Below are 57,671 nucleotides of genomic sequence, written 5' to 3'. Positions count from 1 at the left end.
ACCTTGTCAGACAACGTTTCTACCATCAACAAATTTTACAATCCTAATGGTTTATTGTCAACCTATTATGAAGGGCAACACCTTGGCGACATCTGGGGATACAAAGTTGAAGGCTTATTTGCATCAGACGCTGATATAAAGAGCCATGCAGACCAAAGCGCCATAGTGGTTTCATCGGGCAATAAATTATATCCCGGTGATATTAAGTTCATGGATCTGAACGGCGATAACAAGGTTAATTCAGGAAAGAACACCTTAGCCGATCATGGCGATTTGGTAGTAGTGGGTAACAACCTCCCGCGCTATACTTATGGTATAACTACAAATACCGAGTGGAAAGGCTTTTCGTTAACGGCCTTCTTCCAGGGCGTAGCTAAAAGAGATTGGTTCTTTGGCAATGAAAGCGGCATTTTCTGGGGACAATATACCCGGTGGTACGGCCAGATACCAACTGCTACCCTGGCTAATACCTACACCATTGACCATCCTGATCTGAATGCTTATTTCCCACGATATCGCGGCCCTGTTACTGCCGGCGGGCGCGAATTGGGTACGCCTGATGATAAGTACCTGCAAAATGTTAGTTATATCCGCTTAAAAGAAATAACACTTGGTTATAATATCCCTAAAGCGTGGGTTAATAAAATTGGCGTTGCAAACGCGCGATTATACGTTACCGGGCAAAACCTGTTTACTTATTCGCCGATGTACAAGATCACCAAGGATATAGATCCCGAGGTAATTGAAAACTCTGATCCAGAGATCAGGTCAGACATGGGACAAGGCGCTGCCTATCCTATGCTGAAAACATATACTATAGGTTTAAACGTAACATTTTAATTAAAACTAAAATTAAGGCTATGAAATATTTATTCATATTTATGATTGCGGTGTTATCGGTTTCCTGTAAGAAGGCGCTTGACCTGCATCCGCTTGACAGCTTAACACCTGACCAGGCATTTAGTACCGAAGCAAATCTTCAACTCTATACCAATTCTTTTTACAATTCGGGCATACCGGGTGGCACGGCTACATTTACAGGTGATGCTACCAGCGATATCCAATCGCAAAACCTTGTATCAAACTATTTAAATGGTGTGTTTACCAGCCAGCAAGGTACCGGCTGGGATTGGGGCACGCTGCGTAACATTAATTATTTTTTGGAAAATTATAATCAGGCGCCTATATCGCAAGATAAAAAAAACCACTACGCCGGTATAGCAAGGTTTTTTAGGGCATGGTTTTATTTTGAAAAAGTTAAAAACTTTAACAACGTACCCTGGTACAATAAAACGTTAAAAGTTGATGACCCTGATATTTATAAAACACAGGATCCGCGAACATTAGTAATGGATTCGGTTTTAGCAGATATTACCTTTGCAAGCACTTATATAAATAACACCAAAGATGCTACATCATCAACCGTAACAAGGGCTGTAGCGTTAGCGTTAAAATCAAGGATCTGCCTTTACGAGGGTACTTATAGAAAATACCACACCGAATTGGGCCTGACAGCTTCGGCTAATGCCTGGCTGCAAAACGCTGCCGACGCGGCTTCGGCAGTGATGACAGGCGGACAGTACTCTGTTTACTCCACCAATTCGCCGGATAAGGACTATCGCGCATTATTTTTATCGCAAGCCCCGGTAGCTGCCGAAGTTATGCTGGCCAATACCTTTAGCGAAACCTTAAAAAGGTACCATGATGCTAACTGGACATTTACATCGGCAACCTATGGCGGTAACATTTCATTTACCAAGCGTTTTATAAATACCTACTTAAATATTGATGGTACGCGTTACACCGATAACCCGGCTTATAACACTACCGAGTTTAAGACCGAAGTAAAAAATCGCGACAAACGTTTATATCAAACAATACGAGCTGCCCCTTATAAACGTGCAGACGGATCGGCAGCGCCGCCAGATTTTGGGCAGGCATTTACCGGTTACCAGGAACTTAAATTCACTACCGACGACAAATCGATTGATACAAAAGCGGCTAACTTTAACTCTATACCCATTATCAGGTATGCAGAGGTATTATTAAATTACGCTGAAGCTAAGGCAGAGCTGGGAACTTTTACCCCTACCGACTGGGCAAATACCATAGCACTTTTACGTAAAAGAGGGGGTATAACCAATTTAGCTATGCCGGCAACGGTGGATGCTTATATGAGCACTAACTTTTTTGCAGATGTCACATCGCCTGCCTTAATGGAGATCCGCAGGGAAAGAGGGATTGAGCTATGTTCAGAAAACTTCAGGTATGATGACCTGATGCGTTGGAAACAAGGTAAACTTTTAGAGAAAGAGTTTGACGGTATATATGTGCCGGCCATGAATACAGTTTACGACTTGAACGAAGATGGTACACCTGATGTTAGCTTTGTATCTGCCATACCGGCAACCAAAGTAGCGGGGGTAGTTTACGTAGTAATTAATAACACCACCACCAAACTTTCTAACGGAACAAGCGGCCGCGTAATATGGCGCGCAAACCTGGTTAAAACATTCCAGGATTATAAATACTTAAAACCAATTCCGTATAACGAGTTGGTATTAAATAAAAACTTGGTTCAAAACCCGGTATGGGATAAACCATAAATAATCATACTAAAACAATGGGCCGGATGATTATTATTATCCGGCCTTTTTTAATAACAAATTCAGTTTATATTATAAAACTTGTAATCAATATGATAAGATCAGGTATGCTAACTGTTGGTTTTATTACTTTGGGGATTGCGGCATTTTCACAACAATCGCCAATAGTAATGCAAAACCGGCGCGAGCTATTTATTGACAACGCGATCATAGATTCGCAAAGCGATGTTGAAACCAGGTTGGGTACACCGGTATCCGGCGGCGTGGCCGTAAAGTTTGACAAGCCCTGGGAAGGAAGTTTTTGTGCTTATGTTTCAATTGTTAATGATGGCAAAAAGTTCAGGATGTATTACCGGGGTGTTGGGGCACATCAAAAAGCAGTTGACCAGGTAACCTGCTATGCCGAGAGTACCGATGGAATAACCTGGACAAAACCTGATCTGGGGCTGTTTAGCATTAACGGCAGTATGCAAAACAATGTAGTACACACCAGCGATTCGCTTAAACAAACTACACATAACTTCGCGGTATTTTATGATGGGCGCCCGGGTGTGCCGGATGCCGAGAAATACAAAGCTGTTGGCGGTGTTTACTCAACCGCGAAAGTAAAAAGAGGCCTGTATCGCTTTGTATCACCCGACGGGTTACATTGGAATATGTTTAAGGAGCCCACCCCTCTTTTTGGCGACGGTTATGGCATGGATTCGCAAAATGTACCGGCGTGGGTACCGGCAGAGAATTGCTATGCCATTTACTTACGGATGTGGACCCAGGATAAACCCGGCGATAAAAAACTGCTGAAAGGCATACGTACCATTGCCCGGTCGACTTCTAAAGATTTTATCCATTGGACAGAACCCGTACCTATGAGCTTTGGCAATACACCAATGGAAAACTTGTATACCAATGCCACGCAAGCTTATTTTAGGGCACCGCAGATCATGATCGCTATGCCGTTCAGGTTCTCGCCGGATAGCCGTATCCTTACCGATGACGAAATGAAAACTTACGGCATCTCGCCATCAATGTGGCAGGGGGTTTCAGATGCCGTGTTGCTATCATCAAGAGGTGGTAATGTTTATGACCGTAAATTTCTGGAATCATTTGCACGTCCGGGATTGGACCAGCGTAACTGGGCAGCACGCAGCTCTATACCGGCTTTAGGTGTTATCCCGACAGGAGAAAACGAAATGTCTTTCTTTTTAACACGCGCCTATGGCACTAAAGATTGCTACCTTGAACGTATGGTACTGCGCAAAGACGGGTTTGCATCGTTACACGCAAAGTATAACGAAGGTTATGCACTAACCAAACCCTTGCTTTTAAAAGGCGACGTGCTAAATATTAATTATTCAAGCTCATCTATCGGTTATATAAAGGTAGTATTATTGGGTGAGGATGGTAAAGAAATACCCGGTTTTGGTGAAGCTGATGCCACAAAATTAACCGGCGATAAAATTGATTATAAAGTAGCCTGGAAAAGTGGAAAGCAAATAACTAATTTGGCTAATACACCAGTGCAAATAAAATTTATACTACGTGATGCTGATCTATACTCGTTCGGTGTTTTTTAATCTTATCAAAATGAAGTCACAATTAATTACGTTAAGTTTAGCATTTATGCTCATAGGCATTAGCGCCCGTGCGCAAAATACTACCGGTTGGGACAGCACCTACCGCCCTCCTATCTATGCGGGCAAAGTGGGACAGTTTAAATCGTTCCCAAAATCAAAAGATGATATTATTTTCCTGGGAAACAGCATCATGACCTATACCGACTGGAACGAACTTTTAGGCATAAAAACAGCTAAAAACCGTGGTATCCCGGGTGATATGACCTTTGGTGTATTGGACAGGCTGGAGAATGTGATCCAGGGCAGACCAGCCAAAATATTTATAGAGATAGGCATCAACGACATTAACCGGAGCGTCCCTGACAGCCTTATTTTAAGGAATTACAAACGGATAATATCCCGAATAAAAGCCGGATCGCCATCAACCAAAATTTACTTTCATACACTACTACCCGTAAATGACACCTTTGCCAGCCTGAAAGGTAAAACAGCGCATATATTATACATCAATAGCAAGCTAAAAGAAATTGCCGTGCAGGAGGGAATAACATTGATAGACTTATACCCGCATTTTGTAGACAGTACAGGAATGATGAACCCTAAATATGTTTTTGATGGCCTGCACCCAAATGAGCTGGGCTATTTTATATGGGCGGATGTTTTGAAAAAAGGGAAATATCTGACAAAATAATAAAGTTTAAAATCTTTTAATTGATACTAATTAACAAACAGTTGGTAATTTTACACTATCGGCTGTTTGTTTTTTGCAATTCACAACTTAAAATAGTATCAGTATTGTAAAATAAAATAGCACTAATTAATAGCAGCAAAAGATACATTTGAAATAAGTATTTTAAACTCAACATATGGACGCAGCCGTTACCAGTGCAAAATTATCCAAAACCGAAAAACTACCATTTAAAGCATGGTTGGTTGTTGGGTTACTTTGTGTGGTTGGATGCCTTAATTACCTTGACCGCGTAATGTTAACCACCATGCGCGATTCTATTATAAAATCTGTCCCCATGACCGATGCACAGTTTGGCTTACTGACATCGGTTTTTTTATGGGTGTATGGTTTTTTAAGTCCTATAGCCGGTTACATGGCCGATAGGTTTAGCCGCAGCAGGGTAATTGTAGTTAGCCTGTTTGTATGGTCGGGCGTAACGTTTTTAACAGCGCATGCTACAACTTTTGAAGGGCTACTGGCCAGTCGCGCTTTAATGGGTGTAAGCGAAGCCTGTTATTTACCCGCCGCTTTAGCTTTAATTTCAGATTATCATAAAGGGCGTACACGTTCATTAGCAATAGGAATACATTTAACCGGCGTATTTATAGGTCAAAGCCTGGGCTTTTTAGGTGGTTGGATAGCCGAGGATTATCATTGGAGTAATGCATTTGTAATTTTTGGCGCTATAGGTATAGGGTATGCCATTGTACTATACTTCTTTTTGCGCGATGCCAATACCAGCGACCAGGTAAAGAAGGAAAAAAACGACGTTAAATTCTTTGTGGCTATAAAAGATCTGTTTAAAAGACGATCGTTTACCTTTTTACTGATATTTTGGGGGTTCCTCGGTATTATCGGTTGGATGATATTGGGTTGGCTGCCTACTTATTATAAAGAGCATTTTAATTTATCACAAACTAAAGCCGGTTTATATGCAACCGGATACTTGTATCCGCTTGGTATGGCAGGTGTTCTGGTTGGTGGTTATTTTGCTGACAGGTGGAGTAAAACAAATACCAAAGCACGCATATTAGTACCCATAATAGGCTTATGCATCGCCGCCCCTGCGGTGTTTATCGCCAGTAATACCGATGTGGTTTACATAGCAGTTGGCGGTTTTATTGTGTATGCTTTTACCCGCGTATTTGCCGACACCAATTTAATGCCCATTTTATGCATGATTGCCAATAAGCGTTACATTGCTACCGGTTATGGTGTACTAAACATGTTTGCCTGCATAGTAGGCGGGCTGGGCCTTTACGCCAGCGGTGCTTTAAGAGATGCGCACGTAAACATGGCCCTGCTTTTCAGGATAGCATCTTTCAGCATGATAATTTGTGCCGGTTTGTTATACCTGGTTAAAAAGGACGTACAAAATTCATATAAAGATCAAACAAATAAATAGTTACTAATGAAAATGAGAGAAAGCCGGGTATTGGCAAAACTTAGGGCAGGCAATGCTGCCAGCTGTTTAAAGGTAAACCTTGGCGATGGCCAGGCAGCAGAGATAGCTGCCATATGCGGCTTTGATTGTTTATGGATAGATCAAGAGCATCTGGCGCAGGACTGGTCTGTACTAAACGCGCAGATCTGGGCGGCAAAATCACGCAATGTAGATGTAATGGTACGTGTGCCGCGCGGCAGCTATAGCGGCTATGTTAAGCCGTTAGAGATGGATGCGACCGGTATAATGGTACCGCATATCAGGAGCCTGGCAGAAGCAAAAGAAGTAGTAAAAATGACCCGCTTCCACCCGATAGGCCTTAGGGCCATTGATGGCGGCAGTGCCGATGGCGCTTTTACCAATATGGATTTTCAGGATTATTTAAAAGACTCTAACGAGCAAAAATTCCTGGCCCTCCAAATCGAAGACATCGAAGTATTGCCTGATTTGGAAGCTATAGCGGCATTAGATGGTGTTGATATGTTATTTTTTGGCCCGGGCGATTTTAGCCAAAGCATTGGTGCACCCGGTCAGTGGGATCATCCGCGCTTAATTGAAGCGCGTAAGCTTGTAGCACAGGTAGCTAATAAGTATGGCAAGTTTGCCGCTACATCCGGCGGTATTGATAGTTTGGATAGCTTCCTGGAGATGGGTTATAAGTTTGTAAATGTTGGTGCAGATGTAGTGGGTCTAAGCAGCTACTGCAAAAATCTGGTAGACAGGTTTGGCAAATCGGTAACCGAAAAACTTCCGGGTGCGGTAATTGATCCGGGCAAGCCTTACTAATCGATATGAAAAAGAGGTTACTGGGTAAAACCGGCATAGCTGTTTCTGAAATTGCATTTGGCGGGGTTGAAATTGGTGTGCCTTACGGCATAGGCGTTAACAGCGAAGCTGATATGTTATCGCGCGGTGATGCTGTTAAACTCTTGCATGAAGCGCTGGATAAAGGGATTAACTTTTTTGATACCGCCCGCCTGTACGGCGAAAGCGAATCTATAATGGGTGAGGCTTTTCATGACCGCCGTGATAAAATAATACTTGCAACCAAGTGCCCCCATCATTTTAAAAATGCCGACGGTCAAATTTCGGACTATCAATCATTAAAAAGCAGGATCGAAGCATCGTTGGAAGAAAGTTTGGGACTGTTAAAGACAGACTATGTTGACATTTACATGGTACACTACGCCGACTTGGATATACTGGCTAACAACGATGTAAAAGAAATTTTCAACCAAATAAAAAATAGCGGAAGGGCGCGCTCAATAGGTGTATCAACCTACAACGCCGCCGAAACTAAAACCGCTATTCAAAAAGGTTGGGAAGTAATCCAACTGGCCTTTAACCTAATGGACCAACAGCAGGCAGCAAACTTTGATTATGCCCACCAGCAGGGAACAGGAATTGTAGTGCGCTCGGTTTTAATGAAAGGTTTATTAAGCGATAAGGGCCGCGATCTGCACCCGGCATTACAGGCTGTTGAGCAGCATATTGGTAAATATCGCGAATTGTTAAATAATGAAATAACCGAAATATCAACCCTGGCGACAAAGTTTGCCTTATCGTTTAACCAGGTATCATCGGTATTGGTTGGGATAGACCGGTCTGAATATTTAGATAAAGCGCTGCAATCTGTTAACGGCAGTTTGTTAAATGCAACCGATCTGTTAAAAGCAAAAACATTGGCCTACCCCGATACATCATTTCTTGACCTGCCAAAATGGGACAAGTTGGGCTGGCTAAAATAATATCATAAACATGAAACTATTAAGGAATATTACGGGCAGCAAAGTTTGCCTGGTATTGTTGTTCGCGCTTTTCAGCAGCGGCGTTAAGGCACAGGTGGTTATTCCTAATACAAACATGATCACCAATGGTGATTTCATGTCGCGCGACCCTTTTCAGCGCCCATTGTGCTGGGCCACCGGTATGGGCCTGCAAACGGCTACCCTATCGGGTGCAGAAAGGCATGGTGCCAATAAGGACGATCAATCGCTAAAAGTTTCCGACACTTCAACTACCAGTAATTTACAGGTTAGGTCCGAGAAAAAAATAGCCGATCCGGGCACCGTGTATAAAGCCACGGCCTGGGTTAAAACAAAAACCGGCAAACCGGCAACCTTCAGGCTGGATTTCTGGGACCAGAATAATGCTGTCATCGGTACAAAGTCGGCTATTGCCACACCTGCCGAAGATTGGCAACAATTAACCATCGAGCTTAAAGCGCCTGATAAATGTACCCATGTAACAGTTTCTATTTTTACACTCGTTGCCGAAACCGGGCTTAGTTATTGGGATGATATCGCTTTAACCTATGAAGTTAACTACGACCCTGCCTTAAAAAACAATGTGCGCGAATTGTTTATGGATGATTATCGCATTACCGAAATGGTAGATGTGCAAAGGGTGGTTAAGCCGGCTGTTAAATCAAAAGTATTGATACATGCAACCGAACCCTGGGAAGGCACCTCTAACTACATTTATGGCACCGTACTAAAAAACGAACCCGCCGGCACAGGTTACCGTATGTGGTACTGCGCCTACCTTAAGGAAAAATATTTTGTGTGCTACGCCACAAGTGTTGATGGCATAACCTGGGTAAAACCTAAGCTGGGTATTATTGAGTTTAACGGCAATAAGCAAAATAACATTTGCCGCGTTGGGGGCGGCACAGTAGTATACGATCCGGATGATAAAGACGCTTCGCGACGCTATAAAATGATGTCGTTTGATGGCGAGATCAAGGAGAACTTTGGCTATAACGTCTATTTCTCGCCCGACGGCCTTAACTGGACACATTATCCAAAACCCGTATTGCCTTACGGCGACGTATCAAACGTTGCTTACGATCGGGAGAAGCACCTATTTATAGCTACCACCAAGCAGCGTATGCTGGTAAGCAACACCAGTGTTACGCCGGGCAAAATGGACCGTATGGCGTTTGTATCTGTAAGCGATGATTTTATTAACTGGCACGCGCCGGGTCAGCCAAATACGATAGCTACACTTGCTGTAGAAGGCGATCCCTCGGATGACAGGCTGGTAATGTCAAAAGGCGGCATCGAGGCAAATGTGTATGGTATGCCGGTTTATCCTTACCAGGGGATCTATATCGGTTTCCCGTGGATGTTTGATATCACCACTTATAACTCGGGCGTATTTGCTGTAACCGGCGATGGTAAGATCCAACCGCAAGTTGCCGTATCGCGCGACTTAAGGCATTGGAGCCGCCCGGTGCGCGACCCTGTTATCCCGTTAGGCAAAGCCGGATCATGGGATGACGGTACGCTCTATACGTCAAGCAATATGCAGGTTACCGATAAGGAAATGAGTGTATATTACGGTGCAATGAGTTTGCCTCATGGCGGCAGTTCGCCAACCATTACGCAATACGCCCGCATTGCTAAAGCCAGCTGGCGTAGGGATGGTTTTGTATCGTTATATAACGGCGGTAGCGATCCCGGGAGCATCACTACCAAAACCATAACATTTACAGGTAAACAATTATTGGTGAACACTAAATTAGACCTGGGCGGCAGCCTTCGTGTTGAGGTTTTAGATAAGGATGGCAAAGCAATAAACGGCTATGGCCTTGCACAATGCAAAGCTATTGTTGCAGATCAATATACTGCTGTGGTTACGTGGGCAAAGGGTGCAGACCTTTCGGCATTACAGGGCAAAGAGATAAAACTGCGTTTCCACTTAACTGGTGGTAACCTGTACTCCTACTGGTTTAAATAATTAAACATGGCTGCAAACATTGGCTTGGGTTGCGTAACGTTTGGCAGGGAGATAGATAAGGCTGCCTCTTTCGCGCTGATGGATCATGCCCTGGGTATGGGGGTAACCCATTTTGATACGGCTGCGGCCTATAGCAATGGTTTATCAGAAACTATTGTTGGCGAATGGTTGGCTGCACGTGACGAAAAGAATAACATCGATATCGCTACCAAAATATTACCGCCTTATAATGCGGCCGGTATCCGTGAATCTGTTCAGCAATCGCTTAAACGTTTGCAGTTAGATACGATCGATTTACTTTATCTACATCGTTGGGATACCGCGCTTGCACAGCCTGAGGCCTGGTTGATACTAAATGAGCTAATCGCCGAAGGCAAAATAAAAAACATTGGCGCAAGCAATTTTAATACCGTACAATTAGCCGATACACTTGAATTGTTGCAGGGCACTCCTGTCTGTTTAAGCTATATCCAAAATAACCATAACCTTGCGGTAAACGATATCAGTTTGGAAATGATGGATTTGTGCGATAAAAACAACGTCCGCATAATAACTTACAGCCCGTTAGGCGCCGGTTTTTTAACCGGGAAGCATTTAAATGGCGTGCAGAAAAACTCAAGGTTTGATATTATGCCCGCCCACCAGGATGTTTATTCGGGCGAAAAAGCGCAAAGGCGGTTAAATAAATTAATGCAGGTAGCCAAAGCTACCGGGCATACACCAGCCTTACTGGCTATGGCGTGGGCATTCCATCAGCCTCAAACAGATTGGGTATTAATTGGCGGCCGTTCAACCGGTCAGCTTGATTTAGCTACCGAAGCAATAAAATTTTATGACGCGGATATTTTTGCTGAACTTGAAAGAGATTAATTCTCCCGGTTTCGCTGTATAATAATATCAGTATCATAAAATAAAATAGTAACACGCTATGGTTTATAAACCGAGATTTGGTACAGTGATTACCCGCTTTTAACTTAATCTTAAATAACTAATGAAACGATTGCTTACCTTACTATTTTTAGTTGCAACCACAGGCGTTATTGTAAATGCGCAGGACGGCCCGGCTAAAATAGAAGTTCAAAAAATATGGAACGAGGCGCCGCACAGCGCCTTTACAAGTTTGGTGAGATTTAAAAACAGGTTTTACTGCACTTTCAGGGAGGCGCCGGCCCACGTATCTGGACCGAAAGGTACAGCAAGAATTATAATGTCTGCCGATGATGGAAAAACCTGGAAAAGCGTGGCTTTTTACAAGATGGAAGGGCTGGACATTCGCGACCCGAAGCTATCTATCACCCCGGATAACAGGTTAATGGTATTGATCGACGTAGAAACCTATAAGGATGATAAGGTAGATACCCGCAAGCCGTGGGTTATATATTCTGATAAAAATGGCGAGAATTTTTCTGAGCCTGTTGAATCAATAGTTGATCCGGCGATAGCGGGAAAATCTGACTGGGTATGGCGCGTTAGCTGGTACAAAAACATGGGCTACGCTATCGATTATAAAAATGGAACCGTTTTCCTGGTTAAGACAACGGATGGTAAAGCTTTCGAAAATGTTGCAAAACTTGATGTTGACGGGGCTCCTAATGAATCAACCGTTAGGTTTGACAAAAACGGAAAAATATATGTTATGATAAGGCGCGAGCAGGGCGACCAGCGAGGTGTAATTGCCACCGCCGAGGCGCCTTATACCTCATGGCAATACAGCAAAATGGATGTGCGCATAGGCGGGCCCGACTTTTTATTTTTAGATGACAACACCTTATGCATAGGTTCGCGGCTGTATCCACAGGATCCGGAACTGCAAAAAAAGGCGATCAACCATAAATCGGCAATTTTTATTACCGACCTGCAGGGTAAAACCAAAAAAGCAATCACTATACCCCAAAGCGGCGGCGATTGCAGCTACCCCGGTATGCTGATCTATAAAAACACCTTATGGTATTCGTATTACTCATCGCATGAGGATAAAACATCAATTTACCTGGCTAAAGTGCCATTAAGCTTGTTAACAAAATAGTAAATTTAAAAATGATAAAAATTGGTGTAATAGGCATGAGCCCGGGTAATGCACACCCAACTTCATGGTCGGCTATTATTAACGGTATTTTTAATGCTGATGAGATCGTGTCTTTAGGGTATCCGGCTGTAGCCGCATATCTCCAGGCTAACAAAGCCACTTTGGGTATTCCCGGCGCAAAAGTTACGCATATATTAACCCAGGATGCGGCAATATCGGCACATATAGCACGTACCGCGGGCATTGCGGTTATCTGTAACTCGGCCGAAGAAATGATCGCTGAAGTGGATGCCGTTTTACTTTGCAGGGATGATCCTGAAAATCACCGCGAAATGGCTAAACCATTTATTGATGCCGGGATCCCCCTGTTTATTGACAAACCTTTATGTGATACCCTGGCCGACCTTGAGTATTTTGCTGCCGAAGTTGCTAAAGGAAAGTTTATCATGTCTTGCTCATCGCAACGGTATGCCGGCGAGTGTATGGCAGCGAAACAGGATTTGCCTAACATGGGTAAGATAGAATTGATTACCGCCGTAGGTAAAAAAGACTGGACCAAGTATGGCGTACATTTATTGGAAGGAATATTTTCTATTATGGACGACCCTAAACCCATTAGCGTTATAAACGTTGGCAAGCCGGACGCCGCTATTGTTAAAATAGACTTTGAAAACGGGTTGCAGGTTACGGTACATTTGATGGAGCATATTTCCGGCACTTTCCAGATCTCCATATTTGGGCAGCAAAACTGGAAACTGGTTGACGTTAAAAACTCGTACGCTATGTTCAGGGATAATGTCATTGAGTTTATCCGCTCGGTACAGGAAGGCAAACCGCGATTGGAATTTGCCAAAACAGAACAGATCATTAAAACATTGATTGCCGGTACAGAAAGCTTAAAGCAGGGCGGCAAAAAAATTAGCATAAACTAAATGAACGTTAAGCAATTGTTTGACCTGACAGGGAACGTTATCCTGGTATCAGGCGGGGCGGGTAATTATGGCAAATGTATTGCCGAGGGTTTGGCCGAAGCGGGTGCCACGGTTATTATCGCTTCGCGCGATCTTAAAAAACTGGAAGAAGTGGCAGCAAATTTCCGTACGCAGGGATTAGATGTGCATGCTTTACAGGTTGACCAGGGCAATCATCAATCGGTATTGGAACTGAGCAAAAATATTATGGCCCAATTTGGTAAACTGGATGGCTTTGTAAATAATTCTGTAGCACGCACCATGAAAAGCTTCGATGCCCCTATCGAGGATTTTGCCGCATCCATGCAAGTTAATGCCACCGGGATGATGGATATTTTAAGGGAACTGGGTGCACTGATAGCTAAAAATGAAGATGGTGGCACTATAATCAACATCAGCTCCATGATGGGCATGTTTGGACCCGATTATTCAAATTACGAGGGTACCGATATGCCTAAAAGCCTTCCGCCCGATTACTTCTTCCATAACGCCGGATTGATCAATTTAACAAAGTTCCTGGCGCAGCATTACGCGGGTAAAAACATCAGGGTTAACTGTATCAGCCCTGGTGGTTTATTCAACAACCAGCCCGAGCGGTTTTTAGAGAACTATACCAAAAAGGTACCGCTAAAACGCATGGCCAATAACGACGATATAAAGGGACTGGTGGTACTATTGGCCTCAAAAGCGGGCGAATATATCAACGGTGAGAATATATTAATGGACGGCGGTTTAAATGCATAATAAGCATCATGGAAAACAACAACATATTAAGTCTTAAAGGAAAAACCATTTGGGTAATTGGCGGCGCGGGCTACCTGGGGCAGTCAACAGTTAAATTACTGTTGCAGGCCGGAGCCAAAGTTTTATGTGTCGACCTGGAAGATAAGGCAACACAGTTTGCAAACTCGTTAAACAACAACAACCTTATTGCCGGTTCTTTAGATGTGCGCGACGGTGAAGCCATCAAAAAATTTGTCGCGGCAAAAACAGCCAAATTAGGTGCACCGCAGGGGCTGGTGATCCTTACTTTTGGTTCGACCTCCAAACATTTCGAAGATTTGACCGAAAAGGATTTTGACGAAGTAAACCATACCGGCCTTACCGGCACCTTTATGCTGGCGCGCGAAGCAGGCTTGGCAATGGAAAAAGAAGGCCGGGGCAGCATTGTATTGTTCTCCAGCATGTACGGCTCAGTATCGCCAAATCCCGGGGTTTATGAGCTGCCGATGAATGTTAACCCTATTGAATACGGCGTAGGCAAAGCGGGTATTGTACAAATGACGCGTTACCTGGCAGTACACTGGGGCAAAAAAGGCATCCGTTGTAACTGTATATCGCCGGGGCCGTTCCCAAATCCCGGCATACAGCAGCAAAAACCCGAATTTATAGAGCGATTATCCCAGAAAGTACCAATGGGCCGGGTGGGCCATGCAGATGAAATTGCCGGTTCGGTGGCGTTTTTCTTATCAGATGCTGCGTCATTCGTAACCGGGCAAAACCTGTTTGTTGATGGTGGCTGGACAGCCTGGTAATTTACTATTCAGTATAAATAATTTGTGGAACGTCGGCAAGTAACCATATTTAATACCGGTGTTAACGGTCATAATACAGCCGATCTTTTATTCAGGTTGGATGAGGATGTGCTATCCAAAAATCCCCAACTGGTGCTGTTAATGGTTGGCACCAATGATATGCTGAGCGATGCCAATATACTTACATATAAGGCATATGAAGCTAACTACCAGCTGTTAATTACGCGGATAAAACCACATGCAAAACTGGTACTAATGACAATAGCCCCCATAAATGAGGGCTATATATTGGAAAGGGTTAAGCCATCGGTGTATGGCAATATCTCTCCGCAAGCCAAGGTTGACGGTGCCAATGATATCGTACGACAATTGGCCGCCAAAAACGAATGCCGGTTAATAGATATCAATCATGTACTGAAAGCCTGCGGTGGTTCGGGGACTGAACCCGACTCGCTTTTCATGAATGTAGCAAATGCTGATATCAATGATGGCGTACACCCCACTGCTAACGGTTATAAAGTTATTGCTACAGCAGTATACCAGGCCTTAAGTATTGCAGAACCTGGGGTTAACAGGATCGTATGTTTTGGTGATAGCATTACTTATGGCTATAAAATGGAGGGACAGGGTACGGTTGAAGGTGACCCTTATCCGGCGGTGTTGAACAGGCTGTTTAATAACTTGTAATCAAATCTTTAAAATGCGTAAAAAGCTCCTTATAATTTTTTGTATGCTGATGGGCATGGGTGCCTATTCGCAAAATGGGATTACAATTACCAACGCGGGCCATAACGGCGATAACACAGTAGAACTTTTAGCACGCTTAAATAAAGATGTTATAGCTAAAAAGCCGCAAGTGGTGGTGCTAATGGTCGGTACAAATGATATGCTGAACTTGCGTAATAAGTTAACCGTGCAGGAGTATAAAATGCAATATCAAAAGTTAATTACCGCGATAAAAAAAGACAGTAAACTTTTCCTGATGACGATACCGCCTATAAATGCTGAATATGTATTACAAAGGATTGATGCTAAAAATTATGCTCCTGGCGGTCCGCAAGCGCGGGTAGATTCTGCCAACGCGGTTATAAAGGAGTTAGCTATTAAAAACAAATGCCATTTAATAGACCTGAATAAAATATTATTAGCCTGCGGTGACTCAACAAGCGATAAAGAATCGCTGTTTCAGAACGTTTCTAATTTTAATGTGAACGACGGTGTACACCCTACGGCTAATGGCTATAAAGTTATTGGTACGGCCGTATACGAGGCAATTATCAATACCGAACCCAAAGCAACTCATATTTTATGCTTTGGCGATAGCATCACCTTTGGCTATAAAATGACGGGCCAGGGCACAATAACCGGCGACTGCTACCCGGCAGTATTAAACAGGCTGTTTAATAACCGGTAAACCTATCAAATCTTGTTTCATATACGCCGTTTTATGAAACAAAACTCGTCGATTTATTAGCCAACTGATTACAAATCAGTTAATCACATTTTATACTTAAAATAGCTGACGGATAAGTTGTTTCATTTTGTTTTATCAATTTTCATTAATCAGTTAAAATTCAACCAGTTAAGTCAATATCTTGTTTCACCTGTTTCATTTGTTTTACATTTCTGTGAAATGAAACAAGTTGCGTTAAGCTCCTATAGTTTTACGGTATTCAGTCGGTGTCATACTCTTAAAGCGTTTAAACTGGCGGTTGAAGTTAGCCAGGTTTTTAAACCCGCTTTCGTAGGCAATTTCAACAATGTTATGGTCATCATCAGCCAGCAGCTTGCAGGCATACCCTATGCGTACGGTATTTAAATACTCCACAAACGTTACCCTGAAATGGTCTTTAAAGAAATTGCAAAAAGTAGTTACCGCCATATTGGCTATCGATGCTACTTCGGGCAGGGTGATCTCCTTATCAAAGTTCCGCATGATGTATTCGGTTACTTTACCAAACCTGTCGGATGCCTTTAGTTCAACCTGGGTATATCCCGGGCTTGCCAACACCTCATACTCGGCAGATGTAGCTAATATGTCAAAGATCTCGAACAGGGCCGATAACCGTTTAAGCCCGCTCATAGTTAGCATGCTTTTCATCAGATTGTTAATTTTGGTACGGGTTGCGCCATGATAGGCCAGGCCCCTGGATGATGTCCTGAGGATATTTTTAAAGTTCTCCATTTCGGGGATACTTAAAAACTTATCTCCCAAAAAGCTATCCATAAAATGTATCACAATAGCATCAGCCGGGTAACCGGCTTCGCCATTCATAAACTGGGTGTCATTTATCCAAACATGGGGTATGCCCGAGCCCATGAAAACCAGGTCATCTTCATCAAAATAGCCAATATGGTCACCCACCATTCTGCGGCCAGTCGATTTTAAAATCAACACTAACTCAAACTCGGGGTGGAAATGCCAGGGACAGGGAAAGTACTTTCCTGTCTCGCGGAACACAACAAACGATTTATCAAAGTCCTGGGGCAGGCGTTGTTCTATTGCTTTCATCCTCAATTAAACTAATTATTAATACAACATTAACATATTTATCCTTAATTTTCTATTATGAGCCAATATATATGAAAAATAATACCAGTATTACATACGAAAGTAATAGTAAACTAAATGGCCCGCCTTTACTTTTGATTGAAGAAGATTATTAGTCCATTTACTAACTTTAACCTTAACAAACATAACTTATGGATAAACAAAAAATTGCCCACCCAGATCGTCAGGCAGGCTTTGACACAGGCGCTTACTCTGATGGGGTGCTGGTAAATGGTTTCCTGTTTTTAAGCGGACAGGCAGCTGTTGATTTTAAAACATCTGAGTTTGTTTTAGGCACCATAGAGGAAGAGACCACACGTACATTAGATAACCTAAAAGCTATAATTGAAGCCGCCGGCGCTACCATGAATGATGTGGTAAAGTGCACCGCGCATTTAGCTGATATTAATGATTTTGATCGCTATAACAAAGTATATTCAACCTATTTTACCGGTATTAAACCCGCACGTACCACTGTACAATCAGTACTTGCTGAAAATTTGAAGGTAGAGATTGATTGCATTGTAAAAATGCCGGTATAAGCACTATGAATATAGTAAAAACAAATCCTGCAGAAATAGAGGTTGGTGTAGTCGGCATTGGGTTGATGGGCAGCAGCATTATTGTTTCGCTGCTGGCATCCGGCCATCGGGTAAAGGCTATAGCGCCAATAAACGCGGATTTTGATGCTGCTGATAACAGGATAAGCGAACAGCTTACTAATTGCATGCAGGCGGGTTTGTTAAAAAAAGAGGCCGCCTACTACCTTAATAACCTGGAAATAACGATGGACTATTACACCCTGGCTAATTGCAGCCTGGTTATTGAGTGTGTAATTGAGGATATCGATATTAAAGCTCAGGTTTATAAAAAAATAACTGATGTAGTATCAAGCAATACCGTAGTTGCCAGTAATACATCGGCCATAGCCATAACCATTTTGCAAAAGCTGGTACCTAACCCTGAGCGGTTTATAGGCGTCCATTTTGCGGAGCCTGCTTATGCCACGCGCTTTTTAGAAATAACCTGCGGCGAGCTTACCGATGCAACTTATGCCGACTGGGTATTTAACCTTGCCCGGCATTGGGCTAAAGAACCAACCTTACTACGCAAGGACATTAAAGGCTTTATTACCAACAGGCTGATGTATGCTGTTTACCGCGAGATCTTTCATTTGATAGACCAGGGCAAAACCACCATGGAAGATGCCGACAAGGCCTTTAGATACGATGCGGGTTCATGGATCACATTAATGGGATTATTTAGGCGAATGGATTATAGTGGACTGGCTGATTATGCCGAGATCTTTAAAAACATATTTCCGCAATTATCAAATACCGATGATGTGCCTGCTGTAATGGAGCAAATTGTTAAAGAAAACGGGCGGGGCATCCAAAACCTTAACGGCCTGTACAACTACACAACACAGGAAGCCGCAGAATGGGAAAAAGCTTTCGCTGCATTTAACGAAGATATTTTCAGACTGGCCGCAATGTACCCGGCAAATGTGTCTGAAAAAGAACGATTATTAATTTAACCTGATAATGGAAATTAAGAGTTATGATAAATCTGCCCGGCTGCTTGAGCGGGCAAAAAAAGTTTTGGCGAGTGGGGTTTCTTCCGAGTTCAGGAAATACAATCACCCGCATGCCTTATTCTATACCCATGGCAAGGGCAGCCGCATTTATGATGTGGATGGTAACGAATACCTCGATTTTACATTAAGTCAGGGCCCTTTGATCCTGGGCCACTCCCACCCCGAAGTTATAAAAGCAGTTACCGATTATTCGGCAACAGGGCAGCTATATGCCGGCCAGCATATTCAAGAAATTGAACTTGCAGAGAAGATCAGTCAGCTTATTCCAACAGCCGAGTTAATGCGCTTTTGTTTGGACGGATCTGAAGCTGTACAAACTGCTTTCAGGGTAGCCAGGGCTAAGACAGGTAAATCAAAATTTCTGCGGTTTGAGGGTCATTATCATGGCTGGATGGATAATGTTTGCTGGGGTATATCAACACCATCTGTTGAAGCATTAGGTAGTCGCGAAGAACCGCAAGTTTACCCCTGGACCGCAGGCCTACCCGAAAAAACACGTGATGAGTTTATTGTAATACCATGGAATGATGCCGAGCTTTTAAAAGCTACCATCAAAAAACATCACCATGAATTAGCTGCTGTAATAACCGAACCGGTAATGTGCAACAACGGCTGTATCCTACCTAAAGACGGCTTTTTGCAAACTATACGCGACTTGTGTACTGAATATAACATGGCCTTTATATTGGATGAGGTTATTACAGGTTTCAGGCTATCATTAGGCGGAGCGCAGCAATATTTTAATATTAAGCCTGATATGGCAATCTTCGCGAAAGCTATTGCCAGCGGGTACCCTATAAGCGCTATTGTTGGCACCCACGAATGGATGGAGCTGATTGAATCGGCAAAAGTTATCCATGCAGGCACGATGAATTCAAGCAACGCTACGGTAGCCGCCGCACTGGCAACTATCCAGGTATTGGAGAAAGAACAACCTTACGAACGTATGTTCACACTGGGTAAAAAGTTGATCCGGGGAATTAAAGATGCAGCTGCCGAAACGGGTCATAAACTATTAGTGCAAGGCCCCGGCCCAATGTTTAATATCGCATTTACCGACGCCGAAGCAGTATATGATTACCGTGATACCTTAACTGCTGACAAGGCTAAACTGGGCAAATTTATAGCAGCAATGCATAACGAAGGCATCCGCATAATTGGCCGGGGACTGTGGTATATTAGCGCAGTGCATACCGAGGCAGATATCGACCAGGCTATCGCGAAGACAAAACAAGTATTAAAAACATTAGACATTTAAGTGGATAACGCTATCAAAAATACGGACCCTGTTTTACTTATCGGCGATGCCGCTTTAATTGCCAGCACTGCGGTTTGCTTGCTTACGGCGGGGCATTATCTAAATGTAGGTACACCCAATGCCGCTGAGTTTAATGAGTTTTTAAATAAACATTTAAAAGCACAAGGTAAAGCTGGTGTCTATCAAAACCAACTGGTAGTTAGCAGTACACTAACTACCTATCACGATTGCAAATTAGTTATAGCAATTACACATGAAAATGCAGGCGATAAGCAGCAACTGTTAAATAGCTTGGTACCGCTTATTGCCCCCAATGCAGTTGTTGCCATTAATACCGAAAGCATTCCGCTTGATACTTTACAGGCAGGCTTTGATAATCCTGCAAGATTAATTGGTTTAAATTGGACAGAGCCTGTACATACGTCTCTTTTTCTTGAAGTTATTTCAACCGATATTAGTAATGATACGGCAACAAAAATAGTTGCGCTGGCCAATTCGTATTGGGGGAAAGATGCTTATATTGTTAAAAATGATGGGATCCGCAGCCGCCTGATAAGCGCTATGGCCCGCGAGGCTTCTTACCTGGTAGATAACGGCTATGCATCGGCAGAAGATATTGATCGTGCCTGTCGCAATGATGCCGGTTATTATTTACCATTTTGCGGCAATTGCAGGTATATGGATTTGATGGGTACCTATGCTTATGGCATGGTGATGAAGGATCTCAATTCCGATCTGTCAAAAGACACCCAATTGCCCCAATTTATGGAGCAGGTACTTGATGCAGGCGGCCAGGGTATGCAAAACAATAAAGGTTTTTATAATTATACTGATGAAGAGGTAGCGAAGTGGAAAGAGGTGACAGAAAAATTCGGCTATCAAATTAGAGCCATAATAGAAAAATATCCATTTAACTATAACAAGTAATACGCAGCTATATGCAAAGGCCCTTTATAGTCGACGCACATCTTGATCTTGCCATGAACGCGCTTGAATGGAACCGGGACCTTTCCCGCCCGTTAACCGAAATAAGGCAGCGCGAAATGTTTATGAAAGATAAGCCCGACCGCGGCAAAGGCACAGTTTGCCTTCCCGAATTACGCAAGGGCCGTATAGGTCTGGTAGTTGCAACACAGCTGGCCAGGTATACTCCTGCCGGCAGTGCATTATCCGGCTGGAACTCGCCGCAACAGGCCTGGGCAATGACACAGGCGCAGCTATGCTGGTACCGCGAAATGGAGAAATTGGGCGAAATGGTGCAGATCATCAATCTTGATCAGCTTAACACACATTTAGCTTTATGGAACGATACCACAATTGACGACGAAAAGAAACCAATAGGTTATATCCTTAGTTTGGAGGGAGCCGATTCGTTAGTGGATATTGATTACCTGCACATAGCTTATGGTTATGGCCTCCGTGCTTTGGGATTGTCGCACTTTGGACCGGGCCGTTACGCGCCGGGTACAAAAATGGAAGGCCCGCTAACGCCTAAAGGTGTTGAGTTGTTAAAGGAGATGAACTCCCTTAACCTCATATTAGATGTAACTCATTTAACCGATGAGGGATTTACCCATGCGCTTGATCTGTATAACGGACCGGTTTGGGCAAGCCATCATAATGTGCGTAAAATAGTACCTAATCAACGCCAGTTAACTGACGATCAAATCAAACAATTGATACAACGCGACGCGGTTATAGGCGGCATGTTGGATTGCTGGGCCATGGATATCCGCTTTATTGATACGGTGTCCGACCCATGGCAATTGGATATCAGGCTTGAAAATTTGGTTGATCATTGGGACCATATTTGCCAGATTGCCGGCAATGCAAACCATATCGCCATCGGTAGTGATCTTGATGGTATCTTCGGAACCGAGCAATCTCCCTGGGATATGGATTCTATCGCCGATCTGCAAAAATTTGAAGTTATCCTATCTAAACGCGGGTATACCTCGCAAGATATCGAAAATATATTCAGTCAAAATTGGCTTCGTTTTATACGTAAAGCGTGGTCATAAAATATCAGTAGTATATGGGCGCTCAACAGTTTTTAGCCGGTGCGGCAAATGTAGATATCACTCCCCCCCTGGGTACTTTTATTAATGGCGATTTTGTAGCACATACTGCCAAATACATCCATGACCGCCTGCATGCCCGCGCATTAGTTTTCCAAAACGGCGATACTATTGCAGCAATTGTTGTGGTTGATATCTGTGTAATGCGCAAGGAGTTTGTAGATGAGGTAAAAGCTGAGATCCATAAACAAACCGGTATTGCGCCGGCTAACTTGCTTATTTCAAGCACACATACGCATGCTGCCGGATCGGTAGATGCGGTATATTTAGGCAAGGTCGATGAAGCGTATTCGCAGGCGTTGCCTCCCTTGATTGTACAATCTGTAGTGCTTGCAAAACAAAACCTGCGACCTGCAAAAATTGGTTGGGGTAGCGTCGATGTGCCGGAGCATGTGCTTTGCCGTCGCTACAAGATGAAACCTGGCTATGTTGCCGGTAATCCAGTTACCGCGGGTATAGATAATGTTAAAACCAACCCGTTTGGCGGCGAGGATTTTATTGATCAGCCGAATGCAGAAACCGATCCGCAGGTGGGTTTTTTTGCTGTAAAAGGGCTGGATGATCAATGGATAAGTGTATTAGCTAACTACTCGCTACACTATGTCGGCGATTGGGAAAACGGTACTATTTCGTCCGATTACTTTGGCGAGTTTTCGAGGCAGTTGCAGGCTAAATTAAATGCCGGTGCTGGCTTTGTTGGTATAATGAGCAATGGTACCAGCGGTAATATCAATATCTGGGATTTTTTAAATCCCGGCAGGTATCCAACCCGGCAATTTGAAAAGAGTAAATTGATTGGCGGCGATATTGCCGAAAAAGTCTTTAATGAGCTAAAACATATCGATTGGGATAACTCGCCATCTTTAGGTATTCAATACAGCGAGCCGGAAATAAATACCCGTAAGCCAACACCAAATGAGCTGCAAATTGCAGAACGTGTGGTAGCTGCAAGCAATTACGACCAAATGCAAATTAACGACGAAACCTTAAAGCACCTATATGCACGCGAACAGGTTTTATTAAATGATTTACCCGACACCTTAATATTTCCTATCCAGGCAATAAAAATAGGCAATGGAGTTATAGGTAGTTTAGGTGCCGAAATGTTTGCTGAAACCGGTTTATGGTTGAAACAAAACTCGCCTGTAAAAAACTATTTTACCATTTGCCTGGCCAATGGCAACGCCGGATATATACCACCCGAGCATGAATTTCGCAATGGTGGTTATGAAACCTGGCGCGGCCGCACCAGCAAGTTGCAGACGGATGCTGAAGCCATCATCAAAACTGAATTGTTATCACTAATTAATAAATTTACAGCTCAAACATTTTAGATCACACTAAGCCACATGAAAGATCAGCCTGATTGGTACCAATTTAATAACTCGGAAAAAATAGATACGCCGGCGTTGCTTATTTATTCTGAGCGGGTGATCAGTAATATTAACAGGCTGAAACAAATGGTTTCATCGCCATCGTTACTGCGGCCTCATGTTAAAACCAATAAATCGGTTAAAGTAAGCAGGTTAATGATGGATGCGGGCATTACCAAATTTAAATGCGCCACCATTGCCGAGGCTGAAATGCTGGGCCGTGCCGGAGCACCCGATGTATTGTTGGCTTATCAACCTACGCTGGTTAAGCTGGAAAGGTTCATACAGTTGATACTGGCTTATCCAAAAACTACTTATTCATGCCTGGTTGATAATGAAACAACGGCTGATATGATATCCCTTGTAGCCGGGCTTAATAACCTGATTATACCCGTTTGTATTGATTTAAATGTGGGCATGAACCGTACCGGCATCATCCCAGAAAAAGCTTTAAAACTATTTTATTACCTGACCACACTATCGGGAATTAAATTCAAAGGATTGCACGCTTATGATGGCCATATTGAAGACCTGAATTTAACCGATCGGACAATCCATTGCGAAAAAGAATTTGAACCGGTAGAAAAACTGCGCAAAAATATCCAGGGCTTAGGCTATCCCCTGCCGCTGCTTATAGCCGGTGGTTCGCCAACATTTGCAATTCATGCTAAAAGGGCCAATACAGAGTGCAGCCCGGGTACTTTTGTTTTTTGGGATAAAGGTTACCAGGAGCATATCCCCGAGCAATCATTTTTATTTGCAGCTATTGTATTAGCGCGGGTTGTTTCTTTGCCTGATGAAACTAAGATCTGTATCGACCTGGGTTATAAATCCATATCATCCGAAAAACCTTTACAAAACAGGTTTTACTTTTTAAATGCGCCTCACCTAAAGCCCTATAGCCAAAGCGAAGAACACCTGGTTATTGAAGTAGGACAAGGACATGAGTATAAAATAGGCGACGAATTTTATGTACTACCCATGCACATTTGCCCTACCGTAGCAATGTATGATGAAGCCCACATAATCGAAAAAGGCACCTATACCCAAAAGTGGCCAATTGATGCCCGTGGTAGAGCATTGAAACCTGTTGACAATTAAAAGGAGTTTTATATTTTTTAATAAAATTTCACCGTTGGTCGTTTACTAAAAGCATTTTTTGCCGATATCTCTGTAAAATAGTATCATAAATAGCTAATTTATATAAAGGCTTATCTTACCAGGTAGTTTAAATTTGTTAGGTGCAGTAGTTATACTACTATGTATTTGTCGCAACTACATTTCAATACTGTTAAACCAATTTTGATGAATAATTTTATAAAAACTGCTATTGCATGTCTGGCCTTGTCAAGTTTCACGGCTTATGGGCAGGGTGCAAAAAAAGGTGAAGTAATTACCCAGCTTACTAACCCCAAGGGTTGGATCATTCAAACCAAATCATCGGCCTATCAATTAAATGTTAGCAGTGTAAATAGCATCAGGCCGGTTTTTTACGGCTCGCGCGAACAGGCAGAGCAGGCCGCCAGGACCAACTCGCAATGGTTTGAAGGTATAGAAGAAGTTCCGGTTAGGGGAAGCTTTCCGTTTAAAACACCTGCATTAGAGGTTATATTTAACGATAATGTAAGGGATGCCGATTTGGTATATGTAAAAGGCGAAGTGATTACAGTTGAGGGGCGGAGCACACTTAAAATCACCCAAAAAGACAAATTTTATCCGTTAGAGGTTACCTCTTATATCCGTGTGCTTCCTGAATATGATATCCTTGAAAAATGGATGGTTGTTAAAAACACCGGCACAAAGGGTGATATAAAAATAGAGAACGCGCAGTCGGGCAGTATTGTGCTACCTGCTGATGAGTATATGCTGACACATTTGGCGGGTAAACAAATGAACGAGTTTCAGCAACAGCAAACGTTGCTTACACCCGGCTTAAAAGTTATTCAAAACAAAGCATTTAAGGCAAACTTTAACCCGCCATGGTTTATGGTGCGCCCGCAAAACGCGGCTAAGGAAACCGGACCGGCGTGGTTTGGCTCGTTACATTACAGTGGTAACTGGCAGCTGGCATTCGATAAATCAATTGAAGGAAATGTACAGATCCTTGGCGGTATAAATTTTTGGGATTCATCGTGGTTGCTAACACCGGGCGCGAGCTTTGAAACGCCGAAGTTATCTGTCGGCTATACCAACGATGGCCCTGATGGCGCCGCACAAAGCCTGACAGCCTATGCCCGCGAAACCGTATTGCCAGAGAAGCATCGCAAGCAAATGCGTCCGGTATTATATAATAGCTGGGAAGCTACTTTCTATGCGGTGAATGAGGAACAGCAACTGGAGCTGGCAAAAAGGGCAAAAGATATTGGCATTGAGTTATTTGTGATTGACGACGGCTGGTTTAAAGGCCGTACCAGTGCTACAACCGGTTTAGGCGATTGGGAAGTTGATAAAACAAAATTCCCTAACGGATTAGGCTCGATGATCAAAAAAATAAATGATATGGGCATGGATTTCGGCATTTGGGTTGAGCCTGAAAGTTTAGTACCGGCCAGCGAGGTGTATAAAGCGCATCCGGATTGGGTATTTGACATGCCCCCTAACCGTACATTACCAATAACCAGGCGATATTTAAACCTGGCTAAGGAAGAGGTTTACCAACATTTGCTTGCAGTATTATCAAAGCTATTAGCTGAAAATAATATCAAATTTATTAAGTGGGATCAGAACAGCTATTTGTCTGAAACCGGTTGGAAAAACGCCCCGGTCGAGATCCAGCGCGAGGTACGCATACGGTTCATGAAAAATGTTTATCGTTTGGTTGAAGAACTGAGGAAGAGGTTTCCTGATGTACTGTTCGAATCGTGCGCCAGCGGTGGCGGAAGGGTCGACTTGGGCATGCTTTCGCGCATGGACCAGGCCTGGGTAAGTGATAACACCAGCCCGCTTGATCGCATTTATATGCAATACGGTTACACCTGGGCCTTACCGGCAAATACAATGGTATCATGGGTTACGGGCAATGGCAACCACCAGCCTACCTCGCTTGATTATAAGTTTGATGTATCTATGGCCGGCGTATTAGCCGTAGGCGACGACCTGCGTAAATGGACACCGGAAGATATGGCCGTTGCAGCTAAAAAAATCGCCGAATACAAAGTGATCAGACCGTTGATCCAACAAGGTAAAGTATATCACTTGGTATCACCTTTCGAGGAAAACCGGTCGGCACTACAATACCAGGATGCGACCACTAAATCTGTTGTGATGTGCTATAATATGGCCGAGTACCTGCCGGGCAGCCAATATGGTTCGCGTTCTGCAAATACGCTTAAACTTAAAGGGTTAAAAGCAGATGAATCATACAGTGTACAAAACATTGAGGACCGCGATAAACCGGGCGCAACTTACAAAGGCGATTACCTGATGAATGTGGGTATTGCCTGGCCGGTAAAAGGCGCTAATAAAGGCCAGATCTTACTGGTAAATCCACAGGGTAAATAAAAACTATCATACATCATAACATCAATAAAAATAAATGGCAAGATTTATTAAACAAGGCAAAAGTGATACCGAGCTTAAAGAAGCGGATGCAAAGGTTAAAGAAATAGTAAGCGGTATAATAAAAGATATTGAAACCAATGGCGACGCAGCTGTAAAAAGCTTATCAGAAAAATTTGATAAGTGGTCGCCTGAGAGCTTTCGTTTAACTGACGCGCAGATAGCCGAGATCGTAGCTTCGGTACCAGAGCAGGTTGTGAATGACATTAAGTTTGCGCAAAAGCAGATCAAAAACTTTGCGACCAAACAAAGAGAATCTATTAAGGATATAGAAGTTGAGACTTTACCCGGCGTATTTTTAGGGCATAAGAACATCCCTATCAATAGCGCGGGCTGTTATATCCCTGGCGGCAGATACCCTATGGTAGCATCTGCGCATATGAGTATCCTTACAGCTAAAGTTGCAGGTGTAAAACGGGTTATCGCGTGTACCCCGCCTATTAATGGCAAAGTACCTGCGGCTACTATATGCGCCATGTATTTGGCAGGAGCCGATGAGATCTATCTATTAGGCGGCGTACAGGCTGTTTGCGCCATGGCTATCGGTACAGAAACCATCCAACCGGTTGATATTATTGTAGGCCCGGGCAATGCTTACGTAGCCGAAGCCAAAAAACAACTGTACGGACGGGTAGGCATCGACCTTTTTGCCGGCCCCACCGAAGTATTGGTAATTGCTGATGAAACATCAGACGCCGAAATAGTTGCAACAGATCTATTAGGACAGGCAGAGCACGGACCAACATCTCCGGCGGCATTAATAACCACTTCTGAAAAGTTAGCCCACGAAACGTTAATAGAAATTGAAAAACAACTATTAGTATTACCTACAGCCGATATTGCAGGTGTTGCATGGCGCGATAACGGGTCAATAATTGTAGTGGCCGATGAGAAAGAAGCGGTAGAAGTAGCGGATAAATTAGCTTATGAACATGTTGAAGTATTGACAAAGGACCCTACCTATTTCCTTAACAACATGACAAACTATGGCGCACTGTTCTTAGGTCCCGAAACCAATGTGGCTTATGGCGATAAGGTAATAGGTACTAACCATACCCTGCCAACCAATAAAGCAGCCCGGTATACAGGTGGCTTATGGGTAGGCAAGTTCCTTAAAAATTGCACCTATCAACGCTGTACGCCGGAAGCAGGCGCCTTTATAGGCGAGTATGCAGCGCGATTATGCGAGATAGAAGGCTTTATGGGCCATAAAGAACAGGCGGAGCTTAGAGTACGCCGTTATGGTAAAAAGAAAGCAACAGTTTAGTCCCCCTAATTCATTATATGTAAAAAAACCGAACTTTTTAAGGTTCGGTTTTTTTTATGGATAATGAATTTATGCTTAGTTCAAATCAAACCGGTCCAGGTTCATTACTTTAGTCCAGGCGGCTACAAAGTCTTTCACGAACTTATCTTTAGCGTCTGAACTTGCATAAACTTCGGCAACAGCCCTTAGTTCTGAATTTGAGCCGAAAACCAAGTCAGCACGGGTGCCTGTCCATTTTACTTCACCCGTGGCGCGATCTCTGCCTTCATAAAGCTCTCTGTCTTGTGTGGCTGCCTTCCATTCGGTGCCCATATCCAACAGATTTACAAAGAAATCGTTGGTAAGCTGGCCGGGACGGGATGTGAAGATACCGTTTGAAGAGCCGTCACAATTAGTATTAAGTGCACGCAGGCCACCTACTAATACCGTTAACTCGGGAGCGGTAAGCGTAAGCAGTTGTGCCTTGTCTATCAACAATTCCTCAGTCGCTGCCGCGGTTTTTCCTTTGCGATAGTTACGGAAACCATCAGTAATAGGCTCCAAATAACCGAATGATTCCACATCGGTTTGCTCTTGCGAAGCATCCATGCGTCCCGGAGTAAACGGAACAGTAATGCTGTTTCCGGCATCTTGAGCAGCTTTTTCAACACCGGCGCAACCTGCCAGTACGATCATATCGGCCAATGAGACTTTCTTCCCGGTGTTATTAAAGTCTTTTTGAATACCTTCCAATACGCCTAACACATTTTGTAGTTGCGACGGATTATTAGCCTGCCAATACCGCTGCGGAGCCAAACGGATCCGGCCGCCATTGGCGCCGCCACGCTTGTCAGATCCACGGAATGTAGAAGCGGATGCCCACGCGGTAGAAACCAGCTCAGAAACGCTTAAACCGGCTGATAACACCTTTGCTTTTAAAGCTGATATGTCGGTGTCATTTATTAGCTCATGATCAACCGCGGGGATAGGATCCTGCCAAAGCAGTTCCTCTTGCGGTACATCCGGGCCAAGGTAACGGGCCTTCGGACCCATATCACGGTGTGTTAGTTTGAACCATGCGCGCGCAAATGCGTCTGCAAACTGGTCTGGGTTCTCTAAAAAGCGCTGCGAAATCTTTCCATAAGCCGGGTCGAAACGTAATGCAAGATCCGTTGTAAGCATGGTTGGACGGTGCTTTTTCGAGCTATCATACGCATCGGGGATAATATCCCCTGCGTTCTTCGCTACCCATTGGTGTGCACCGGCCGGGCTTTTAGTCAATTCCCATTCAAAGCCCATCAGGTTTTCAAAAAAGTTATTGCTCCATTGCGTTGGCGTTTTAGTCCAGGTTACTTCAAGCCCGCTGGTAATGGTATCAGGGCCTTTGCCGCTGCCATATTTGTTTTTCCAGCCGAAACCCTGCATGTCCAAATCAACAGCTTCCGGCTCTTTACCCACATTATCAGCAGAGGCCGCACCGTGTGTTTTGCCGAAGCTATGTCCGCCGGCTATTAAGGCAACCGTTTCTTCATCATTCATAGCCATGCGGCCAAAAGTATCACGGATATCTCTTGCGGCCATTATCGGGTCAGGGTTACCATCAGGACCTTCGGGATTTACATAGATTAGCCCCATCTGCACAGCGGCAAGCGGTTTCTCTAAATCCCGGGTATGGATATCGCCGTCGGCATCATCATCAGATACCAATACCCCATGTCCCTCAACACCCGGAGAGCCATGCGCATAACGTAAGTCGCCGCCCAACCAGGTAGTTTCCTCGCCCCAGTAAACTGATTCATCAGGTTCCCATACATCTGCACGCCCACCGGCAAAGCCAAACGTTTTAAAACCCATTGATTCTAAGGCAATGTTCCCGGTAAGGATCATCAGATCGGCCCATGAAATATTGCGCCCATACTTTTGCTTGATGGGCCAAAGCAGCCTGCGCGCCTTATCCAAACTCACGTTATCGGGCCAGCTATTAAGTGGTGCAAAACGCTGCATACCGGCACCTGCGCCCCCACGTCCATCCCCTACTCTGTAAGTACCTGCACTGTGCCAGGCCATACGGACAAACAAACCTCCATAGTGGCCAAAATCTGCCGGCCACCAGTCCTGCGAGTCGGTCATTAAAACATTCAGGTCTCTTTTCAGTTCTTCAAGGTCAAGGCTTTTAAATGCTTCGGCATAATCAAACGCTTCACCCATTGGGTTGGACACCGCTGAATTTTGACGCAGAATACTAAGCTTTAATTGATTTGGCCACCAGTTGTGGTTCCTGGTGCCCCCACTGCCAGCGTTATGTTTCATACTGCCGTTGTGAAACGGGCATTTGCTGATGTCGTTTGGATCTGTTTCCATAGCTATCTATAAGTTTATATTGAATTAGCACTTGGTTTGTGCAGAATATAAAATTAGGGTATTAGGGCGAACATTCCCAATCGATTAATTCTATATCTAATAGCTAAATCCTATAGATAATATGCCTGCCCGTTACCGAGCTATTTTTCGAGTAAAGCCTGTCCCTCAAAAGCTATTCCGGGCCAGCCATTGGCTATAAACTGTCTGATATTTTGGTGATCTGTACCTTCGGGAGTATTTAGTACCGATTGATAGTGTTCTGCAAATAAATGCAGGGTATCTTCCTTACTCAAGTTATTTAGTTGGGCAAAAGCAAAGACTTTAGCACTTCCCTGGTTTTGTGTTGCTTCATTGTAAGCATCACCGTTTTTAAACGCCGTTGGTTGATAGATGTAGTAAGTCTCAATAAATTCAATTACATCTTTAAATACTATTGTGTTAGCTTTTACGCCCTCAAGTAATGTTGTAAGTTGGATATTCATTATAAGTGATTATTAGTACTTTATTTTAAAGCCTGTGTGGCTTGCTTGGGGGTTAACAGGGTCAGCTTCATCCAGACCGGCGTTTCTGGGTTACCTGCTTTATCTACCTTAACGGCGGCTATCTTATCAATCAAATCTATGCCTTTTACAATTTCGCCAAAGATGGTATAATGCTGATCAAGAAACGGTGTACCGCCTACCGTTCGGTAAGCCTCGCGCTGGGCTTCTGAGAAATGCTGATGATACTTCTTTTCAACAGCATCCAGTTGCTCGTTTGACATGGGTTTACCATCCACAATATAGATCTGGGTGGTGAATGATGCTTCGGCCGGGTTAACATCGCGACCCATTGCTACCACGCCACGGCGATGATATAGGGTAGGTACAAACTCGGCAGCTAACCATTTTTGTTCTGGTTTTAGCTTGTGGCCTTTTTCGTATAATGAGTCGGGGTCGCCGCCTTGAATTACAAATCCTTTTAGGATACGGTTAAAGGTGGTAGCATCAAAATACTTGCTTTTAACCAGTTTTATAAAGTTATCCCGGTGGTGCGGTGTCTCATCATACAAACCAATAATGCACGAGCCCTGCGGTGTTTCCAACTTTACGTATTGGCTTTTTTGCTGGCCAAAAGTTGCTGAACACAGGCATAATAAAATTGTTAAAACAAGCGCTGATCGTTTCAATTCGCGGTGATTTTGAGTTCTCTAAATTAAATAAAAAAGGGCAATAGCAGTTAACCGATAAATCAAATCTCTCACAGTTCATATATTAAGTCAAGCATTAAGTAATCAACACAAAAAACTGATTATAAATTATATATAATTTACAATAATTCAATTTCTTTATTAATAAAGAAATTGAATTAGGAATATTTACAAAAAATCATGTCGCAACATATCCCCTGCTCATCTCTTTATTAACCGTTATCGTCTACTTTATTTTTTATCCGGCTAACATATTGGCATCTTGCGGTGTATTAAATAAGTTATGTATAAAACTTCCTTTGCTTTCGCTTTACCATTGTTGCTATTGTTATGGGCCTCCCCTGTTCGTGCCCAGATCAGTATCAGCGGAAAAGTAACCAATTCAGCAAGCGGTCGTGCGGTTAGGCAGGCCAGTATCAGCATTAACCATAAGGGGGTGGGTACTGCTACTAACAGTCAGGGCTTATTTACTTTGATCATACCCGCGGGTAATATTAAGGATAGCCTAAAAATATCATGCGTAGGTTATACCACCCAATATATCGCGATAGCGAACATCAAAAAAGGTGAGGAAATTAATGTTGCCCTCACAAAAAGCAACACCGAACTTAAAGAAGTAACCATAGCTTATTATGATGCCGATAAGATCATCCAAAAAGCGATAAGCCGCATTCCCGAGAATTATATCAACTACCGGCATATCTTGCGTGGTTTCTATCGCATGTACACTTCTACAGATAGCATCCCCCTGCAACTATCCGAAGCTGTTTTTGATGTTTATAATTTTGGCTATGGCGATACGCACTCCGACCTGTTCAGGCTGGTAAAAGCCCGAAGCGAAAAAAATGATCATGATTTTAACACGCTGGAAGTTGGGCAGCGACCTAATTCAATTTTTGAGCAGGATATTATTAACCACCTGCATGCCTGTGGCTTTTTAAATGAAGCAGGGCTAAAAAGGCACCAGTTTACCGTAAACGGTGTGGTTGATATGAAAGGCTACAAAGCCTACGAAGTTGAATTTAAAGAGAACTATGGCGTAGTAGAAGGCACCTATCGGGGTAAATTCTATATCGATACTAAAACCTACGCTTTTATATATTTCGATTTCGGACTAAGCCCGGAGGCATTGAGCGAGGTTGTGCCCGGTACTTTCATATATCGCTCCCTGATGCGTACAGGTGCTACAGAAGTTGGCTTGCAGTTTGACCATACACAGGTAAGCTACCAGGAAGTAGGTAATAAATGGGTACTATCAGGTGTTGAAGGTGATGATTCTCTATCTGTTAAAAACCCGCAGTTAAAGTACGACTATAAGGCCCAGGTTAAATACAATTACCAGATCACCGCGGTTGATACGACACAACAGGAATCATTCGATTCAAAAATAGGCCGTAATGATAATATCAACGCTTATAAAAGCAATGGCGATGAAAAATTCTGGAAGGATTACAATATTATCTTATCAGATTATGACGCGGCCGATATCTTTAAAAGGATAAAAGCGATCAACAAATCAAAGTGACGTACTGATCAATTTACGGTCTGATTTTTTCTTTTAACTTTGCGGGCAAATGCAGGCTACCGTTTTGATAAATAACCCTATCAAAATGAGCGTATAACGTTTATTAACTGATACATTAAAGTATTTATTATCAGCAGCTAACAGCTGTTTTGAGGTTGATGGAACGATCTGTGCTGGCCTAATTCTATATAATTTTATTCAATGCTAACTGTCGAAAAAATTGGCGGCACATCCATGGCCGCTTTAAAAGAAGTCCTTTCAAATATCATCTTTTACAAAGAGGACCATATTTATAACCGTGTTTTTGTGGTATCAGCCTTTTGGGGGGTTACCGATTTGTTGCTGGAAAACAAGAAAACCGGCGCTCCGGGGGTCTATCATAAAATAGCCAAACACCAAAACTTTCATGGCAACCTGCATGATCTTACCCTTAAGCTAAAAGAAATTAACCGCCGCTATACCGACCTGGGTTTAGATGTAGCTGCTGCTGATGAGTTTATTGAAACACGTATTAACGATGCCCAGCATTACCTGGAGAACTTCGCCAGTATATTAGCTTCGGGCTATGTAAGCCAGGACAGTATTTTACAGGCTGCACGCGAAATTTTAGCTTCTATCGGCGAAAGCCACTCGGCATTTGTGCTGACCAATATCTTGCAAAGCAAAGGGCTTAACGCCACCTTTGTTGATCTGAGCGGGTTTCATGATACCAAGTTATACACCATTGACCAACGCATAAGGCATACTTTTAAAGAGATAGACCTGGCTAAAACCATTTGCATAGTTACCGGCTACACCAAGGGTACCGAAGGTATTATGCGCGAGTTTGACCGTGGTTATTCTGAAGTAACCTTTAGCAAGATAGCGGTAGAGTTAAAACCAACGGAAGCTATTATTCATAAAGAATATCACCTATCATCTGCCGATCCGGGGATAGTTGGCATCGAAAATTGTATCCCGGTAGGTAATACTAACTACGATATTGCGGACCAGTTAGCTGATGTAGGTATGGAAGCAATCCACCCCAAAGCATCAAAACCACTGGAAATTCATGGTATTAACCTGCGCATAAAAAACACGTTCGACCCGGCACACCCGGGCACTTTAATAACTACCAACTACATTTGCCCGCACAAACGAGTCGAGGTTATTACCGGTACAGATAAAGTGGTTATGATTGATGTTTTTGACCCGCTAATGGTTGGTAATGCAGGATCCGATCTGCAGATAATGCAGATCTTTGCCGATTTTAATTTGAGCTATATTTTTAAGGTGACCAGCGCAAACAGTATATCCATACTGATATGGGAAAAGCATTTTAATAAAAAGCTGGTTAAAGCTTTGGACGCTTATTTTGAAAAGACCACCGTTGAGAAAATGGCTATGGTTTGCCTACTGGGCACCAATATGGACCAGCCGGGTTTATTGGCAAGGTCAACCACTGCATTAACAGAATCCGGCGTAAATATTAAAAGTGCGGGTGTTGCCTTGCGTAAGGTTAATATCCAATTTTTGGTAGCCCGCGAGGATTTTAATGGTGCGGTGAAAGCATTAAACAACGCTTTGTCTGAATCTATTTAGACAGTTGCTGTAACATACCGGCTGCGTTTTTATTGTTTGGATCGATGTTTATAGCTTGTTTATAATTAAGCTGCGCGTTTGCCTTATCCTGCTTTTTAAGATAAGCCTCGCCTATCAATTCATAACCATAGGCAATATCTGCAGGCTTCGCTTTAAGCGCTACAGCTGTTTGGAATACTTTTATAGCATCGTCAACCTTATTACGGCGCAAAATATATTTACCGGTGCTTATAAGGTCGCCTATCTCGAAGCTAAAATCATAGCTATCCTGCTGATTGGCTTTTAAATCATGGTAATAGGTTAAGCCTTTATCTACATCAGCCAATACCTTTTCGCGGATCTCCAGGTAAACGGATTTTTTTGGTACGGTAACCGGTTGGTTTGCCAATGCAGCAAAGATAGCGTACTTGATTCCGTCTACCTTCATCTGTTGGTTATTGGTCATCATCACTACGGTAAGGTCGCGCTTTAGGTCAGTGTATAGCAATGCTTCGTAGTTACTGTTTGATCCCTGGTGACGATGCCATAGCAGCGTATCATTACTTAAGCCAACCGTACCAATACTACTTTCGCCATTGGGAAAGTTTTGGGCAAGCTCCATAAATGAAGCCTTATTGAGCAGCTTGTTTTGATGTAGTGCTGCCGACCATTTGTAAAGATCTCTTGCAGTCAACCTCACCCACCCTGTCATGGTCTGGTAGTATGGCGAGTCATGAAAATCCTGGTCAAAGGCTCTGGCCATTTGGGGATCATTGGGTGACAGGTCGACCGCCGCACCTGTCATTCCGAAAGGTTTAAATATTTTTTGAGTGATAAACTCCTTGTATGTTTTACCGCTTACCTTTTCCACTATCCGCATTTGCAGGTAAACATTGTAATGGTTATAGATATAGGCTGTGCCGGGTTCAAACTGCAAAGTTGTAAGCGATTTTAGGTTTGCCCGGATCAAACTATCACCTTCGGTAGCCAATGGTGCGAAAACAGGGATCCCGCTGGTATAGGTGATGAGGTGGCGAACTTTAACCTTGGCCGCCCATTCGGGCAGATCTGGCAAGAACTTGCTGATAGGGTCGTCTAAACTTAACTCTCCACGCTGTTGTAGCAACATCATAGCGGCACCATTAAACTCTTTACTTACCGAGCCGATATCAAATTTATAAGCCGGGGTAAGCATTTTGCTTTTGGTGCCATCAGCATACCCTAAAGAATTTTCGTAAATGATCTTCCCCTTTTGGGCCACCAAAATATTACCATTAAAAATCCCGCGCGAATGCGCCAGTTGCATGATGGAATCAAGACGCTTTAAAGTGCCGTTTTGCGCGTAACTAAACAGCGATAAAAGGGTAAATAAGGTAGATATTAGTAGTTTTCTGGTCATTATGTGGTATCTATATGGGTAAAAGACACCTATTATAAAAAAGGGTTACAGCTTATTTGTATTCAATATTGGATTTTGGCTAGCGTTAACCTGGTAGGTGGTTATTTTATTATCAAGGGTTACCTCGACAATGCGGTAGCCTTTATAATCCGTACCCCAGCTGCCGCCAAAATGCGAGTCGAACAGGTGTGGCAACTTACCTGTATAACGGATACCATCCAGGCTATGATCGTGCCCATGAAATACCGCTTTAATGTTTGGATAGCTATGTAACAGCGCGACAATTTCAGGGCAATCAACAAACGTTCCTTTCTCTTCAGGGTTCCAGATATGCGGGGCGATGTGCAGGATAACAAACACCATCTTTTTATCTTTATACGCATCTAATGATGCTTTCATGAAATTATAATCGGGGCAAACGTAACCGCCTTTGGTATCAGCGGTGTTGGCAAATACAAAACCTATATCGCCTTTATCAACCGCATATTTATCCTCATAACCAAACACACTTTTCCATACGGCTGCATCGGCAAAATCATGATTACCGGGGATGGTGTAATAAGGCGTGGGTAGTTTATCTAAATAAGTTTCTTTTACTTTTTTAAGCAGATCGGGACGGTTATGTACCAGGTCGCCGTTAATGATCACCATGTCTAAATGATTATCAGCATGTTCCTTGTTTAACCATTTAACCAAATCACCATAAAACTTATCCGAATCCGTATCCGGCTGTGCATAATGACCATCAGAAGCAATAGCAAAACGCAGTTTAAACTTTTCGGCAGTAGCAGGCCGTACTGGCTGTGCTTCGTTAGCGAACGAATTGATAGCCGGCAATAAGTTAAGGCCCACAGCGCCTATAACTCCTGTTTTAATAAAATTACGTCTGTTGCTCATGTTTTGGTCTATTGGTTTACGTGGTAAATTTATCTTTTATATGTTAAATTAGTTTTAAGTCGGTCAAAAAAAATAAACTATGTAACAATAGAGCGACCCGCGTTTTGATTGGTTAAGGAATACATAATTTTACGTTACCAATTATTACAGCTTGAAACATAAATATAAAACGCAGCCAGGCAATACCCGGCTATTTACATTTTTTGGGGCGATAATCTTTTTAATATCTTTTGGTCATGCTTATGGCCAAAAGGTGCCTGTACCTGTTACAATTACTATCGACCTGAAAAAGAAAGGCCCAATCATCCCTGACGATTTTACAGGTTTAAGTTTTGAAACCGGTAGTGAGCGCATTGGTAACGCCGGCGTTAAAGGTTATTTTTTTGATGCGGAGAGCAAACAGGTTTTGAACCTATTTAAAGAACTGGGCATTAAACACCTGCGCGTAGGTGGCGGATCGGTTGATATTAAAACTATTGAACCGACAACGGCGGATATCGATCATTTTTTTGGCTTTGTAAAAGCAGCTGATGTTAAAGTACTTTACTCTTTCCGGTTACTTAATGGTAACGCCGCTGTAAATGCCGGCATAGCCAAATATATCTGGAGCAAGTATGGTTCGTATATCGATTGTTTTTCGATTGGTAATGAACCCGATTGGCGGTCGTACCACCAAACCGATCCCGAAATAACAGATTATCCATCCTATTATAAAAAATGGAAACGGTTCCAGCAAGCCATTCTTGATTCGGTACCGGCTGCAACCTTTACCGGCCCCGAAACCGGCAGCAACTACCCGGTCGCAGGCGCAAAAAACACTAACTATAATGATAAATCATGGACGGTAAACTTTGCCACCGATGAAAAAGGATCGAAACTGATAAACTATATCTCGCTTCATAATTATGCAGGGCAGGATGCGCCGGGTAATACTATTGAAAGCCTTATAGAAAAAATGCTGTCGCCAAATATGGCTAAAGTTAATTTCCCGGCTTTGTACGAGACCGACCTCGTGCCTGTGCGTAAGGCTGGTTTTAAATACCGGGTAACAGAATCAAACAGTTTTAGCGGTGATGTTGCCGGCAGCAGCAATAGTTTTGCAGCAGCCTTGTTTGCATTAGATTATATGCACTGGTGGGCGGCACATAAAGCTGCCGGCGTAAACTTCCATAATAAACAATGGGTTAAAAACGCGCCAATTTATAAAGATGCGGCTGGTAACTTCAATGCTTATCCTATAGGCTACGGAATAAAAGCATTTAACATAGGCGGACATGGTACAGTACAGCCTGTTACTATTGCCAATCCCGAAGGAATAAACTTAACAGCTTATGCGGTGAGCGCTACCCACGGGCTATACATCACTATTATCAATAAATCCTATGGCGACGGGGCAAAAGATGCCTTAATTACTATTAAAGCACCAAGCACCGGTAAAAAGATAGCAACTATGTCGCTTAACACACAGGATAATAATATTACTGCCCTAACAGGCGTAACCTTAGGCGGTGCACCTATCAGTAACAGCGGCCCATGGCAAGGGAAATGGACACCTGTAAAAATAAAAAAAGCCGGTAACTGCGTTGTACAGGTACCGGCTTCGTCTGCCATTATTGTTAAGATCAATTAATTATTTAAACACCGATTCTACATCAGCTAATGTAACACCTAATACCTTTTGGGCTATAGTATTCAATGCGGCCTTATCACCCATAAAGTGGAATACTTTATGCTGATGTTGCAGCTTACCACCGGGTTTTAAAAACGCTGCCGGCGATACACTTTCAATTTCGTAAAACGGCCCCATCTGGCTGCCATTGGCTAAAGGACCGTCGTTGTAGGAGTTTACAGCATCACCGCTTAGTGGCTTACGGTCGGTGCGCCACTCTTGGTTAAGATACAGGCCGTTATTATCAACATCAAATTTGGCAATGGTAAGTACATTGTTTTCCGCATCATAGCTGCCAATTACCGGCATGGCACGTTTTGGAGTAATACCCAGTTTACCGCGCGATTTACCGTCAGCCTTAAAATACAGCACATTGTTTTTATAGCTGATCCTGTCGGCTTGGATCTGGCCAAAATAATCGGTAGTGGCTATCTTGGCAGTTTTAGCATTATTGTACGGAATGATGATCACAACCTTTGGCGATGGCGTAAACATATCCAGGTTCCACATGCAGGGTGCGCCAGTGGTTTGTGTCCACTCGGTAGTGCCGGCGTTGGTCAGGCTGTTATCGGTTTTAAAGCCCACTGCTTTAGTTTCGGGTGTTAGCTTAATACCGAGATCGGTTTCAATTGTAGCGTTGTTTAAAATGGCTATATCGCGACCTACTTTAATTTTAAGCTGCGTACCTGCATAATTAAGTAGGTCCATATCTTTTGTTAACGATACCATTTTAGCATCCGACGAAACCACTTTCCAAGCTTCGGTGTCAAATGCTTTTGGGGTATGCCAATACGGGAACTCCATTTTAGTGCCGGGCTTAAAGAATAACGAGAATTTACCCCCTTCCGGCCCCAGCCATAAACGATCCTCGCTGCCATAAGCATTCATGTGCGAATCTGTATCTGCCGCAAATGTTTTATAATTGATCCAGCCAAAGCTGCGTCCTTTTAAACCATCAGCTGTCGAAGTAAAAACCTTGCCCTGGTATTTTGCCGATACAATGATCTGCGCCAATCCATCTTCATTTTTTAATACCAATACGCTGTCATTCTTCTTTAGGAAATCAAGGTCATACCCATAAGTACCTTTCGCATACGTCACCGCAGAATCAGCGGTGGCCGCGTCTTTTTTTCCCTGCATCTGGCAGGATGATAGCATTGCAGCAACACCAATTACTGCATAGCTTAATTTCAATTTATGGCTCATATTTAGTTTTATATTGGTTATCACTTAAATCAATTGTAGGCAACGGTGTTTATCAAAGTCCCTATCCCATCAATAGAAATTTCAACAACATCGCCCGGTTGCAAAGTAAAATCGTTTGGCGGTACCAGGCAAGTACCCGTCATCAGGTAGCATCCATTCGGAAAACTTAATTCGCGGAACAGAAACCCCGCCAGTTCGTCTAAAGATCGTTTCATTCTCGATAAAGGTGTTGAGCCCTCGTAAAGCGCTTTATCGCCGCGTTTAATAACAATGCTAATATTGGTTTCCTGGCTTATCTGCACATCAATAACATACAGGCACGGGCCAATAGCCGCGCTCTTGTCGTAAGTTTTCGCCTGCGGCAGATAAAGGGCATTCTCGCCCTCAATACTGCGCGAACTCATATCATTACCGATTGTATAGCCTTGAATACTTCCTTTTGAGTTGATAAAAAGCGTCAACTCAGGTTCGGGCACGTTCCAGGTCGAGTCTTTACGAATGGCAACATCTTGCCCATGACCCACCACACGCTGTGGTGTCGACTTAAAAAAGATCTCAGGCCGTTCGGCATCATAAACTCTTTTATACAGATCAGACCCACCTGAAGTTTGCGACTCTTCAACCCTGGCATCCCTGCTTTGCAGGTAAGTAACACCAGCAGCCCAAACTTCCTGGTTAGCAATAGGCGGCAATAAATCTGCCTGCCAATTGTCGCTGGTGACTTTTTCGGCAGTTTTTATTTGTGACAATAGGTAGTTATACAATCCGTCCCTGTTCACTACATCATCCCATTGCCGGTTAAGTTTGTAAACCGAACTTCCATCCTTTAAAAAAACGCCCTGTATTGTTTTATATAATTTCATTGGTTCAAGCAATTTTATCTTTTGTTAGTTCGCCATCAACCTTGCGCCAGATCTGCAATGGATTATCGTTTTGCAACTCGGCTGGTAATAGCTCCTGCGGGAAATTCTGGAAACACACCGGCCTGGTATACCTGTATATGGCTTGCGAGCCAACCGATGTGGAGCGGCTATCAGTTGTTGCCGGGTACGGGCCGCCATGTAGCATAGCATGGGTAACCTCTACGCCTGTTGGCATATTGTTTATCATTAAACGGCCTGCTTTCTCTTCCAGGATATTAAATAATTCACCAAACTCAGCCACATCATTTGTATTGGCCCAGATGGTGGTAGTTAATTGCCCGGGGATCTGTTCGGCAATTTGCAGCAACTGATCTGCATCATCGGCAATTACATGTATAGCCACCGGGCCAAAATGCTCTTCGAACAAGGTCTTATCCTTTAAAAAATCAGTACCCGATACCGTAAATGCCTGCGGAACAGCTTTGCCATCACCACCGGTACCAGCACCAATTGATTTTAATGAGGTGTTACCCGATAGTTCAGAAATGCCCTTACAGTAAGAATTATAGATGGCATCGGTAAGCATCGAGCCACCTGCGGCCTCTGTTAACGATAAGCTGTATTGCGACAAGAACTGTTCAGTTTCCGCACCTTTTATCAGCAGCACAATTCCGGGATTGGTGCAAAACTGGCCAACGCCCATTGTATTTGACGCTACTAAAGTTTTAGCAATACCCACTGCATCATCCTTTAATTTACCGGGCAACAAAAATACCGGGTTCACGCTGCCCATTTCGGCATATACAGGGATAGGCTCATCGCGTTTGGCAGCCAGGTCAAACAATGCCCTGCCACCTGCTAACGAGCCGGTAAAGCCAACAGCCTTAACCAACGGATGTGTTACCAATGCTTTGCCGGATTCGGTGGTTTTACCATGGATCAAAGAGAAAATACCATCAGGCATCCCGGTTTTTTTTGCCGCTGCTACAATGCAGTTGGCCACCAGCTCGGATGTTACCGGATGACCGAAATGGGCCTTAAAAACAACAGTGCAACCAGCTGCCAGGGCCGAAATAGTATCGCCACCGGCAACAGAAAACGCAAACGGAAAATTGCTTGCCCCAAATACTGCTGTAACACCCAGCGGCCTTGCCATCTGGCAAATATGGGGTTTAGGCAATGGCTGCCTGTCGGGTTTTGCGGTGTCAATTATTGCATTTACCCATGAGCCTTCTTTTAGCAGGTCGGCAAATAATTTTATTTGATTAACGGTACGGTCTATTTCGCCATTTAGCCTGGCTTGGGGCAAGTGGGTTTCCTGCATGCCATTTTCTATCAGCACCTCGCGGATACTGTTGATCTCTGTCGCGATAGCCTCTAAAAACTTAATCCGGTCTGCCGTTGGTAATAGTTTATAAATCTTAAATGCTGAGGTGGCTTTCTTTGCAGCCTGGTCGACATTAGCTGCCGATGCTTCTTCAAAAGTATGTTGACCAGAATTAAATGTCCCGGTATTACCGTCGGATTTTGTGTAGCCTATAATTTGTTTTCCTGTAATTTTCATAAGTAGTTTGCGGGTATTAACCCATTTTTTTTATCGCCCCCGAAACGATCACTTTATTAACCGGGATAGTACCGTATGCCACATTTAAAGATGGCACACCTGCTTTAAGCGTCACAGTTCCAAACCCGTTTGCGGTAGACAGGAAGCTGGTAAAATCGCCCACCTTCGAATCTACATGCAATTCTTTACTCACCGCATCATACCGTACGCCCGTTAGCCCTTCCAGCATCCCATAACTTGCCATAGCGCGGGCATACCAGTGGCCGCACTCGTATTCATTAAAAGGATTACGTACCTCGCCGTCATACCTGTCGCGGCAGGCGCGTACAATATCCAGGCCTTTTTGAACTTCGCCCATCAGCATTAAGTGCGAGGCTACCTGGTATTCAATCCCCGTCCAAACCTCATTACTGTAAACAAATGGCAATGATAACATGCCGCCTTTAGGCCATGAGCATAGTAATAAACCGGCCTCATTGCCTATGGCAAATGTTGGCCGCTGCGGATTAGAGTGTTCATGCAGGTTATTTTTTAAATTGTACTGATGAACGGCTTTTAAATGATTACGGGTTTTAGCCGCTTCCAACGGATCAGGCAAACCACACATCCGCGACAGCCAGGCCCCCATCACTCCATCTGATAACACACCGGTGCCATACTGATATTTTGGCCCTTCTTTCTCTAATAGGGCTAACGCTTCAGGTGTATATTGCGATCCGAAGGATTTTACTTTAGTCGGGTCGGGCGCTTGCAGGCCCTTCCATTTAATTTCCTGCGTAAAGTATTGGCCGTTATAAAGGTTGCTTTCCATATAGGTGCGACCTTTAGAATACAGCGTCTCATATTTCTGCATGTCATTACCCAGGAACTTACCCATTGTTGTTAATGAATTTAACGCACCCAGGTAAAAACTGGTGGCAAAACCCGTCGGCCCCCAAAATTCGATATCGTAGGTATTATGATGCGGCTCCTGTATAACGCCGCTGCCAGTTGGGTCCCAGGTTTTGATGCAGTAATCCAAACTTGCCTGCACTTTGGGATAGATGTTTTTCAACCATTCATTATCGCCGCTGATACGCCATTCGCGGTGCACTTTCATGATGCCGCCCAACTGCCCATCGGACGCCGCGTGGAAATTATGTACCACCCGCGTAATCGGCAAGTTCGACCGGAACATTTGGTGCCCGTCGGCATTTTGGCTTTCGTTAAACTCGGTATTGCGTAAGCTGCGCTCCAAATTTGGGAACAAATGCGATACCGCCTGCGCATAGTTCCACACGTGCGTGCATGAGCCATGGCAGCTGCCACCATTATCACCACAACCCTCCCAACACCAAAACCGGCCATCATACTGCCGTAGTACCGTTGGCGATTTCAATATGGTCAAATTAGCCGCCACTGCCTCTACAACTTCGGCAGGCAGCGTGCTTTTGTAAAATGAATCGGTAAATAGTTTTGTTTTATTACGCAGATCGGTATAGTTGGTATCCCAATAAGCGGCTACCTCTGCTATGTTTTTAAACTTACTGCTGTACCAGGGCTTGTAATATTTTAGAAGCGGATCTTTGTTTACTCTTTCCTTATCGGCAGGATCAACCTCGCCCAGGTGAATTTTGGTATTGGGTACATACCAGGCCATCATCAGCCGGATTGTTTTTTCCTGACCCGGCTTTAATGTAAACGGAACAAATAACGACGCCCCTTGTGCATCTGCTACCGGCGGATTACTTTTCACCTCGCCATCCTGAATGGTTTTCCAGGCCATGGTAAGCCCATCGAACCAGCCACCCCTAAACCAGCAGTGATCGACTACTGTAGCTGCATCGTCAGTATATATGGCAAAATCGGCTTGTTTTTGCGGATCGGCTTCGGTGCCATCAACGGAAATAACAAAACCGTTTTTAATGCTATTAACTGTATTTTTGGTAGCCAGCTGATTTAAAAAATGCCGGCTGTTATAAGAAAAAACACATTCCTCTGTTTTTGCGCCGGTATTTTTAAAATGATACTCTAAACCACCAACCGGTAAACTGGAGTTATCTTCATCCGTTGGGATAAACGGGCTCCAGCCCTTAATCTGGATAGCTAAAGGTACATCCTTATCTTTCAAAGCGATATCAGCAAACGGGAAACGTGCCGAAAACCCGGCGGTTTCAAAACGCGGCAAGCCCCAGGTTGCACCAGGACCGCCGAGAGCTGATTCGTGCTGTCCAAATTTTTTCCAGCCCGGCACTTTGCTCTCTAAAACTTTAGCCCCATTTTTTAACCCTTTTATGCTGATGGCAGCAAACACTGCAGGCTCATGAAACATCTCGGGGTAGTTACGTACTGACATGTGCGAGATAGCGCCGGTACCTTCCAAACAAAACATACCCGCGCCTATGCCTCCAATAGGGAAGGCCACGCGGTTGTTGTATTTGCCGGTATAAGGTGCGTTATACTTGCGCTTATCAATATCCACAACTTTTATATCATTCTCAATCGCTGCTTCCTTCCTGTCAAACGCTTTTACACTGCCGACAGGTAAGAATGCAGCCACACCCCCAACCCCGATATTCCTGAGAAATACACGTCTGCCTGATTGATCTTTCATAAAGACAATTTTAATTGATCTCTAAATCATCCTTTGCCGGTAGTTTTGGGAAAGATGTATGCCCACCATCCTGGTACCAGAATGCTACAGATATAATATCCGAGTGCTGCGCCAGATATCTTCCGCCCGATTTCCAGCCAAGGTCCTGTATAGTAACTTTCAAATCCTTATCAAAGCGGATAGGGTCCTGGATGTGCCAGCGATATAGGCCAAAGCGCTGTCGTATCTGGTAATGGCCATCGCCTTTTATAACCTGCGGCATACCCGTGTATGGCGTGGAGAACTCGGTATAATTAACTTCTTCCATACCGGCGGCATTCTTCTTACGTGTATCAAAATCATACGATCCGCAAAAATAATCCTCGGTACCGGTACCAACTATGGTAGCGTAATCGGTATCACCATCCATAAAGAATTTGATCTCGCCTTCGCCCCACCAGCCGTTGTTATTTACATCAACGCCCATATAAGTGCCTACATATTGGCCCTTACCTTTAATGCCGTCAACTATAGTATATAAACCGCTATCACCATGTTTGGATTTGCGGAACTGCGCGTGCAGATATCCTTCATCGGCACCAACTTTAGTTAAGGTATAATCAACCTGGTAGTACAAGCTCATCTGCCTGTCGTCAAGGTTTTGCATAGTAATACGGCATTTTTTTCGGAAAGGCATTTTCCAGTAGCAGTTAAAAGCGCTGCCCGGGTTTACCGCAACCGGCAATGAATTTAGCGGCGAGTAAGCGTTCCAGCCCATACCAAAGAACGCGCCGACCGGGCACTCAATAGATGGCTCAGTCTCATCATCCCAATAAAAACGCAGGATTGATAAGCGCCAGTTACCTGTAGGCGTCATCCAGATATGTTGTATGGCGCCTGGGCCGGTCATCTCGGCAATGGTGATGGTTTCGCCGGCATTGATGATAATATATGGGTTAACTTTCCAGCCTATACCCAAATCGCGGGCAGCACTGGTAGCATTGGCAATGTTGCGTTTGCCTTTATCTTTCACGGGATCGGCCATGCCGCCCTTACCTTTTTCGCCGGTAAAGTTTTCAGGACTGATAGATCGTGTTTTAGCATCTGACAGTCTTGATAATGTACCAAGGTTCATGTCAAGGCCATTAAATTTTTCGTTTTGCTGCCCAAAACATTTAAAAATAAGCAAAAAGCAGGCAAGACTAAGGGTTAACTTTTTCATTGTTTAGCAGGTTTAATAATTGGTATAATGGTTAACGGGTTGGTTTAAAGCCCGGATAGTTGGTTATCAGCCTCCAATATTGGAATTTAACATGAAGTAAAGAAAAAAAAGTCACAATTTTTCCATTTAAAACGAGAAACGTTTAAACATCTTGTTTATACAAGTTTCGACTTGATATTTAGCCAGCAAGGCTTGGTTTAACCTTGCTATTGTTTACCAGGAACTTGCTTTGATAGCCCAGCGGCGTTTTACCCGTTACGCTTTTAAACGCTGAGTGGAAGCTGGAGAAGTTATTAAAGCCGCTCTCATAGCAGATCTGTTTAACGTTAACGCTATCTTCTATCAGCAATTTACAGGCATGGCCTATGCGGATCTCGTTTATAAACTGCGAGTAGGTTTTTTGTGTTTTCAGCTTAAAATAGCGGCAGAACGAGTTGGGACTAAGGTTGGCTATCCCTGCAATCTCTTCCAGCAAAATCTTGCTTTTAAAGTTAGCGAAGGAGTACTCGCATATCGAGTTGATGCGGTCCTTATCAGCCTCCTCAAAATTTTGCCTGAAACCCAATGATGCCAGTACTTTCTTTTCCGGGCACTCGCTTATAGCAAGCAGGGTCTCCAATAACAGCAATATGCGGCGCGGGCCTTCGGTGGTTAGGATCTCCTGCATATAGGCGGCTATCTTCTTTTTAGCAGGCCCCAATATCTGTAAACCGCGGGTAGCGCTATCAAGCGTTGCTTTTATAGTTTTGTTTTCGGGCAGGTTAAGGAAGCTATCACCCAAAAAGTTATCGTAAAAGTGCATTACGGTAGCAAAGGGCTGCGAGCCGTCCAATTCTACTTCGGCTTCATCATACTTCCAATAATGCGGCAGGTTCTTGCCCACCAATACCATATCACCGGGACCAAAGATCTTGATATTATCGCCTACAAACTGCGTACCCGAGCCACGGTGAAAATATACCAGCTCCAGCTCGGGATGATAGTGCCAACGATTATTAATGTTAGGCGCTTTGTCCTGCCGGGCATTGAACGAGTGTACAATTTCGCTGGTAACTTTTAATAACTGGGGTTTCATAATTGGTTTACTATAGCAAATATTCATATAATAAACCTTATTACCAATAACCAGGGTAAAATAACTTACTAACAGTCGATATGCTCCGGGCAAGCAAAGCCAATCCATAACTTACACTGTTTTGTTTCACGAAAATGCCAAACAAATGAAACAAATGAAACAAGATCACAAGCTAATTAACTGTATAACAGTAATTTATAAAAAACAAGTGAAACAAAATGAAACAACTTTTACGTCAGGATTTTTCGCTAATATATTACTATAAAAAACTCAAAATCAAATAGTTAAGAAATACACATTTTAGCCGCTATGAAACACGTTTTTTGAAACAAGATGAAACAAACTTTTCAAGTTTTAATTCTCCGGAACCAACAGAACCGCATCGGCTACAATTGCGCCATCAGCTCCCTTATTTGTTACCATTACATACCCGTTTTTACCCGCATAGAACCCATTTATACCTAATGATACCCACTCGCCCTGCGTTTGGCCAACTACCTGTACATCGTTTTTATTAATGGTTTTGGTGATGACGTTTTGCCCGTCAGAGATCTGGATCTGCGTTAGCAGTGATGCGCGCGATACTTTGGGAACATACAAGTAGACGTGATACTTACCGGCCTTTTTAACCTCCGGGATAAATTTAATTTCTGTTGGGATGGACTTAGCGGTATCCAAATAAAACGACGGGCCATAACCGCCGGCAGTTCCGCGCCGCCATGAGCCGGTTTTGGTTACATGTTCGGTATCATCATTATCAACCAGTATTTCGGCGGTGCTGTGGTCAACCAGGGGATTACTTTTCAGTTCGGCCTGTAATTGTTTAACGTCTATTTGCTGTACGCCGGTATTTTTATCAATAGCCTGGCTGGCCGCTACCGCTGCCGATTGCGCCAGTACCATAAACACCGGCTCCATCCTTATAGACCCATAAGCCATATGGCTGGCCGACAAACAAACCGGCACCGTTAAGTTATCGCATTGCTCTTTTTTAGGGATAATAGACCGGTAAGCAACAGGGTACGGACTAATACCGCGTAACTGCACATCACCCTCGTTCTTTACCATGCCGTTTAGTACAATACGCTCGGCATTGTGGCTGTCCATATTATAAGCGCCCATGCCTACCCCATCTTCAACCACTTCTTTGCGCAGGCAATTGGCTTCGGTCATAACGTAAGCACCCAGCATCCGCCTGGCCTCGCGTACATACATTTGCGGGGTAAAGTTGCCGTTATTGGTGTACTCGTCTTTTGGATAGCCCCATTTCAGCATTTGGTTACGCAAGTGCTCCGGCATGCGTGGGTCGTGCCCAATAAAGTAAAGGAAACCTTTGGTGTAAACCTCGTGCGCTTTGGTTATGGCCGCGCGGGTTGCATAATCGCCATCGGGATAAGCATAGTTCATCCCTATCATATCCGTACTAAACGGACCGCTATTATTGATATCCGTTTTATGATTTGGCATCATATCCGGCTTCAGGAAAGCGCTCCAATCCTTCGCCGGTTTTGCGGCAAGGTATCTTAATAATAATTCGTAATGGGTAGAGTCGTAGCCTTCGGGCCGGGTTATTTCAACTTTATTGGCCGGGTCGTTAGTTAAGCATAACCTGAAATTGTACGACTGGATCTTTTTATCGCCGCTGCCAAAGGGCGCCATAGTCTCCGGGCTTATTCCCCAAAGCAAACCACTTTCTGGCTTACCCGGAATTTTATAGGGGTCGATACCGTCCGGGAACTGGTGCCCTTCTCTTATTTGCACCCCATTAACAGTTTCGTTGTAAACGCTGTTGGCCTCACGACCGGTGGTATAGCTTACACCTGCTTTTGCCATCAGGTCGCCCTCGTAAGTGCAATCGATAAACTGGCTGGCTGCTATAATTTGTGTTTTTGCTGATGGATTTAAAGCGCTCTCTAACTCGATGGCCGAGATATGATTACCCCTCTTTATCACTTTGCGTAACCGGGTATTGTAGATCACTTTAACATTACCACGTTTAATATAATCCAGGAAGATGGCTTCGGCAACTTTTGGCTCGAAGGTCCATTGTTCAAACCTGCCATAGTGCTGGCCTATACGGCGGTAAAAATCGCGTGCCAAGCCGGTTACCACATATTTATTGCCGATATCGGTATAACCCAACCCACCGGTTGAAAGGCCGCCAAGGCGGTTACCAGGCTCTATCAGCACTACGCTTTTATTTAGCTTAGCAGCAGCATACGCGGCAATTACACCTGCGGATGTACCACCGTAAACGCAGATGGCCACGGATGATGCCGGTTTGGTTTTTGGTTGCGCTTCTGCTTTATTAAGACAGAAGGACATTAAAAATAGGACGCAACATGTAGCAAGTGATTTACGCATAGATTTATTATTGGTTCTACAAATCTATCATTGTGAATTTAATATCAAATAGTAACACCGCTTTATTAAAGGAGGCTCCTCTGGAGCCATTCCTTTTTTATACTACCAAGCTATAAACAGGCGACTCCTCCGGAGTCACAGATGCCTAACTAACTAAATAAGTTCCAGCGGAACTACCTGTTTATAGCAAAATTCTCATAAGCAAAAAGACTCCGGAGGTGCCTCCTCTGGCCATTCCTTTTTATACTACTAAGCTATAAACAGGCGACTCCTCCGGAATCATAGATGCATAACTAAATAAGTTCCAGCGGAACTACCTGTTTATAGCAAAATTCTCATAAGCAAAAAGACTCCGGAGGTGCCTCCTCTGGCCATTCCTTTTTTATACTACTAAGCTATAAACAGGCGACTCCTCCGGAGTCACAGATGCCTAACTAAATAAATAAGTTCCAGCGGAACTACCTGTTTATAGCAAAATTCTCATAAGCAAAAAGGCTCCGGAGGTGCCTCCTGAGCCTTTGCTTTTTTAAAATCTAACCGCTTTCTAATTATTACTCTATTACTCTATCCAAATGCGTATACCCGCCATCAACATGAATTAACTGCCCGGTGGTATGGCTTGATACTTCTGATAGCAGGAATACAACCATATTGGCAATCTCTTCGGCTGTGGTCATGCGGTGGCCAAGCGGGATGTTTTTTACGATATCCTTTAATTTCTGTTCTGGGTTCGCCATCCCGGCTATGTAGGCTTCGTAAAGTGGTGTCCAGCATTCGGCGACAATAACAGCGTTCACTCTTATCCCGTAAGGTAAAAGCTCAACAGCCCATTCGCGGGTTAAGGCGTTACGCCCCCCGTTGGCTGCGGCATACGCCGAGGTATTACCCTGGCCGGTATCTGCCACTTTCGAGCCTATATTTACGATATTCCCTTTTGATTTTTTAAGCTCGGGCAGGGCAAATTTTGCCATCAGGTAATAATGCACCACATTGCGTTGCAGGCTCCGCATAAAGTCATCGTAGTTGCCACTTTCAAGCCCTACGCCATCATTTACACCGGCATTGTTTATCAAACCCTCTATGCGCCCATATTTGGCTATAACGGCTTCTACGGCTTTTTCGCAATCATCAGGGTTGGTCAGCTCGGCTACTACCTGGAACGATTCAAACCCATGCGATGCCAGCTCATCAACCACCTTTAAATTATCTTCGGCTTTGCGGCCCACTATCACCGGGATAGCGCCCTCATTAGCCAATACTTTTACAATGCCTTCGCCAATGCCTTTGGCACCGCCGGTTACAATGATCACTTTATTTCTTAATTGTAAGTCCATCTTTTGATGTTTTAGTATTTTACCTTTTTGATTGATTACCGCTATGTCATTTCGACCGTAGGGAGAAATCTATACATTGTTCAGTTAGCGCGTGTATAGATTTCTCCCTATGCTCGAAATGACAAACGGGGAGTTTATTTAAAGCCCATAAAACCTACTCGCATTATCACCCCAAAACTTGCTTTGTTCTGTATCAGATAATTTAGCTACATATATTTCGGGGATACTCAGCATTTCGCCATAGGTGGCGGCAACGCGGCATACCGGCCAATCTGATCCATACATTACCCTATCCGCACCAAACGCCTCAAACACCACATCCATATAAGGCATAAAATCTTCGTATTTCCATTCCTTCCAGTCGGCTTCAGTAACCATGCCTGATATTTTACAGCTTACATTTTTATTTTGGGCGATGGTTTTCATACCCTTTGCCCATTGATCGATATCGCTATTTTTAATATCAGGCTTTGCCAAATGATCGATCACAAAAGGCTGATCAGGGAACGTCGCTGCAAATTCATTAGCGAATCCTAACTGATCGGTATAGATCAAAATATCATAGGTATAACCAAACTGCTTAAGCTTAACTATCCCGCTTTTAAAGCCGGCATTAAGCATATAGGCCCTGTCGGCTTCGCCCTGCAAAATATGGCGGAACCCTTTTAGCTTATCAAACTGCTTATAATAGGCCAACCTATCTTCAATGTTTGCCGCTTTAAAGTCAACCCAACCTACTACGCCTTTAACAAAATCATTGTTCATAGCCTGCTCCAGCAGGAAATGATTTTCGGTTTCGGTTTGATCTGCCTGTACGGCAACGCAGCCGTTAAAGCCGTATTCGTGTAATATCGGTTCCAAATCGCCCGGCAAAAAATCCTGCCGGATGATCTCCATATCATCATTGATCCAGCTGTGTGCTACCGGATCGTAATTCCAAAAGTGTTGATGCGAATCAATTCTTGGCATAAGCTTTTAACACTTGTTTTGATTGGCCTAATCCATCAATACCCAATTCCATAACATCGCCCGGTTTTAAGTAAACAGGCGGCTTAAAGCCCAGGCCAACACCTGCAGGCGTACCGGTTGATATGATATCGCCCGGCAGCAGGGTCATAAATTTACTTACGTAGGCTATAACAGTCGGCACATCAAAAATGAAGTTTGAGGTATTGCCGTTCTGCATGATCTGGCCGTTTACTTTTAGCCAAAGGCGCAGGTTATTGATATCGCCCAGTTCATCAGGTGTTGCCATAAACGGGCCCATAGGCGCAAAGGTATCGCAACCCTTACCTTTATCCCAGGTCCCGCCACGCTCTAACTGGAACTCGCGCTCCGACACATCATTATGCAATACATAGCCGGCAATATAATCTAATGCCTCGGCCTCGCTAACATAGCTTGCTTTTTTGCCGATAACCACGGCCAGCTCAACTTCCCAATCAGTTTTAACAGAATCCTGTGGAATGACAACATCATCATTAGGACCAACCAACGCGGTGGTCGACTTCATGAACAGCACCGGCTCGGCAGGTGGCGTGGCACCGCTTTCTTTAGCGTGATCAGCAAAATTTAAACCGATACACAGGATCTTTGACGGCCGTGCAAACGGGCTGCCCAAACGTTCGCCATCGGCAACTTTGGGTAATTTACCTTCGTTAGCAGCCAGGAATTTACCCAAACGTGCTAATCCGTCAGTCTCAAAAAACTGCTCGTTATAATCTTCGCCAAAGGCGGATGTCTCGTAGTTAGTATCGTTAATAATTACCCCTGTTTTTTCTGCGCCCGGGTTTCCCCATCTTATTAGTTTCATTGTAGTAGTGTTTATTTATAATTTTTTGTAGCGATGGGTTTGAAACTCGTCGCTACGGTTGTTGATATAGTTTGCTTGTATTATTTCCGCCTGTCCGCGTCGACTCACCCGGTCTACGCTTCGCTGGACCACCCTCTCTTCGCTGCGCGGAAAGAGGGTGGTTTTTTGTTTTTGTTGTTTTTTTTCCCTTCCCCTCTTTCCGCCGAAGGCGAAGAGAGGGGTGACGAGCGCAGCGATGTCGGGGTGAGTAACCACCTCCCTGCGCCGCCGCGCTTCTCTAATTATTCAATTTAACAAATCCCCCATCCAGCAAATAATCACAGCCGGTTACAAAACCGGCCTCGCCGCTGCATAAATACAACGCCAGCGAAGCCACCTCTTCGGGCTTGCCCATTCGGCCAATCGGCTGGCTCTTTGATAGTTTATCAAACATCTCTTCTTCCTGCCCTGCATAGTTCTTGGCTATAAAACCATCCACAAACGGGGTGTGTACCCTTGCCGGGGATATGCTGTTGCAGCGAATGTTGTCGGCCATATAATCGCGTGCTACGGATAGTGTCATAGCTGAGACAGCACCCTTACTCATGGAATAGGCAAACCTGCTGGTGATACCAACCACCGCCGCTATCGATGCCATATTTAAAATAACGCCGCCGCCTTTTGCTTTCATTAACGGTATAGCCGCGAACAGCGAATTATAAACGCCTTTTACGTTTACATTAAATATGCGGGTAAAATCTTCTTCGCTGGTCGTATCGGCAACACCAATGTGGGCTATGCCTGCATTATTAACCAGGATATCAATTACACCTATCTCATTGTAGGTTTTAACTATTTGTTGCTGGTCGCTCACATTGCAGCTATAGCTTATGGCTTTGCCGCCATCATTTACTATTTCATCAACGGTTTCTTTTGCAGCTTCGGCATTTAGTTCGATGATATGCACAAAGGCGCCCTGTTTGCCAAAAAGCACCGATATTGCTTTGCCTATCCCACTGCCGCCACCGGTTATTACTACCGATTTTCCTTTTAAACTAAACATTGTATTTTACTATAGACTAAAAATTTTATTCATTAACACCCATTTTTCGCCGGGCCTGGCGCCGGGGATAGCCTGCTGATATTTCCACATCAGCAGCTCCCACTCCTGTACTTTTGGATTGGCCGCATCCATAGCTCCTTTTTTATCGAAGCTAAAACCGGCACCCGTTTCCATGATCATAAATAGGCGGTTACCAAAACGGTAGATCTCCATATCGGTTATACCGCCACCGGTAATGCTATCGTGGATCTCGGGCCAGATCTTCTCGTGGTATTTCTCGTATTCCGCTATCAGTTGCGGGTCGTCAACCAAATCTAAGGCTAAACAATATCTGCTCATAATTACGCCGCTTTTTTTACAACCTTATGCCCTTTTAAGCCATAGTACAATACTACCACAAAACATAATAAAGGCACGATATAGGCCATTTGGATGCTGCCTGTTTTGTCGGATATCAGCCCCATAAACAATGGCGCTACGCCACCACCTATAATTGCCATAACCAGGAACGATGAAGCAATTTTTGTTTCCTCGCCCAAACCTTTAATACCTAATGCAAATATAGTTGGGAACATGATTGACATAAAGAACGGCACCGCCATAACCGCGTACAGCGCAACATTGCCATGCGTAGCTAAAGCTATAATTAACAGTAATATACTGATAGCCGCATAGATACTTAACAATCGGGCGGCATCAATATAACGCATAAAGAAAGTACCGGCAAAACGGCCAACCATAAAGCCAACCATGGCTATTGATCCCCATAAAAACGCGGCCTCTCTTTCGGCTATGTCCGCAACAAATTTGGAGTAACGGATAAAGAAACTACCCACGCCTACCTGCGCACCCACATAAAAAAACTGTGCTATAACCGCCCATGATACGTGTGAATGCTTTAATACTCTGGCCGAAAAATCTGTACCGGCTGTATGGCTGTCAACCGCGCTATCGTCCTCTTTAACATCGGGGATCCGGGTAAATACAAATAACAGGATCAGCAAAATAACCAAACCACCAATTATTAAATATGGGACCTTTACCGTGTTTGCTTCTGATTGCAGGTAAGCTGCCAATTGGCCGGCCGACATGTTTTTTAATTCGGCAGGTGTATGTTCAATACCCGACAGGATAACCTGCCCGCCTATAATTGGCGCTACAAACGCGCCTACCCCGTTAAATGATTGCGCAAAGTTTAACCGTTGTGCCGATGATTCTTTATCGCCCAACAGGGTTATGTACGGATTGGCAATTGTCTCTAAAAACGTGGCCCCGCTGGCAATGATAAATAACGCGATCAAAAAGAACATATAGCTATGCGCGTTAGCGGCCGGGATAAACAACAATGCGCCCAATGCATATAGCGTTAAACCTACAATGATGCCTTTTTTATAGCTGTATTTATGCACAAATAACCCCGCGGGGACAGCTATTAAAAAATAACCCAGGTAAACCGCCGAATCAATAAATGATGATTGGGTATCTGTTAACTGGCATGCCTTTTTTAAGTGCGGGATAAGGATTGGATTAATGTTGTGCAGGAATGCCCACAGAAAAAACAAGGAAGTCACCAAAATTAATGGGAACAGGTATTTATTTTTCGACATAATGGTTACAAGTTGGTTTATTATTGGTTATAGCAAAGAAAGCATATAAACATATCACAAAGTAATACTTATTAACTAAATATTGAGCGATTTTGGCATAAATCATTTAAAAATACCATTTAACAGGGTAATAAATAAACTAATTTTTATGCAATCGTTGCCGATTTGAACCTGATAGTTGAAGTGTTTTTAATTAACCGTATAATTGCTTTTAGTTAACCTGCCAATTAAAATGTATAAACCGGCTACCATAAAAGATATAGCTTTAGCGCTTAAACTTTCGCCCTCTACGGTGTCGCGGGCATTGCGCGATGGTTATGAAATAAGCACCGAAACCAAGAAACTGGTTATGGATTATGCCAAACAGGTTAACTACAAATCAAACCCCATAGCGCTGAGCCTTAAAAACAGGCGCAGTTACTCCATTGGTATTGTGGTACCTAAACTGGCTAACAGTTTTTTTTCGCAGGCGATAGCCGGTATCGAGTCGATTGCTTACGAGCGGGGTTATCATACCATCATAACGCAAACCCATGATTCGTCTGAGCGGGAGCTGATCAATGTTAACCACCTGGCCCAGCGGTCGGTTGATGGTTTGCTGATCTCTATGTCGGCCGGAACATCTGATTATAGCTTCCTGAAAACGTTGCATGAGGATGGGTTACCCATTGTTTTCTTCGACCGGATAATTGATGAGATAAATACTTTTAAGGTAACATCTGATAATTTTGGCGGCGCTTACCAGGCAACCGAATCGTTGATTAAAGCGGGGCGTAAAAAGATAGCCTTGTTATCTAACGCGCCGCAATTATCTATCACCAACGAGCGTTTGGCCGGCTACATGAAAGCGCTGGCCGATTACCATATCCACTTCAGGCCCGAGTTGATCCGCAACTGCAGCAAAGGCGGTAACGATTACCAGGAGGTGGAAGATGCAGTTAAAGAGCTGCTGGCATCAACCAATAAACCCGATGCCATATTCATCAGCAGCGACCGGATCAGCATATCATGTATACGGGCATTGAAGAATTTAAATTTCGATCCCAAAGAAATAGCTATAGCCGGTTTCTCCAACTCGGATGTGGTTGACCTGTTACAGCCTTCGCTATCCTACGTCAAACAAAAATCCTTCGAAATGGGGCAGGTAGCGGTTGAAATGCTTTTAAAACTGATTGAAAGCAAATACCCCATCACCGAGTTTGAAACCAGGATTTTAGATACAGAACTGCATCTGATCGATAATAAATAGGAATCTTCTTTTTATAGAATCTGCAATAATTAATTAACGCTTATTTTTCGTACCTGGTTATTTTTCTGATCGGCTACATAAATATTTCCTGTTGCATCCAGTATTACGCCACGTGGTCCGTTAAAGCGGGCCTTTAAAGCCGGGCCATTGGCAAGGCCATTATCACCGCCTGCAATGGTGCTTACCACACCTGCGGGATTTATCATACGGATGCGGTTATTATCAAAATCGCTAACATAAACATTACCTTTGTGATCGGTTGCTAAACTAAGCGGATTATTAAACTGCGCGTTACTACCATCCCTGTAGCCGGCTGTTCCATCGCCTGCAAAAGTGCTAACTATACCTGTGTTGCTTATTTTGCGTACCTGGCTATTAATAGGGTCGCTTACGTATACATTTCCCACATCATCAACCGCTATCCCCAGGCCATCTGTAAACTCTGCGGTTGCTGCCGGGCCATTGGCGTTGCCATACTTGCCGCTTCCGGCAAAGGTGGTTACTACGCCTATAGGCGTTATTTTTCGGATACGCAAGTTAAAAGCATCAAACACATATAAATTACCTGTTGCGTCGATAGCGATATCGGTAGGGTAATAAAATTTTGCGGCAGTACCTATGCCATTGGCAAAACCTGATGTTCCATCGCCGGCAATGATTGTTATTACGCCATTACGATCTATCTTGCATATGCGGTGGTTAAAGGTATCAGCAACATACACGTTGCCATCCCCATTTGTTGCAAGGCCAAGCGGGTATTGAAATTTAATTTGGCTATTATTACCATACACTGAAGTAACGCCTTTACTGGTTATCATACGCACCACATTGTTATTAATGTCGGTTACAAAAACATTGCCGTTTGCATCAAC

Annotated in this window: 49 protein-coding genes (2 of these 49 cut by a window edge); 29 read left to right on the top strand and 20 right to left on the bottom strand. The window is 43.7% G+C overall.

What is annotated here, in order from left to right:
• The 15 genes from ABIB50_RS12340 to ABIB50_RS12270 form a co-directional block, all read left to right on the top strand.
• On the top strand, positions 1-840 hold the 3' portion of the coding sequence (locus tag ABIB50_RS12340) for a TonB-dependent receptor (RefSeq protein WP_429380033.1). Its footprint begins 2,700 nt before the window's first position; the window shows 840 of its 3,540 coding nt (coding positions 2,701-3,540); the start codon falls outside the window, past its left edge; its stop codon occupies positions 838-840.
• Between the two features lie 20 nt (positions 841-860).
• Positions 861-2,606, top strand: a complete 1,746-nt coding sequence (locus tag ABIB50_RS12335; protein ID WP_429380032.1) for a RagB/SusD family nutrient uptake outer membrane protein — start codon at positions 861-863, stop codon at positions 2,604-2,606.
• Between the two features lie 92 nt (positions 2,607-2,698).
• Positions 2,699-4,180, top strand: a complete 1,482-nt coding sequence (locus ABIB50_RS12330; protein WP_429380031.1) for a hypothetical protein — start codon at positions 2,699-2,701, stop codon at positions 4,178-4,180.
• A 10-nt stretch (positions 4,181-4,190) separates the two neighbouring features.
• The gene (locus ABIB50_RS12325; protein ID WP_429380030.1) at positions 4,191-4,871 is read left to right on the top strand and encodes a GDSL-type esterase/lipase family protein; all 681 of its coding nucleotides are present in this window, start codon (positions 4,191-4,193) and stop codon (positions 4,869-4,871) included.
• 175 nt (positions 4,872-5,046) lie between these two features.
• Positions 5,047-6,315, top strand: coding sequence for an MFS transporter (locus ABIB50_RS12320; RefSeq protein WP_429380029.1), 1,269 nt, complete (start codon positions 5,047-5,049; stop codon positions 6,313-6,315).
• Between the two features lie 6 nt (positions 6,316-6,321).
• Positions 6,322-7,140: an HpcH/HpaI aldolase family protein gene (locus ABIB50_RS12315; RefSeq protein ID WP_429380028.1), complete on the top strand. Its 819-nt coding sequence runs from the start codon at positions 6,322-6,324 to the stop codon at positions 7,138-7,140.
• 5 nt (positions 7,141-7,145) lie between these two features.
• Positions 7,146-8,102, top strand: a complete 957-nt coding sequence (locus ABIB50_RS12310) for an aldo/keto reductase (RefSeq protein ID WP_429380027.1) — start codon at positions 7,146-7,148, stop codon at positions 8,100-8,102.
• 10 nt (positions 8,103-8,112) lie between these two features.
• A complete protein-coding gene (locus ABIB50_RS12305; protein WP_429380026.1) occupies positions 8,113-10,095 on the top strand; it encodes a carbohydrate binding domain-containing protein in 1,983 nt (660 codons plus the stop codon).
• Positions 10,096-10,101: 6 nt separating this feature from the next.
• Positions 10,102-10,965 (top strand): aldo/keto reductase, encoded by an 864-nt coding sequence (locus tag ABIB50_RS12300; protein ID WP_429380025.1) that lies wholly within the window; start codon positions 10,102-10,104, stop codon positions 10,963-10,965.
• A gap of 121 nt (positions 10,966-11,086) precedes the next feature.
• Positions 11,087-12,121 carry a sialidase family protein gene (locus ABIB50_RS12295; protein WP_429380024.1) on the top strand — a complete coding sequence of 345 codons (1,035 nt, stop codon included), beginning with the start codon at positions 11,087-11,089 and terminating at the stop codon, positions 12,119-12,121.
• A gap of 11 nt (positions 12,122-12,132) precedes the next feature.
• Positions 12,133-13,053, top strand: a complete 921-nt coding sequence (locus tag ABIB50_RS12290) for a Gfo/Idh/MocA family protein (RefSeq protein ID WP_429380023.1) — start codon at positions 12,133-12,135, stop codon at positions 13,051-13,053.
• On the top strand, positions 13,054-13,836 hold the full coding sequence (locus ABIB50_RS12285; protein ID WP_429380022.1) for an SDR family oxidoreductase: 783 nt from the start codon (positions 13,054-13,056) through the stop codon (positions 13,834-13,836).
• 8 nt (positions 13,837-13,844) lie between these two features.
• Entirely contained in the window at positions 13,845-14,627 is a 783-nt protein-coding gene (locus ABIB50_RS12280; protein ID WP_429380021.1) for an SDR family oxidoreductase, read from the top strand.
• Between the two features lie 24 nt (positions 14,628-14,651).
• Positions 14,652-15,314: a GDSL-type esterase/lipase family protein gene (locus ABIB50_RS12275; protein WP_429380020.1), complete on the top strand. Its 663-nt coding sequence runs from the start codon at positions 14,652-14,654 to the stop codon at positions 15,312-15,314.
• 13 nt (positions 15,315-15,327) lie between these two features.
• Positions 15,328-16,041, top strand: a complete 714-nt coding sequence (locus tag ABIB50_RS12270; protein WP_429380019.1) for a GDSL-type esterase/lipase family protein — start codon at positions 15,328-15,330, stop codon at positions 16,039-16,041.
• 234 nt (positions 16,042-16,275) lie between these two features.
• Here ABIB50_RS12270 and ABIB50_RS12265 read toward each other — a convergent pair whose 3' ends face one another.
• Positions 16,276-17,139: an AraC family transcriptional regulator gene (locus tag ABIB50_RS12265; protein WP_429380018.1), complete on the bottom strand. Its 864-nt coding sequence runs from the start codon at positions 17,137-17,139 to the stop codon at positions 16,276-16,278.
• A 191-nt stretch (positions 17,140-17,330) separates the two neighbouring features.
• Here ABIB50_RS12265 and ABIB50_RS12260 point away from each other — a divergent pair, with 191 nt between their 5' ends.
• From ABIB50_RS12260 to hisD, 9 genes are all read left to right on the top strand, one after another.
• Complete coding sequence (locus tag ABIB50_RS12260) at positions 17,331-17,720, top strand: RidA family protein (RefSeq protein ID WP_429380017.1); 390 nt, start codon at positions 17,331-17,333, stop codon at positions 17,718-17,720.
• A 5-nt stretch (positions 17,721-17,725) separates the two neighbouring features.
• On the top strand, positions 17,726-18,715 hold the full coding sequence (locus ABIB50_RS12255; protein WP_429380016.1) for a 3-hydroxyacyl-CoA dehydrogenase family protein: 990 nt from the start codon (positions 17,726-17,728) through the stop codon (positions 18,713-18,715).
• A 7-nt stretch (positions 18,716-18,722) separates the two neighbouring features.
• A complete protein-coding gene (locus ABIB50_RS12250) occupies positions 18,723-20,033 on the top strand; it encodes an aspartate aminotransferase family protein (protein WP_429380015.1) in 1,311 nt (436 codons plus the stop codon).
• Positions 20,034-20,960, top strand: a complete 927-nt coding sequence (locus ABIB50_RS12245) for a 3-hydroxyacyl-CoA dehydrogenase NAD-binding domain-containing protein (RefSeq protein WP_429380014.1) — start codon at positions 20,034-20,036, stop codon at positions 20,958-20,960. It begins immediately after the preceding gene.
• An 11-nt stretch (positions 20,961-20,971) separates the two neighbouring features.
• Positions 20,972-22,054, top strand: coding sequence for a dipeptidase (locus tag ABIB50_RS12240; RefSeq protein WP_429380013.1), 1,083 nt, complete (start codon positions 20,972-20,974; stop codon positions 22,052-22,054).
• A 14-nt stretch (positions 22,055-22,068) separates the two neighbouring features.
• A complete protein-coding gene (locus ABIB50_RS12235) occupies positions 22,069-23,445 on the top strand; it encodes a neutral/alkaline non-lysosomal ceramidase N-terminal domain-containing protein (RefSeq protein ID WP_429380012.1) in 1,377 nt (458 codons plus the stop codon).
• A 15-nt stretch (positions 23,446-23,460) separates the two neighbouring features.
• A complete protein-coding gene (locus ABIB50_RS12230) occupies positions 23,461-24,585 on the top strand; it encodes a D-TA family PLP-dependent enzyme (RefSeq protein WP_429380011.1) in 1,125 nt (374 codons plus the stop codon).
• Positions 24,586-24,789: 204 nt separating this feature from the next.
• The gene (locus tag ABIB50_RS12225) at positions 24,790-26,985 is read left to right on the top strand and encodes an alpha-galactosidase (RefSeq protein ID WP_429380010.1); all 2,196 of its coding nucleotides are present in this window, start codon (positions 24,790-24,792) and stop codon (positions 26,983-26,985) included.
• Positions 26,986-27,019: 34 nt separating this feature from the next.
• A complete protein-coding gene (gene hisD, locus ABIB50_RS12220; protein WP_429380009.1) occupies positions 27,020-28,309 on the top strand; it encodes a histidinol dehydrogenase in 1,290 nt (429 codons plus the stop codon).
• A 75-nt stretch (positions 28,310-28,384) separates the two neighbouring features.
• On the opposite strand, the gene katG is transcribed toward hisD, so the two are convergent.
• The 3 genes from katG to ABIB50_RS12205 form a co-directional block, all read right to left on the bottom strand.
• Complete coding sequence (gene katG, locus ABIB50_RS12215; protein ID WP_429380008.1) at positions 28,385-30,649, bottom strand: catalase/peroxidase HPI; 2,265 nt, start codon at positions 30,647-30,649, stop codon at positions 28,385-28,387.
• 140 nt (positions 30,650-30,789) lie between these two features.
• Positions 30,790-31,131, bottom strand: coding sequence for a HopJ type III effector protein (locus ABIB50_RS12210; RefSeq protein ID WP_429380007.1), 342 nt, complete (start codon positions 31,129-31,131; stop codon positions 30,790-30,792).
• A gap of 20 nt (positions 31,132-31,151) precedes the next feature.
• Positions 31,152-31,733 (bottom strand): peptidylprolyl isomerase, encoded by a 582-nt coding sequence (locus ABIB50_RS12205; protein WP_429380006.1) that lies wholly within the window; start codon positions 31,731-31,733, stop codon positions 31,152-31,154.
• Between the two features lie 388 nt (positions 31,734-32,121).
• Here ABIB50_RS12205 and ABIB50_RS12200 point away from each other — a divergent pair, with 388 nt between their 5' ends.
• Positions 32,122-33,363: a carboxypeptidase-like regulatory domain-containing protein gene (locus ABIB50_RS12200; RefSeq protein WP_429380005.1), complete on the top strand. Its 1,242-nt coding sequence runs from the start codon at positions 32,122-32,124 to the stop codon at positions 33,361-33,363.
• A gap of 201 nt (positions 33,364-33,564) precedes the next feature.
• Positions 33,565-34,944, top strand: a complete 1,380-nt coding sequence (locus ABIB50_RS12195) for an aspartate kinase (RefSeq protein WP_429380004.1) — start codon at positions 33,565-33,567, stop codon at positions 34,942-34,944.
• Here the strand turns inward: ABIB50_RS12195 and ABIB50_RS12190 are convergent.
• Positions 34,937-36,322 carry a serine hydrolase gene (locus ABIB50_RS12190; protein ID WP_429380003.1) on the bottom strand — a complete coding sequence of 462 codons (1,386 nt, stop codon included), beginning with the start codon at positions 36,320-36,322 and terminating at the stop codon, positions 34,937-34,939. The genes ABIB50_RS12195 and ABIB50_RS12190 overlap by 8 nt on opposite strands.
• A 45-nt stretch (positions 36,323-36,367) precedes the next feature.
• Positions 36,368-37,219, bottom strand: a complete 852-nt coding sequence (locus ABIB50_RS12185) for a metallophosphoesterase family protein (RefSeq protein ID WP_429380002.1) — start codon at positions 37,217-37,219, stop codon at positions 36,368-36,370.
• Positions 37,220-37,370: 151 nt separating this feature from the next.
• On the opposite strand from ABIB50_RS12185, the gene ABIB50_RS12180 reads away from it, so the two are divergent.
• Positions 37,371-38,849 carry a glycosyl hydrolase family 79 C-terminal domain-containing protein gene (locus ABIB50_RS12180; protein WP_429380001.1) on the top strand — a complete coding sequence of 493 codons (1,479 nt, stop codon included), beginning with the start codon at positions 37,371-37,373 and terminating at the stop codon, positions 38,847-38,849.
• Here ABIB50_RS12180 and ABIB50_RS12175 read toward each other — a convergent pair whose 3' ends face one another.
• From ABIB50_RS12175 to ABIB50_RS12130, 10 genes are all read right to left on the bottom strand, one after another.
• Positions 38,850-40,094 (bottom strand): DUF6786 family protein, encoded by a 1,245-nt coding sequence (locus ABIB50_RS12175; RefSeq protein ID WP_429380000.1) that lies wholly within the window; start codon positions 40,092-40,094, stop codon positions 38,850-38,852.
• Positions 40,095-40,123: 29 nt separating this feature from the next.
• Positions 40,124-40,957 (bottom strand): fumarylacetoacetate hydrolase family protein, encoded by an 834-nt coding sequence (locus ABIB50_RS12170; RefSeq protein ID WP_429379999.1) that lies wholly within the window; start codon positions 40,955-40,957, stop codon positions 40,124-40,126.
• Positions 40,958-40,961: 4 nt separating this feature from the next.
• On the bottom strand, positions 40,962-42,521 hold the full coding sequence (locus tag ABIB50_RS12165; protein WP_429379998.1) for an aldehyde dehydrogenase (NADP(+)): 1,560 nt from the start codon (positions 42,519-42,521) through the stop codon (positions 40,962-40,964).
• A gap of 16 nt (positions 42,522-42,537) precedes the next feature.
• Positions 42,538-45,114, bottom strand: coding sequence for a GH116 family glycosyl hydrolase (locus tag ABIB50_RS12160; RefSeq protein WP_429379997.1), 2,577 nt, complete (start codon positions 45,112-45,114; stop codon positions 42,538-42,540).
• A 10-nt stretch (positions 45,115-45,124) separates the two neighbouring features.
• Positions 45,125-46,315 (bottom strand): glycoside hydrolase family 172 protein, encoded by a 1,191-nt coding sequence (locus ABIB50_RS12155; protein ID WP_429379996.1) that lies wholly within the window; start codon positions 46,313-46,315, stop codon positions 45,125-45,127.
• A gap of 178 nt (positions 46,316-46,493) precedes the next feature.
• Entirely contained in the window at positions 46,494-47,390 is an 897-nt protein-coding gene (locus ABIB50_RS12150; protein WP_429379995.1) for an AraC family transcriptional regulator, read from the bottom strand.
• Between the two features lie 354 nt (positions 47,391-47,744).
• Positions 47,745-49,715 carry an FAD-dependent oxidoreductase gene (locus tag ABIB50_RS12145; RefSeq protein WP_429379994.1) on the bottom strand — a complete coding sequence of 657 codons (1,971 nt, stop codon included), beginning with the start codon at positions 49,713-49,715 and terminating at the stop codon, positions 47,745-47,747.
• Positions 49,716-50,305: 590 nt separating this feature from the next.
• Positions 50,306-51,088: an SDR family oxidoreductase gene (locus ABIB50_RS12140; protein ID WP_429379993.1), complete on the bottom strand. Its 783-nt coding sequence runs from the start codon at positions 51,086-51,088 to the stop codon at positions 50,306-50,308.
• A 138-nt stretch (positions 51,089-51,226) separates the two neighbouring features.
• Entirely contained in the window at positions 51,227-52,057 is an 831-nt protein-coding gene (locus ABIB50_RS12135) for an amidohydrolase family protein (protein WP_429379992.1), read from the bottom strand.
• Complete coding sequence (locus tag ABIB50_RS12130) at positions 52,044-52,901, bottom strand: fumarylacetoacetate hydrolase family protein (RefSeq protein ID WP_429379991.1); 858 nt, start codon at positions 52,899-52,901, stop codon at positions 52,044-52,046. The genes ABIB50_RS12135 and ABIB50_RS12130 overlap by 14 nt, the downstream gene beginning before the upstream one ends.
• A gap of 33 nt (positions 52,902-52,934) precedes the next feature.
• Between ABIB50_RS12130 and ABIB50_RS12125 the strand changes: the two genes are divergently transcribed.
• Positions 52,935-53,195, top strand: a complete 261-nt coding sequence (locus ABIB50_RS12125; protein WP_429379990.1) for a hypothetical protein — start codon at positions 52,935-52,937, stop codon at positions 53,193-53,195.
• Here ABIB50_RS12125 and ABIB50_RS12120 read toward each other — a convergent pair.
• Genes ABIB50_RS12120 through fucP form a run of 3 tightly spaced genes read right to left on the bottom strand, consistent with a single transcriptional unit; the run spans position 53,179 to position 55,550 of the window.
• Complete coding sequence (locus tag ABIB50_RS12120; RefSeq protein ID WP_429379989.1) at positions 53,179-53,943, bottom strand: SDR family NAD(P)-dependent oxidoreductase; 765 nt, start codon at positions 53,941-53,943, stop codon at positions 53,179-53,181. The two genes, ABIB50_RS12125 and ABIB50_RS12120, sit on opposite strands and share 17 nt — an antisense overlap.
• A 9-nt stretch (positions 53,944-53,952) precedes the next feature.
• On the bottom strand, positions 53,953-54,282 hold the full coding sequence (locus ABIB50_RS12115) for an L-rhamnose mutarotase (protein ID WP_429379988.1): 330 nt from the start codon (positions 54,280-54,282) through the stop codon (positions 53,953-53,955).
• Positions 54,283-54,284: 2 nt separating this feature from the next.
• Positions 54,285-55,550, bottom strand: coding sequence for an L-fucose:H+ symporter permease (fucP, locus tag ABIB50_RS12110; RefSeq protein WP_429379987.1), 1,266 nt, complete (start codon positions 55,548-55,550; stop codon positions 54,285-54,287).
• Positions 55,551-55,782: 232 nt separating this feature from the next.
• On the opposite strand from fucP, the gene ABIB50_RS12105 reads away from it, so the two are divergent.
• Complete coding sequence (locus ABIB50_RS12105; protein WP_429379986.1) at positions 55,783-56,799, top strand: LacI family DNA-binding transcriptional regulator; 1,017 nt, start codon at positions 55,783-55,785, stop codon at positions 56,797-56,799.
• Between the two features lie 29 nt (positions 56,800-56,828).
• On the opposite strand, the gene ABIB50_RS12100 is transcribed toward ABIB50_RS12105, so the two are convergent.
• A protein-coding gene (locus tag ABIB50_RS12100) for an NHL repeat-containing protein (RefSeq protein ID WP_429379985.1) crosses the window boundary here: on the bottom strand, positions 56,829-57,671 show its 3' portion. 288 nt of this gene lie beyond the right edge of the window; the window shows 843 of its 1,131 coding nt (coding positions 289-1,131); its start codon lies off the right edge, out of view — the gene reads right to left on this strand; its stop codon occupies positions 56,829-56,831.

Source organism: Mucilaginibacter sp. UYCu711 (assembly GCF_050433825.1).
GTDB lineage: Bacteria > Bacteroidota > Bacteroidia > Sphingobacteriales > Sphingobacteriaceae > Mucilaginibacter.
This window is presented reverse-complemented; position numbering and strand designations above follow the sequence as displayed.

Excerpts from the sequence above, each read along its gene's own strand:
- ABIB50_RS12335 (WP_429380032.1), top strand. The coding sequence starts at position 861 with ATGAAATATTTATTCATATTTATGATTGCGGTGTTATCGGTTTCCTGT.
- ABIB50_RS12330 (WP_429380031.1), top strand. The coding sequence starts at position 2,699 with ATGATAAGATCAGGTATGCTAACTGTTGGTTTTATTACTTTGGGGATT.
- ABIB50_RS12325 (WP_429380030.1), top strand. The coding sequence starts at position 4,191 with ATGAAGTCACAATTAATTACGTTAAGTTTAGCATTTATGCTCATAGGC.
- ABIB50_RS12320 (WP_429380029.1), top strand. The coding sequence starts at position 5,047 with ATGGACGCAGCCGTTACCAGTGCAAAATTATCCAAAACCGAAAAACTA.
- ABIB50_RS12315 (WP_429380028.1), top strand. The coding sequence starts at position 6,322 with ATGAAAATGAGAGAAAGCCGGGTATTGGCAAAACTTAGGGCAGGCAAT.
- ABIB50_RS12310 (WP_429380027.1), top strand. The coding sequence starts at position 7,146 with ATGAAAAAGAGGTTACTGGGTAAAACCGGCATAGCTGTTTCTGAAATT.
- ABIB50_RS12305 (WP_429380026.1), top strand. The coding sequence starts at position 8,113 with ATGAAACTATTAAGGAATATTACGGGCAGCAAAGTTTGCCTGGTATTG.
- ABIB50_RS12300 (WP_429380025.1), top strand. The coding sequence starts at position 10,102 with ATGGCTGCAAACATTGGCTTGGGTTGCGTAACGTTTGGCAGGGAGATA.
- ABIB50_RS12295 (WP_429380024.1), top strand. The coding sequence starts at position 11,087 with ATGAAACGATTGCTTACCTTACTATTTTTAGTTGCAACCACAGGCGTT.
- ABIB50_RS12290 (WP_429380023.1), top strand. The coding sequence starts at position 12,133 with ATGATAAAAATTGGTGTAATAGGCATGAGCCCGGGTAATGCACACCCA.
- ABIB50_RS12285 (WP_429380022.1), top strand. The coding sequence starts at position 13,054 with ATGAACGTTAAGCAATTGTTTGACCTGACAGGGAACGTTATCCTGGTA.
- ABIB50_RS12280 (WP_429380021.1), top strand. The coding sequence starts at position 13,845 with ATGGAAAACAACAACATATTAAGTCTTAAAGGAAAAACCATTTGGGTA.
- ABIB50_RS12270 (WP_429380019.1), top strand. The coding sequence starts at position 15,328 with ATGCGTAAAAAGCTCCTTATAATTTTTTGTATGCTGATGGGCATGGGT.
- ABIB50_RS12265 (WP_429380018.1), bottom strand. The coding sequence starts at position 17,139 with ATGAAAGCAATAGAACAACGCCTGCCCCAGGACTTTGATAAATCGTTT.
- ABIB50_RS12260 (WP_429380017.1), top strand. The coding sequence starts at position 17,331 with ATGGATAAACAAAAAATTGCCCACCCAGATCGTCAGGCAGGCTTTGAC.
- ABIB50_RS12255 (WP_429380016.1), top strand. The coding sequence starts at position 17,726 with ATGAATATAGTAAAAACAAATCCTGCAGAAATAGAGGTTGGTGTAGTC.
- ABIB50_RS12250 (WP_429380015.1), top strand. The coding sequence starts at position 18,723 with ATGGAAATTAAGAGTTATGATAAATCTGCCCGGCTGCTTGAGCGGGCA.
- ABIB50_RS12240 (WP_429380013.1), top strand. The coding sequence starts at position 20,972 with ATGCAAAGGCCCTTTATAGTCGACGCACATCTTGATCTTGCCATGAAC.
- ABIB50_RS12235 (WP_429380012.1), top strand. The coding sequence starts at position 22,069 with ATGGGCGCTCAACAGTTTTTAGCCGGTGCGGCAAATGTAGATATCACT.
- ABIB50_RS12230 (WP_429380011.1), top strand. The coding sequence starts at position 23,461 with ATGAAAGATCAGCCTGATTGGTACCAATTTAATAACTCGGAAAAAATA.
- ABIB50_RS12225 (WP_429380010.1), top strand. The coding sequence starts at position 24,790 with ATGAATAATTTTATAAAAACTGCTATTGCATGTCTGGCCTTGTCAAGT.
- hisD (WP_429380009.1), top strand. The coding sequence starts at position 27,020 with ATGGCAAGATTTATTAAACAAGGCAAAAGTGATACCGAGCTTAAAGAA.
- katG (WP_429380008.1), bottom strand. The coding sequence starts at position 30,649 with ATGGAAACAGATCCAAACGACATCAGCAAATGCCCGTTTCACAACGGC.
- ABIB50_RS12210 (WP_429380007.1), bottom strand. The coding sequence starts at position 31,131 with ATGAATATCCAACTTACAACATTACTTGAGGGCGTAAAAGCTAACACA.
- ABIB50_RS12200 (WP_429380005.1), top strand. The coding sequence starts at position 32,122 with ATGTATAAAACTTCCTTTGCTTTCGCTTTACCATTGTTGCTATTGTTA.
- ABIB50_RS12195 (WP_429380004.1), top strand. The coding sequence starts at position 33,565 with ATGCTAACTGTCGAAAAAATTGGCGGCACATCCATGGCCGCTTTAAAA.
- ABIB50_RS12190 (WP_429380003.1), bottom strand. The coding sequence starts at position 36,322 with ATGACCAGAAAACTACTAATATCTACCTTATTTACCCTTTTATCGCTG.
- ABIB50_RS12185 (WP_429380002.1), bottom strand. The coding sequence starts at position 37,219 with ATGAGCAACAGACGTAATTTTATTAAAACAGGAGTTATAGGCGCTGTG.
- ABIB50_RS12175 (WP_429380000.1), bottom strand. The coding sequence starts at position 40,094 with ATGAGCCATAAATTGAAATTAAGCTATGCAGTAATTGGTGTTGCTGCA.
- ABIB50_RS12170 (WP_429379999.1), bottom strand. The coding sequence starts at position 40,957 with ATGAAATTATATAAAACAATACAGGGCGTTTTTTTAAAGGATGGAAGT.
- ABIB50_RS12165 (WP_429379998.1), bottom strand. The coding sequence starts at position 42,521 with ATGAAAATTACAGGAAAACAAATTATAGGCTACACAAAATCCGACGGT.
- ABIB50_RS12160 (WP_429379997.1), bottom strand. The coding sequence starts at position 45,114 with ATGAAAGATCAATCAGGCAGACGTGTATTTCTCAGGAATATCGGGGTT.
- ABIB50_RS12155 (WP_429379996.1), bottom strand. The coding sequence starts at position 46,315 with ATGAAAAAGTTAACCCTTAGTCTTGCCTGCTTTTTGCTTATTTTTAAA.
- ABIB50_RS12150 (WP_429379995.1), bottom strand. The coding sequence starts at position 47,390 with ATGAAACCCCAGTTATTAAAAGTTACCAGCGAAATTGTACACTCGTTC.
- ABIB50_RS12145 (WP_429379994.1), bottom strand. The coding sequence starts at position 49,715 with ATGTCCTTCTGTCTTAATAAAGCAGAAGCGCAACCAAAAACCAAACCG.
- ABIB50_RS12140 (WP_429379993.1), bottom strand. The coding sequence starts at position 51,088 with ATGGACTTACAATTAAGAAATAAAGTGATCATTGTAACCGGCGGTGCC.
- ABIB50_RS12135 (WP_429379992.1), bottom strand. The coding sequence starts at position 52,057 with ATGCCAAGAATTGATTCGCATCAACACTTTTGGAATTACGATCCGGTA.
- ABIB50_RS12130 (WP_429379991.1), bottom strand. The coding sequence starts at position 52,901 with ATGAAACTAATAAGATGGGGAAACCCGGGCGCAGAAAAAACAGGGGTA.
- ABIB50_RS12125 (WP_429379990.1), top strand. The coding sequence starts at position 52,935 with ATGGGTTTGAAACTCGTCGCTACGGTTGTTGATATAGTTTGCTTGTAT.
- ABIB50_RS12120 (WP_429379989.1), bottom strand. The coding sequence starts at position 53,943 with ATGTTTAGTTTAAAAGGAAAATCGGTAGTAATAACCGGTGGCGGCAGT.
- ABIB50_RS12115 (WP_429379988.1), bottom strand. The coding sequence starts at position 54,282 with ATGAGCAGATATTGTTTAGCCTTAGATTTGGTTGACGACCCGCAACTG.
- fucP (WP_429379987.1), bottom strand. The coding sequence starts at position 55,550 with ATGTCGAAAAATAAATACCTGTTCCCATTAATTTTGGTGACTTCCTTG.
- ABIB50_RS12105 (WP_429379986.1), top strand. The coding sequence starts at position 55,783 with ATGTATAAACCGGCTACCATAAAAGATATAGCTTTAGCGCTTAAACTT.